This is a genomic window from Thermostichus sp. MS-CIW-36, from assembly GCF_054059035.1.
Genome location: NZ_JBSSBR010000008.1, coordinates 55836 through 110008 on the forward strand (window position 1 = coordinate 55836; position 54173 = coordinate 110008).

Here is a 54173-nt window from a genome sequence, read left to right on the forward strand (position 1 = left end):
GGCGCAGATGGTGAAGCAACTGGGTTTTGCCGCTCCCTGTTGGTCCGCAGAGCACTCGGTAGGTAAATTCCTGGGGCAAGATCTGCAGCTGTCGGCGCACCCAGGCCCGGTAGGTTTTGTAGCCACCTTGCAAAACCGTAACCTGCCAGCCCACCTGGGACAACACCAACGCCAAGCTGGCAGAGCGCTGCCCTCCCCGCCAGCAGTAGATTAGGGGCCGGTAATCGCGATCTTTATCGGCAAAATGGGTTTGCAAGTGGCGACTGATGTTCTGGGCCACCAAGCTTGCCCCTCGTTTGCGGGCTGTAAAGGGATCCACCTGCTTGTAGAGCGTGCCCACCTCCGCCCGTTCTGTATCGTAGAGTACAGGCAAGTTGATGGCTCCCGGCCAATGATCCTCTGCGAACTCTGCCGGAGAGCGCACATCGATAATTTCGCTGTAGGTGTGCAGCCAGGGCTCTGCAGTGAAGTGAATCGGAGGAGACACAAACCTGCGGATAGAAATGGCAAGCTGTGTTCTATCTTGGCAGGGTTCTGGCCAAGGCTCACCGCCCCAGCTTTAACTTGGGAGAGCCGAGGTCAAGCGCAGGGTGACCCGAAGGCTTGGGTTGGATATCCCTCTTGATTGGGCTTTTGCTCTTTCTTTGCTCTTTATTGAATTGATTTGCCAGAGGTGCTATGGGATCCCATATTGCGGCAGAACCTTACCCCTATCCCTACAACGGTGACTTACGGCCTGAGAACACCGCCCTGATCGTCATCGATATGCAGACCGATTTCTGCGGGGTAGGTGGCTATGTAGACAAAATGGGCTACGACATTTCCCTCACCCGTGCCCCCATAGAGCCGATCCGACGGGTTTTGGCGGCAATGCGAGCCCTGGGTTTTTTCATCGTGCATACCCGCGAAGGCCATCGCCCCGATCTATCAGATTTGCCGGAAAACAAGCGCTGGCGCAGTCAACGCATTGGGGCAGGCATTGGGGATCCCGGTCCCTGTGGGCGCATCCTAGTGCGAGGAGAACCCGGCTGGGAAATTATCCCGGAACTGGCTCCTCTGCCAGGGGAGGTGATCATCGACAAGCCGGGCAAAGGCGCTTTCTATGCCACCGATCTGGACTTAATCCTGAGGCGCAAAGGCATCCAAAACCTGATCTTGACGGGCATCACCACCGATGTATGCGTCCACACCACCATGCGAGAAGCCAACGACCGGGGCTATGAATGTTTGTTGCTATCCGATTGCACAGGTGCCACAGACTACGGAAATTATCTCGCTGCTCTGAAGATGATCCAGATGCAAGGGGGGGTTTTCGGGGCAGTTGCCGATTCAGGTGCCCTGATAGCAGTACTTCAGGAACTCAAAACCGACTAGACCTCGTTTCTTTACGTGTCTTTACGTGAGACACCCAAACCAGGAGATCTTGACCAACCATGACTACCACTGCCCAAACTGAAATCTCAACAGCACGGAAAGCCCCCCCGGAACTGGAGGTCGTCAACCTCACCAAGCGATTTGGATCCCTGTTGGCCCTAGACCACGTCTCGATGAAACTCAAGCCGGGATCCCTTCATGCCTTACTTGGGGAAAACGGAGCCGGGAAAAGCACCCTCGTCAAGTGCGTGATGGGCTTTTATCATGCTGACTCTGGCGATGTTTGCATTGATAAACGAGCTCGTGCCATCCACAGCCCACGGGATGCCTATCACTACGGCATTGGCATGGTGTACCAACATTTCACCTCTGTACCCGCCATGACTGTGGCGGAAAACTTGGTCTTGGCCCGCCCAGATTTGCCTTTGGTGATTGACTGGAAAGAAGAGGAAAAAAAGCTGGCAGATTTTATGGAAACAGCCCCTTTCCAAGTCAACTTGCGGGCTTTTGTTTCCGAACTATCGGCAGGAGAAAAGCAGAAGGTCGAGATCCTCAAGCAGCTTTATTTGAACACCAAGATCCTGATCTTGGACGAGCCTACTTCTGTGCTCACGCCAGAGGAAGCCGACGAAGTCTTGGGCCTTGTGCGTCGTTCGGTGGAAGCTGGCGACCTGAGTGTATTGCTCATTACCCACAAGTTTCGCGAGGTGAATGCCTTTGCCGATGAGGTGACGGTGTTGCGACGTGGGAAGCTGGCCGGCCATGGACAAGTGAAAGATTTATCCACAGCAGAAATGGCCGAAATGATGCTGGGCCGGCAACAGGTGCAGATCCAGTTGGAGAAAGCCTTGGTCAAAGGGGGATCCCCTCTGCTGGAAATTGAAGGGATCCAGGCTGACAAGGACAATGGCTTGCCCGCTGTGCGGGGGGTGACCCTGACTGTTCATGGAGGTGAGATTGTGGGAATTGCCGGCGTTTCCGGCAACGGCCAGCGGGAGTTGATGGAAGTCTTGGCCGGGCAGCGGATGGCTACAGCCGGGCAGATCAAGATCAACGGGCAACTGTACAGGGCCACCCGCGCAGAAATGGTGCGCCACCGGGTTTGCTGTTTGCCGGAGGAACCTCTGAGAAATGCCTCGATCCCCAACATGAGCGTTGGCGAAAACTTGGCCCTGCGTCGTTATGACCGGGATCCTATGGCCAAAGGTTGGATGTTGATCTGGCAAGAGATTTGGCGCTCTGCCCGCGCGTTAATCGAGCAATTTAAGGTGAAAACGCCTGCAGCCCAAACTCCCATCAGCCACCTGTCGGGGGGTAATGTCCAGCGAGCCACTTTGGCACGGGAACTCGCCGGAGATCCACAAATTTTGATCGCCGCCAATCCTTGTTTTGGTCTGGACTTTGCGGCACTAGATTACATTCACTCGCAGATTGTGGATGCTCGTAACCGAGGAGTTGCCGTCTTGCTGATCAGCGAAGATCTGGACGAGCTTCTCAAGCTCTCCGATCGTTTGCTGGTGATGGCGGGCGGTCGGATCGTCTATGAAAGTCCTATCAGCAGCGTGGATCTCAAAGAAGTTGGCCACAAGATGGGCGGACATTAAGCATTAAGTGATTTGGTAAGTAATCAGCAGTGAATATGACATGGCTTCCCCTCAAATGGAGAGGTGAGCCCGAACTTTTTCTTCATCCATCTGGTTGGTCGGCCCCTCCATGATAAGGGATCCATTCTCCATGAGATAAAAATAATCGGCTAGGCTTTGGGCAAACTCAAAATACTGCTCCACCAGCAACACCGAAACGCCCCGCTCCTTTTGAATACGGGTGATGGCTTCTTCAATCTCGATGATGATGGAGGGTTGGATCCCTTCTGTAGGCTCATCCAGGAGCAAAAGTTTGGGCTCCGCCACCAAAGCTCTGGCGATGGCCAGTTGCTGCTGCTGCCCACCGCTCAAATCCCCACCCAGCCGTTTAAGAAAAGAACGCAGAATTGGGAATAGGTCATAGACAAACTCAGGTATGATCCGTTCTCTGTCCGGTGCCGCTTCTAGCCCCACCAGCAGGTTTTCCTCAACCGTTAAGCGGGGAAAAATCTCTCGACCTTGGGGCACATAGCCGATACCGGCACGGGCTCGCCAATTGGGAGGGTAATGGTTGATAGGACGGCCCTCAAAAGCAATTTTGCCTGTGCAGTCTTTCAGAAGTCCCATCAGGGCTTTAAGTGTGGTGGTTTTGCCCATACCATTGCGGCCCAGAAGGCAAACCGCTTGGCCGGGAAAGATCTTAAAAGAGAGATCCTTTACAATTAAACTCTGACCATAGTAAACCCTCAAGTTGGAGACCTCCAGGAGAGGCCCGGATCCATCTCGGGATAAGTTTTGTGTTGCGGTCGCGTTTTCCGTATTCATGGGCCTGCGCATGGGTCAGTTAAAACAGGGCTATAGCTTTTTGCTTAGTTTTTCGCCTTATGGGATCCGAGATAGACCTCAATCACTCGCGGGTCGTTTTTCACATCCTCAAAGGTACCTTCGCACAGCACCGAGCCTTGGTGTAAAACAGTAACCTTACGGGCAATTTGCCGGACAAATACCATGTCATGTTCAATCACCAAAATGGTGTGGCTTTGGGCTAAGGATTGAATTAACTCTCCTGTAGCTTCTGTTTCTTTATCTGTCATCCCGGCTACGCATTCATCGAGCAGCAGCAAATCCGGATCTTGAGCGATCACCATGCCAATCTCCAGCCATTGCTTTTCTCCGTGGGAAAGCAGCCCTGCCGGAACCCGATCCTTACGGCTGAGGCCAATGGTTTCCAAAAGAGCATCCGTTTTTTCTCGCAGATGCTTTTTGCCCAATAGGGTGGAAAAAACCCTTTTGTCAGGGTTGAGGGATAGCTCCAAGTTTTCTCGCACGCTCAAGTTTTGATAGACCCGCGGCGTCTGAAACTTGCGCCCAACACCCAAAATCGAGATCTCGTGTTCCTTGAGCTTGGCCAGATCCTTTCCTTTGAACAGCACCCATCCTCGGGTGGGCTTAACCTTGCCCGTCAGCACATCGAGAAATGTAGTCTTACCCGCCCCATTGGGACCGATGACCACCCGCAGCTCCCCTTCCTCCAGAGAGAAGTTCAACCCATCTAAAGCCTTAAAGCCGTCGAAGCTGACGGTGAGATCCTGCGTTTGTAAAATTTGTCGGGTGGCGGTGGGAGCTGCAGTGAGCATAGGGATCACATCCAAGAACGGAAAGGCCAAAGGTCAAACCGGATTCTCAACCCATCAAATAAACCCATCAAATAGGAGAGGAAACTTGGCATCGCTGGCTCACCCATGGGATCCTCTTACCTTAAACTTATATCTTGCACATAACTGACATCCTCAAGAGAAAGCCAGATTTAGGCTGGAGAAGTATTTGCCAAACGCCTGCGCCAAAGCTGAACGGTGACCCAAAGTTGCCTGCCTTGGGTGCGCACCCAACCCACCAGTCCATCCGGCAGCACCAGCACCACCAACAGGAACAATCCCCCTTGGAAAAACAACCAAATTTCGGGAAAATTTTCGCTCAGCAAGCTCTTGGCAAAGTTAACCAACAGAGCCCCCAGCACCGCCCCCACCAAACTGGCCCGACCGCCCACCGCCACCCAGATTACCATCTCAATGGAAAAGGGAACGGCCATCGCATTGGGAGAGATGATCCCAGTTTGCAAGGTAAACAAAGCTCCGGCAACACCCGCCAGGGCAGCAGACACGGCAAACACCAGCACTTTAAAGCCGGTGGGATCGTAGCCGGAAAAACGAACCCGTGGCTCGTCATCTCGAATGGCTACCAGGATCCGACCGAATAGGCCGCTGGTCAGCCAACGACAGAGAAGGTAAGCCAAAACCACCGCCAGAACTGTAGTGACATAGACAGCAAAGCGCATTTCGGACGAGTTGACATCTAGGCCAAACAAAGTCTGGAAGTTGGTCAGGCCGTTGGTGCCATTAATTAAGCGCTGTTGGCCGTTGAAGAAGTTAAAGAAAATAATCGTGGTGGCCTGAGTTAAAATGGAAAAATAAACCCCTCGGATGCGATTTCTCACCACCAAATACCCCAGGGCTGCCGCCACCAAAGCCGGGATCAAGACCACAGCAACAGCCGTAAACGGAAACGAATAAAAGGGATACCAAAACCAGGGCAATTCCGTTACCCCGTAGAGGCTGAAAAACTCCGGTATCTGACCTTCCGGCAATTGCAATTTCAGGTGCATCCCCAGAGCGTAGCCCCCCAAGGCGAAGAACACCCCATGTCCCAGACTGAGCATGCCGGTATAGCCCCAGATGAGGTCGATCCCCAAAGCTACAATGCTGAGGGCCAGAAACCGCCCCAACAAGTTGAGCCGAAAGCCAGACAGCACAGTTGGGGCCACAAAGATCAAGGCCAGCACCAAAACGATGAGGATCCCGGCCTCCCACAGAAGCTTGCGAGAAGAATTGGGATCCCCACCCGCGGCGGGAGCAGCCACTTCATGATCAGCACGGGGGGAATGAACCAGTTTCATGGGCTTTGTGAGGGAGTAGAAGATGGAGAGTCTGGTCCTAGAGTTTTCGCCAAGCGAGATCATTCCCTAGGCATCCACCATACGACCTTTTTCGGGGAAAAGGCCCCGAGGTCGCACCTGCAAAAAGGCCACGATCAAAGCAAAGACCATCACCTTGGCCATGCTCGTGGTGGCAAAAAAGTTGAGGGTATCGGTCAGGATGGGCACGTTGGAAAAGATCAAAGCCAGCGTCCCTGAGCCGATGACAAAGTTGGCAATCCCGATCCCAAGCGCTGCCACAATGCTGCCCAAAAGCTTACCGACACCCCCCACGACGACCACCATAAAGGTATCCACGATGTAGTTTTGGCCGGTGTTCGGCCCCACGGATCCCAGCAGGCTGACCGCCACGCCGGCTACTCCCGCCAGACCCGAACCGATGGCAAAGGTAAGGGCATCCACCTTTTGCGTAGGGATCCCTACACAGGCACTCATGGCCCGATTCTGGGTAACCGCCCGGATGCGCAGCCCCCAGCGGGTGCGCTGCAAGAAGAAGTACAGCCCTAGGATGCAGAAGACAGTGAGGGCGATGATAAACAGGCGGGTATTGGGCAAAAACAGGCTGCCCACCGGGATCCCACCCCCCAGCCAACGGGGAGCGGTCACATCTTTGTTCTGGGCTCCAAACCAGGGTTGAGTGACTGCTAAAGCATAGGTTTGCGCCAGCACCCGCCCCCCCACCGCTGCAATGGCCGTGGAAAGCACCAGTAGCAGCGCCAGCGTCCACCCTTTGAGGCGCGGCCAATCCGTTCGCCTGGACAAAAGCCACCAGCCGCCGAAAAAGAGCACCGCGAAGGCCCCCAAGCGGAAAGCCAGCACCCAATTGACGCTGCGCACAAACTGCTGCAGGATCAGGCTCACACCCCAAGTGGCCAGAAGGGTTTCCAGCGGTCGGCCATACAAAAAGCGAATCACCCCCCGCTCCAGGGCTAGTCCCACCAGAGCCGTGACGGCAAAGGCAGCTACCAAAGCCGGGAAGATGTACAGATCCCGCCAGGGATCCCCTAGGGGACGAAAGGCATTTTGAACCACAAAAGTGGTGTAGGCCCCCAACATCATCAGCTCCCCATGGGCCATGTTGATGACCCCCATGAGGCCGAAAACAATGGCCAAGCCCAAGGCGGCTATTAGCAAGACGGTGCCGATGCTAATGCCGTTGAACAAGCTGTCCAGGAGCAAGGTCATGGGCAGGGGATCCTCCTTCCAACTAAACTAGGGAGGCTAACCGAGCATCTAGGCGGGATCCCCGACCCTATCCAAACGGCAAGGGATCCCAGCCCTGGCCAGGACTAGCTGACTTTGTAGCGACCGCCCTTGGCCGGATCTGACCAATCGCAGGCAAAGCCCTTGGTCTCTGCCACAAACTGGTTCCAGGGCTGCGGCTCCACGGCATCCGTAGAAAAGATGACATCAAACAAACCGTCAGAGCGCACCTGGCCGATCCGCACATACTTGGTCAGGTGGTGATTGGTGTTCATGGTTACCAAGCCTTCTGGGGCATCAAAGGTCTGGCCATAGGCTGCCTGCCGCACGGCGTCGATTTCCACTGTTCCCGCTTTTTCCACTGCCTGCTTCCAGATGTAAACCATGATGTAGGCGGCTTCCATCGGGTCGTTGGTGACGCGGTTTTGGCCGTATTCTGCCTTGAAAGCCTCCACAAACTTCTTGTTGGCAGGCGTATCCACCGTCATAAAGTAGTTCCAGGCGGCGAAGTGCCCTTCCAAGAATTCGGGGCCGATGGCCTGTACCTCTTCTTCGGCAATGCTGACGGACATGGAAGGATAGCGATCTGGCCCCAGCCCTGCCCCTTCCAGTTGTTTGAAAAAGGCCACGTTGCTGTCGCCGTTCAAGCTGTTGTAGATCACACCGCCATTGGGAAGAGCGGCCCGGATCTTGCTGATGATGGGGGTAACTTCTGTGCTGCCCAAAGGCAGATAGTCTTCACCCACCACTTTGCCCCCCAGGGCTTCCAACTGGGCCTTGATGATGGTGTTGGCCGTGCGGGGGAACACGTAGTCGGATCCCACCAGGAAGAACTCTTTGCCCTTGTTCTTGAGCAGCCATTCCACCGAAGGCTCGATCTGCTGGTTGGGGGCAGCGCCGGTGTAGAAGATGTTTTTGGAGCACTCTTGTCCTTCGTACTGCACGGGATACCAGAGCAGGTGCTGCTTGGATTCAAACACCGGCAACACGGCTTTGCGACTGGCCGAAGTCCAGCATCCAAACACCGTTGCCACCTTGTCCACATCGATCAATTTGGTGGCTTTCTCGGCAAAGGTTGGCCAATCGGAAGCCCCATCCTCGATAATCGGCTCGATCTGCTTGCCCAAAACCCCACCGGCGGCATTGATCTCTTTGATAGCCAGCTTTTCGGCATCCACCACGCTGGTTTCTGAAATGGCCATGGTGCCGCTGAGGGAGTGCAAAATGCCAACGCGGATGGTCTCTCCCTGGGCGTAGGCGGGCACGGATCGCTTCACCCAGATCTGCGGCCCCAGGGCAGCCCCGGCTCCGGCCAGAGCGCCCATTTTCAGCACTTGACGACGATTAAAAGATTGAGCCATCGGTGATCTCCGAAACGAAGTGAGTGCAAAGGGTGTTAAGAAGTACAGTTGCAGCAGCCCGGCCAACGGGGGGAAGCACCTAGCTCATCACCTCGCCCATGTGTTGAACCTGCCCAACTGCGCTCAGCTGAGGCTTTCACCGAATGCCTTCCCAACGTCAACAGGGGAAAGGCTAATCCTGCAGTCGAGAAAGCGTTGTGCATCCCTGTTGCCTTAACGTGTTCCATCAAACCCATTCAGCCCGGAGAGAATTGTATCGCGGGATACCTTTTCCCAGAATCCGAGCCTGTTCTCGGCTCCCTTTCCCCACAGGCTGTAGGCAAAGGCAGGGATCCCTTGCTGCCGGCATAATAGGGGTTCTGGGGTCGAGAATTAGTTGAGAGTTAACAGCTTATGGTGCAGCAGGCCGGCTATGGATCTTGGCGATCCCCGATTACCGCTGACCTGGTGGTGACGGGATCCCTGCGCTTGGGACAGATGGTTTGGGATCAGGGGGATCTCTACTGGACGGAGGGCCGCCCGCAAGAAAAAGGGCGCAATGTGTTGATGCGGCGCTCTGCCGACGGGATCCTGGTGGAGCTGACACCGGCACCTTTCAATGTGCGGACACGAGTGCATGAGTATGGGGGTGGAGCTTATTGGGTGTCGGCAGGGGTAGTGTATTTTTGCAACTTCGCTGACCAACGGCTCTACCGCCTGCTGCCGGGTTCAGATCCCCAGCCCCTGACGGAAGCAGGCCCCTATCGCTATGCAGATGGGGTGGTGGATCGGGCGCGTGGACGCATCCTCTGTGTGCGGGAAGATCACAGCCGCCAGGGAGAGCCGGAAAACAGCCTTGTCTCGATTGACTTGGAAAGCGGATCCCAGCAGATTTTGGCTTCTGGGCACGACTTCTACGCCAGCCCGCGCCTCAGTCCAGACGGCCAGACCTTGGTATGGCTGACCTGGGATCACCCCCAAATGCCCTGGGACGGCACAGAGCTGTGGCGGTCTGAGGTGAACCCTGACGGCAGCTTGGGAGAACCTCAAAAGCTGGCCGGTGGCCCTGCCGAGTCGATCTTCCAGCCCCAGTGGTCACCGCAAGGGGATCTCTACTTTGTTTCCGATTGCAGCGGCTGGTGGAACCTCTATCGCTGGGATCCCCAGGGCCCCATTCCCCTCTGCCCTATGGAAGCGGAGTTTGGAGAGCCGCAGTGGGTGTTTGGCCTGAGCACCTACGGCTTCTGTGGCGATGGGCGCATCCTGGCCTGTTATGAACAAGACGGGCTGTCTCATCTGGCTTATCTGGATCCCCATTCAGGACAGTTGGCAGGGATCCCCTTGCCCTACACCCAGATCAGCGGTTTGCAGGTAAGTGGGGAAAAAGCCGCTTTCCTGGCCGGATCCCCGACGGAAGCCATAGCCTTGGTTTGTTTGGATTTGCCTTCTGGACAGGTGGAAGTGGTGGCCCGTTCCAGCAGCGTGGCGGTGGATCCCGACTATCTGTCGATCCCAGAGCCTATTGTTTTTCCCACCGGTGGCGGCAAGGAAGTGGCCTACGCCTTCTTCTATCCCCCCAAAAACCGAGACTTTGTTGCCCCTGCTGGCGAAAAGCCACCCCTGCTGGTGAAAAGCCACGGCGGGCCCACCGGGGCGACGGCAGCCGTGCTCAACCTAGGGATCCAATACTGGACCAGTCGGGGGATTGCCGTTTTGGATGTGAACTACCGGGGCAGCAGCGGCTACGGACGGGCCTATCGGGATGCTCTCAAAGGCCGGTGGGGCCTGGTAGATGTGGAAGATTGCATCGCCGGATCCCAATTTTTGGCAGAACAGGGCAAGGTGGATGGGGAACGGCTGCTCATTCAAGGGGGCAGCGCTGGCGGCTATACCACGTTGGCGGCCTTGACCTTCCACGCCGTCTTCCGAGCAGGTGCCAGCTACTACGGGGTGAGCGATCTAGAAGCCCTGGCCCAGGAGACCCACAAGTTCGAGTCTCGCTACTTGGACAGCCTCATTGGCCCCTACCCAGAGCGGCGGGATCTCTACCGGGAGCGTTCCCCCATTCATCACCTGGAGGGCCTCAATTGTCCGGTTATCTTCTTCCAAGGGTTGGAAGACGCCATCGTGCCCCCCAATCAGGCGGAGAGGATGGTGGCAGCCCTACGGGCCAAAGGGATCCCAGTGGCCTATGTGCCTTTCGAGGGAGAGCAACACGGCTTTCGCCAGGCGGCCAACATCAAAAGGGCCTTGGAGGCAGAGCTTTACTTTTATGCCCAGGTGCTGGGGTTTCCGCTGGCAGAACCTCTTGAGCCGGTTCGGATCGAGAACTTGGACACCTGATGATGACTGCTCAATGGGTCGAATAGAAAGGGATCCCGTCCCATCTATGGCCCATTGTTGCTCCACAACGCTGTCGCGACAGAGCAGCCCCTCTATGATGGACTTACCAGCCAACCCGGATGGAGCATGACTCTAGTCAATAATAAGCTCAACTATACTGAAAATAATGTATAATATGTTCAGTACGGATTACTACCAGTTGATCTTTCTGTTTACTTTCGAGTCTGCCAACATGGTAGCCAAAGCAAAGCAGAAAATTGGTAGTAAGACGACACGGAAACTGCGCTTTGGGTATTCTACTCAAAGCTTTGCGGGATACCGCCATTCTGGTTGGAAACAAACAGAATGCTATCGCTGCATAGTTGAACAGTGATGTTCAGCAGTGTTCAGCGTAAATGTATCAGTCATCGATATTGCTCCGCAACACTGTCGCGACTGCTGGTAAGAGAGCTGGTCATGAGCGTCAGTAGCCCTTCCTTCCGTGAACTGCCCATCTTAGAAAGCGGCGATCGTCTCACCCGCGATGAGTTTGAACGGCGCTATCAAGCCATGCCTCAGCTCAAAAAAGCCGAGCTGATTGAGGGAATTGTTTACGTGGCATCTCCCCTCAGATATCGCCGACATGGCAGACCACACAGCCACATCATGGCCTGGCTGGGAGTTTATGAAGCAGCAACGCCGGGGGTTGAGTCGGCGGGCAATCCAACCGTTCGCCTGGACTTGGACAATGAGCCGCAGCCAGATGCCATATTGCGGATGCACGAATCTTGTGGGGGACAGTCCCGCATTAGCGAGGATGACTACATTGAGGGTGCACCGGAGCTGATTGTGGAGATTGCCGCCAGCACAGCTTCCTACGACCTGCATGATAAGCTGCGGGCCTACCGGCGCAACGGCGTGCGGGAATATCTGGTCTGGCTAACCCAAGAGCAAGCCTTTCGCTGGTATGTCTTCCAGAATGGAGAGTACGTGCTGCAACAGCCCAATGAGTCGGGCGTCTTGTACAGTCGAGTGTTTCCGGGGTTGTGGTTAGCCGTGGACGCGCTGCTGACGGGCAACATGCAGCAGGTGTTGGGTGTGCTGCAAAGGGGAATTGAGTCGGAGGAACACCGAGAGTTTGCAGCGCGGTTGGTAACCAGAGGAGCAGAGGGTGGGGCCTAGGCCATAGGTCTGAGGGACGGGTTTGTGCTCAGAAAGGCCCAGGTTAATGGCTGTGGGCCAACAGGTTGGGCTCGAAGACAGCCATCTCCAACCGAAACGGGATCCCCATGTGGGCCAGCCAGTCCTGCAGCGGATCATCGGCCAGCGCCAGGATCTGCCCTTGGGGGGAAACGTGGGCCGGACGGTGCCAGTTGCCCAGTTGATGAATCACTTGGCCCATCTGGATGGGGTTTTCAGGTTGAATCAAGAGCACCGGTTCGGGTTGGGCTCTGACCCGAATGTGTCGCTGCGCATCCGCATAGAGCAGATCCCCATCGTGAAGATGGGTGCCGCGGGGCAGCATCAGCTGGATCTCGGTGCCCCGATCGCTCACCAGCCGTTGCCGGGATCGCTGGCGGTCGTGCCAAGTGAGGGCAACCACTTCCAAGTGGCCGGGGATCCCCTCTGACGGCTCGTCCAGCAGTTGCGTCACCGTAATGGCCGCGGGATCCTCTCCTGCAGCATGGGCATCTTCGCTCATGTTAGGGACTCCAGATATTGGCTGAGGTCTTCTTGAAGGCGAGAGAACTCCACTTCGGTGGAAAGGCGCAGCACCTTGGTTTTCAGAGTCACCAGCACCTTGGCTGCGTGGGGGCCAGCCCAGATGTTGGGGTTGCAGAACATCTCCAAGCTGAAATCTTCAGTAGGGTAACGAAACTCAACCGGCTCCTGAGGCTGCTGTCGGGAACGGATCTTGAGTCGCTCCAAGAGGATTTGCAGAGCCTTGTGCCATTGTTGTGCCGCCTCAGGCGAAAGGGAGAAACTGGCCGAGCCGGTTGCGAAGTTGAGGGCAAACTGAGGAAAATGGGTAGTCATGGAGGCCCGTACCGTTCGCGAAGCGTCCTTTGGAGGGCAGCATTGGACAACAACAGTATCTTACGTCAGCTCTTGCTAATGGGCGTGGGCACAACCACTCTGCTGGCAGAACAGTTGAGAAAGGCTGCCGACGACTTGGTGCAGAAGGGGCAGCTCAACCCAGAAGAGGCATCCAATGTCATCAACAACCTGCTCAACCAGGTGAAGGCCGAGCAGAGTAACTTTGAATCCTACGTTCAGCGGCAGGTGCGCAACGTCCTGCAGGATCTGGGCGTGCCCCGCCAATCGGAAATGGACGAGCTGCGGGGGCGGCTGGATCGGCTGGAGCGGCAGGTGCGCAATTTGGAAAATCAGGTTTACCGCCGGTAGCTGAGCTGAGCCTTCCCCTTTTGCCGGCTTTCCTTTGCCGTTGGGCAGGGTTTTGCCGAACGTTGCGATACCCTGAAGTCCTCTCTGGGAGAATTCATCAAGTTCCCATGTCAAGCGAAGTTTTGACCGTCACAGGCCGAGGGATCCCCCTGCTGGGCAACGACATCGACACCGACCGAATTATTCCGGCCCGCTTTTTGAAGTGCGTCACCTTCGACGGCTTGGGCCAGCACGTGTTTGCCGACGACCGCGCCCAGGATCCCGGCCAACACCCCTTCGATCAACCCCAGTACCAGGGATCCCAGATCCTCGTGGTCAATGCCAATTTTGGCTGTGGCTCCAGCCGGGAGCATGCCCCCCAAGCGCTGGCCAAGTGGGGGATCCGCGCCCTCATTGGCGAAAGCTTTGCCGAGATCTTCTTCGGCAACTGCTTGGCTCTAGGGATCCCTTGTGTCACGGCACCCCCGGCTGTGATTCAAGCTCTGCAGAAGGCGGTGGCGGAAAATCCCCAGCTCCAGTTGACGCTGGATCTGCCCAACAAACAGGTGCGCTGGGAGGCAAATACCGCTGCTGTGGAGATCCCCCAGGGAGCCTGGCAAATGCTGGTGCAGGGCACCTGGGACGCCACAGGACAACTGCTGGCCGCCCAAGCCCAGATTCAGCAAGTAGCCGCTTCTTTACCCTACGTGCGTTGGCAGCGGGCCCGTTGAGCAATCCTCTCCCCCCTGATACCCATACATGGCTGGGCAGCGCCGACCCGGATTTTCTGGATTTGGCGATCCGGGAGATAGAAGCTGCGGATCCAGAGGCTGCCGTGCAGCGGCTAAAGGAAGCACCTGGCTTGGTGTGGGTATGCAGCCAACGCTCATTTGCCGACCTGGCTGGGGCTTGGCAAGCTGACCCGCCCATTTTTTTACGCCACATCTGCCCCATTCACCAAGAACGGCGGCTGGCCGAGGGATCCTTAGTTGAATTGCGCCTTGATGGGGAAATGTTGGCAGCCATTGACCCCGCCCTCAGCTTTTCGGTTCAGACGCGCCTGTTTGGAGAGCCGGCTCTCAAGCCCTTCCAGGTCAATGAAACCCTGGCCGAACAGGTGATCGCGGCGGTGGGATCCCCCCTGCAGGTCAAAGACCCCCAGCAGGTGATCTCGGTGGTGATCCTGGCTCAACCGATGGGCATTCGCGCTTGGCTGGGCCTATCCTTGGCTGCCCAGAACCTCTCCAACTGGGCCGGTGGGATCCATCGCTTTCGGCGGGATCCAGAGCAAATCAGCCGCTCCGAGTTTAAGCTGCTGGAGGCCATCCAGGTGTTTCAGATTCCCTTGGTGCCAGGGGGACAGGCTCTGGATCTGGGGGCAGCGCCGGGGGGATGGTCGCGCATTTTGCGCCTATATGGCCAGCAGGTCACAGCAGTGGATCCGGGGGACTTGCACGAGCGCCTCAGCCAAGATCCGGGGATCCGCCACCATTGCCTCAGCGCCCAAGCCTACCTGGCCCGTGGCCCAGGCCGGTTTCACCTCATCCTCAACGACATGCGCATGGATGGCCCGGCTTCTGCCCGCCTGATGGTGGCTTTTGCTCCCCATCTGGAGCCACAGGGGAGAGCTGTGATGACCCTGAAGCTACCCCACCAACACCGCCTGCGGGTGCTGCGGCAAAGTCTGGAGATTTTGGGTAGTGCCTTCCCCCTGGTGAGAGCCCGCCACCTGTTTCACAATCGCAGCGAAGTCACCCTCTACTTGCAACAGGGGATCCCTGCCCCTCAATCTGCCGTTTCCACCACCTGAATCTCCCGGCGGAGCACCATTTCGCGAATGGACTCCAGCAAGCCTATCTCTTCGGGGGAGATTTTGCCGTCCGACCGGATGGCGTTGACGATTTGATCCACCTCTGTGCGGGTGAGCTTTTTGTCTTCCAGCGCTCGATCCACCAGCGCTTGCAATTGCGAAAACTCCATAAGGCTCCTCTGCGCTTGAACAGGTCTTGTCGCCTCATTTCCTCATCTAAGCTACCCGCGCTGCCCCAAATCTCCTGCAAGCGCAAGATTCTCTTCAGGTATCCTAAAGAAAACGTGAAACCCACCGAGAGGAAGACATCATGGCCGGCCCGGATCCCAGGAGCACTGCGCACGATTGCGCCACCCTCTGTCGAGATGGCTGTGTCTTGGGAGAGGACTGCCCCCACCGAGAGGCGGCTCGCCAAGCCGTGGCCTTTGTCATGAGCACCGACTGGGAGACCTTGATGCGGATTGCCGAATCCAAGAACCTACCCAAAAGCTCCCCTCAGGAAGAGATGGATCCCCTGCAGTTTTTGGAGAATTACCGCTTGGGCGGGTAAGCCCCAACCAGTCTCCCTAAGGACAAGGGATCCCTGCTGAGGATCCAGGGGTTTTGAGCCATACTGAGTTAGGTGGGATCCCTGGATTCTATGGTTTGGCCTTGGATCATCATCGGGCTAGTCCTAATTTCTGCCGAATTGTTTTTGCCAGAATTGGTTGCCGGCTCGGTGGGGCTGGCGGCGCTCTTGGCGGGGCTTTTGGCTTATTTGGGGCTGCCGATCTGGGTACAATTTGCCAGCTGGATTGGGGCATCGGTGGTGTTGATTATCCTCAGCCGCCGTCTGGTGCCCCATGGATCGGTTCAGGTAGAGGAATCTCGCGAGGCGCGGGCAATCACCCCCATTCCCCCAGGCGAACGGGGGCGGGTTTCTTATCTGGGTTCCACCTGGAACGCCAAGTGCAGCATTCCCAACCTGGAAATCCAAGCCGGACAGGAGCTCTACGTGGTGGAGCGACAGGGGAATACCCTCATTGTCATGCCGGCCAAGATGCTCAAGTCCTGACCTGGACAAATGTTTGTTTTCCTTGTTGCCTTGAGCGAGGGATCCCTGCTTGGGTGTGCATCAGAGGCGGGGATCTGGCATAATCACAAAAGCTAAGCCGGGATGTAGCGCAGCTTGGTAGCGCATCTGCTTTGGGAGCAGAGGGCCGCAGGTTCAAATCCTGTCATCCCGATCCTGACTGCGACGGGAATTGAGCCGTTTACGCTATTGACCGAGAGTTTCCCACCTATCCAGAGCCCCGCAGCCAAAACCCGCATCTATCGGCAGGGGTGCAGTCTTTGTCTTGAAGGCGCAAGAAGCAAACTCTTCGATTCTTCGATGCCATGAAAGAAATGGGCGGATCAGGCAGCCAAGCGGGATCCCTCGTAGCCAGGCCAAGGAGAAGCAAGCACAAAAAAGGCAGGGTTAACTTGCCCCTGCCGAGAAGATCGAGAGTTGAGAGCTTGCTCTCGTTGTCGTAATCGTTGCATCAAGGCGCGGTTCCGTTTGTCCAGTTGGCGCTTGCGTGCCGATCCCCCACGACCGCGACGGTTTCTGCCCTGATGGCGAGGAGATTCATGAGATTTCAACAGCATGGGATTCCCCTGATAAACTAAACAGTCCTGCCTGATTCTAAACGAAACCTCAGCAACTGGCCACAAGACTGGCGGCGCAAGCTGCGGCATTTGCGGCTGGGGATAGGCCGTCTTTGTCAATTTATTCGCATCATTCGGCATGGAGGACTCCTTGGGACAGCCAGTCTTTTAGGCGGTGGGTAGCCCGGCAGTCATCCTCGTTGTAGATAAGCGAGTGCTCCAAATATCTGCGCTCCCGAGTTTCCAGCCATTGGCTATACCAATAAATGGACTGGGCGCCATTGGCATCAGGCAGACGCCACTGAAACCCTAACCAGCGGGCGATGTTTTTCAGGGAATAGCTCTCAATCGGCAGCACCACCGAGCGTTGCACCCAGGCCTGTAAATCCACAAAGCGCTGCAACAACTGCCGCAGCTGTCGGGGATCCGTGCGGTATTGCTCCCCCAGCCGTCGGCAGGTCTGCACTTCAAAGCCGTGAAAGTGGTAGATGGGAGCGTCAGGATAGCGTTGTGCCAGTTGCAAGAATTGCTCCCAAGCTTGCCTTTCTTCCCGCGGCTCGGCGGCCAGGCAACTGTGATAGCTCGCAACCTTTTTCCCCTCGGCTTGCTCCACCACCAGCAGGCCCAGCAGATAGGCGACGTTGTGACGGGGATCCGCCTCGATATCGAAGTACAGCTCTACAGGTGTGGTGGGCAGGGTTTCCGGGGGGGATTGAATCCAGAGAGGCTGCCGGCTGAGGGTGGCACGGGCTTGCAGCTGCAGTTGCAGGGCCACGCCGGATCCCAACTTGGGAATGGCTTGCAACCTATCCAACTGAGCGTTGGCCAGGGCTTCAATCGAGTGGATCCCCGCCTCTTGCAAAAGGGGATAGCGGGATCCCGTTACGCCCGGCAGCAGGCTGAGGGGTTGGGCAGTGGCGTTCAACTGCCGACAATGCTCCCGCCAGTGGCAAAGATGGCAGCGGCTGCGGGCCATGAACACCTGCGGTGGTTCCGGCTGGTTGAGGGAGTGCAGGTACTCCTGCAGCAATTGCCGCACCTGTGCTCGTCGGCGGCTCAGGTGGACGGGGTGCCACTTCCCATCTTTCAGGATCAAAATGCCCCGCTTGGGAACGTTTCCCTGCAGGGATCCGAGCAACTCTGCCTGCAAAGCCAGCAACAATTCGTATTCCGGTTTGGGGCGTTTGCCGATACGAATATGAACCGGCAGGTAAGAGGATCGGGCGGCGTGGCGACTTCTGCCAACGAGAGCGGGATCCCGAATCAGCAGATCCAGGGAGCTGCTCACCCAAACTGAACGTCCCTCTGGAACAGCTTCAGGCGGCAACGCAAGAGCGGGCACCATCTCGCAGTCTTCTGGGGCAGGGATGGGATCCCTTGGAGAGGAGGAGTGAGGGACAGGTTCAGAAGCAAGCTGCAACAGCTCTGCCTCAGCAGTACAGTTGAGATCTTCCTGCGGTTGCCAAAACAGCTCTGCGGCAATCCGTCCGCCGTAGATCCGCTCTGCCCCGCCTGCCATAGCTGCCAAGAGAGCTTCATTGCCCGGCGCGATTCGTTCTCCGGGGAATCGCTCAAACACAGCGGCTGCCAGGGCTTGGCGATCCCGCCGCCATTGCTCCAGCAGGTTGTCCGGCGGCAGCTTGGCCTCTTGAGGGCCAAAGCGATCCAGGTAAGGCAAGCGTCGGCAACGAAAGAAAGCAAGCAGCTCCTCAGCCTCAACAGAACCCTGTCCTGCTGCTGCAACCTGGCACTCCAACGGTGGAAAACCTCAGCTCTGCTGCCATTGTGGCACGCCCCCAGGTTGCCTTCTGATCCTTCAAGACTTGGGATCCTGAGTGGGCAGGAGATGGGCGATGATCCGCTCAATCGTCTCAGATTGGCGACGAGCTGTATCGGCTTGCTGTTGACATATTGCCTTTAACTCTCCCAGCCAAGTGCTCTGCTCCTGGGATATCAGCACCTGTTGTTGAACAATGGCTTTCAGATGGGTCAGGTCATCCTTGACGAAGCTGACGGCCTCGGCCAGGGTCAACACAGCCCCAACCAGGCGATCCAGCCGGAAGTCAATTTGGTCGAACCGGTCTTTGCTCTGCATTTTGCTTAGATTTGTCGGTAGAAGCTATCGGCCAATGCTGAAGGGATCGGCCAATGCTGAAGGGGAGTCGCTTCGCCCAGGGAAGGCCCCCCGCCGAACGGCCAGCCCCCTCAAGCTTGTGTCTTTATTGTTACCCATACGTACAGATACGTACAGATATGCCATGAGCTATCCAGCCCAATTTCCCCTTCCAGAGTCTGTACAGGTGTTGTCTTGGGAGTGCGGTTCACCCTTCAGACGCAATGTGTACTATTTTGCAAGATCCAGAGAAAAACCCCAGAGAACGAAATCACAGCCACGCAAAAGCTCAAGAGACAACCCAGACTGCTGCCAGCAGCAGGGATCCCTGATAAGACCTGCAGCTTGCTGACACGGCTGGCGTATGCTGGAGAATAAAGATTTCTTTACACTTTACCGGAGCGGACTGTGACAGCTCTTTCGACGGCCCCAACCTTGTCCCAAACCAAGACGGCGGCGGTGGAAATGCAGGGGGTGTGGAAACGCTTTGGGCAGCAGGTTGCCGTTCAAGATTTGAGCCTGCAGATCCCCCAGGGGGAAGTGTTTGCCCTGTTGGGGCCCAACGGCGCCGGCAAATCCACCACCATCCGCATGCTTACTAGCCTTACCCGACCCAGCCAGGGATCCATCCGGGTGGGGGGGTATGACGTGGTGCGGGATCCGGTGGCGGTGCGGCAGCAAATTGGCGTAGTTCTGCAGCCTATCACCCTAGAGGCAGAGCTGACCGTTTGGGAAAACCTGGAGTTCCACGGGCGTATGCACCACATCCCCAACCCAGAGCGGCAACGGCGCATCGATGAATGGCTGGAGTATGTGCGGCTGGCGGATCGCCGGCAAGACAAAGTGAAAACCCTCTCAGGGGGAATGAAACGACGCTTGCAGGTGGCCAGGGCGTTACTGCATCGCCCCCAGATTTTGTTTTTGGACGAGCCCACCGTCGGGTTGGATCCCCAGGCGCGGCGGCTGTTGTGGGAGATCTTGCGGGATCTCAATCGGCAGGGCATGACCTTGCTGATTACCACCCACTACATGGAGGAGGCAGAAGAGCTGTGCGACCGCATCGGCATCATGGATGGGGGAAGGTTAATCGAGTTGGGCAGCACCGAGCAATTGCGGGCTAAGTACGGAGAGGCCCTGCTGGTGCGATCCTGTCCTGGCCGGGAGGTGGAGTACACCTTTTTCCCCAGCTTGGCGGAAGCTCAGCGGCAGTTGGAGGCAGAACCCGACAAAACCGGCCTCATGGTGCGCCCGGCCAACTTAGAAGACATTTTTGTGCGTTTGACGGGCCGCCGCTTGGATTAACGGGCCCTCACCCCTGGCCCCTCTCCCAACGTGAAGAGGGGAGAGTTATTTGGGGGTTAAGGTTTTTCCTCTCCCCATCCCTCCTTCGGAGCGGGGGGCTCAAACTTGTAGCCAACTCCACGCACGGTGCGGATCAACTCCGGTTGGCTGGTATCAGTCTCTAGTTTCTTGCGAATTTGGCCGATGTGGACATCGACCACCCGTTCATCTCCCTCGTGGTTAAAATCCCACACCTCTTGAATCAGCTCAGCCCGTCGCCAAACCCGCCCCGGATGTCGAGCCATAGCATAGAGCAAATCGAACTCCAGTGCTGTTAAGTTGATCAGGCGCTGCTCGCGGATGACTGCTCGGGTTTCCGGGTCAATGACCAAAGAGGCAAAGGTCAAGACCGGTGCGCTGGCAACTTCGGTCTTCATGCGTTGCCGCCGCAGAATGGCTTGCACTCGCGCCTGTAACTCCGGCAGGCTGAAGGGCTTGGTCAGGTAGTCATCTGCCCCCAACTGGAATCCGTGCAACTTATCAGCAGGGCTGACGCGGCTGGTCAACATCAACACGTACACGCCGGTCTCTTTTTGCATTTGCTGGCAGAGATCGTAGCCGCTCACATCCGGCAAGTTCAGATCCAAAATTACCAAGGCCGGCTGAAAAGCGCGCAACTGCTGTAAGCCCTCGGCCCCCGTCATCGCCACCTCAACCGAATACCCCTGCCGCTGCAAGTACCGCTGCAGTAGAGCACAAATGCTGGGATCATCATCGATGATGAGGATGCGTGACATGGCAGCTTGGCACTCTCGAAGTCAGCAGGAGACAAGGTTGCAGGGCGTTGGGGTGTGGGGATCCCTTCGGCAGCTCATGGGCAACAATCGTGCAGAGGCGATGGGCCCTCGGCTCGCGGGTGAATAAAGAGCCCTCTCAACAGGGCAAGCTTGACCCCAACCTCGGCTGGAAAGGGCCACAGGCGCAGGCAATTCATGAGTGATTGAACACTTAAATCTTATTTCAAGTCTTTACGTATGGGGTCACAGGGGGAGTTCATCCTTGTCAAGGCTGCCCTTCTCTCCAAATTAACGGAGGCTTATCCAAGAATCTTGGGCATTATCTTACTGAGTTGCCCAAGGGGAAAAGTAGCGCAAGGAGGATCCGTCAAGCAGATCCTTGCACCTGGAGTTAATCTGGAAGCCGTGGCGCTTCCGTTCCTGTCTCGAGGTCTGGCCTTAGTGTGGGCGGTTTATCCCGGAGGCTTATGTACACCAATCCCGATGAAGTCTTCCGCAAAGATGTCTGGTTGGCCCTCTTCACCTGGGGGATCCTAGAGTTGGCTTGTTTCGTGATTATCCCCTTTACCGGAGCCTACGCATTCTCGCAAGTGGAGGCTTGGCTGTGGCCCTCTTTGGTTTTGGGGCCGGTGGGGGCGGTGGTGGTGGCTTTTTGTTCTAAAGTGGTGCTGGCTGCCAACAACATCCCGGATCCCAGGAGAAAAAAAGCCCAGCGGCAAGTGGCTCAGGTGGTCAGTCTTTTTGGCTTTCTGGGCTTGGCATTGCCCCTCCTTCTGGCAGGATGGGTATTTGGCCGAGAGATTTTGACGACCGACTGGCAGAATAAGTTCACCAACACCAATAAGTAGAAGCTAATCTCCGACGCCCTTGCCCTCTGGGGTCGCGTCGCCCCGTCAGCGTTGCGGTTCCTCTGCACAGGCCTAGCAAGAGCGCTGCGGAACACGATACATTGGGATGCAATCACGTCAGCGTTGCGCAGCAGTCGTGCTCTGGCTTTCGTAAATCCCCGGTTTTGACGGGGATCCCATCTTCTCTGCGGATTCTTGCCTGCAGCATTGCGGGAAGGTATTTCGGATGGCTAACTACCCGATGCGAGGCCGTTCTTCTCCTGCTTCTGGCGGTTTTCCCTTGGGCACCTTGGTGGTGGTGAGTGTCTCGGTTGGGGCTCTGGCCGCCTTGGCTTGGCAGTTGTGGCAGCTTGTTGCCCCGATGTTGGCCCCCCCTGCCCCGCCTCAATTTCCGCAGGCCGTGCGCTTGGATCCCTTGCCCCGCCCAGCCAGTTTTCCCTCTCCCCCCTCTGGCCCTGCTGCAGGCACTGTTGACCCTGAGGGATTTCCCCCCGGCAGCCGTGGGCGGGTGATCGAGCCCATTGGCCTGGCAATCCGCAGCCAACCTTCTGCCGATGGAGCCTACCAAGGGGGAATTGTAGTGGGGGAAACGGTGACGGTGTTGGAGTACAGCGCCGATGGTCGTTGGCAACGGGTGCGGCGGGAGCTGAATGGACAGGAGGGCTGGGTGCGCGCCGGCAATTTGGGCCCTGTGGATGGTGCTTCAGCCTCAACTTCTCCAGCTCCCACAGTTGAACCCAACCCTGAATCAACTCCTTTGCCGACTCGACCCCCCACGGCAGCAGTGGTTTCCCCAGGTGAGCGGGGACGGGTGATCGAGCCCATTGGCCTGGCGCTGCGGGCCACTCCAGAGCGGGAGGGAACCTACATTGGTGGTGTGCCCATGAACGAGGTGGTGACGGTGCTGGGCCTCAGCGAAGATGGCCGTTGGCAGCGCATTCGCCGTCAGAATGGGCAGGAAGGTTGGGTGCGGGCGGGGAATCTGGCGCAGGAGTAGCCCTTGCCATAGGCATAGCCCTACAGATGCCCTGGTGGGGGATTGTAACACCAGGGAAGCCTGTGTTTCGCTAGAGCAGTGCCGTTTGCGTCATCGGGACCGAGTCCTTGGCAGGGGAACTGGTGAAACACACTCCATTTCGGCTTGGTGCTTCAACAAGGGATCCCTGGGGCAAGGGGTTAGCTTTACCCTTTCTGGCCCTTGGGTTGGCCTTCTCTCTAGGCGCCTGCCGACCGGCTTCTAACGCTGGAGCGGAAAAGGTCAGGCAGGAAGTACCCCTAGCCCAAGCAAAGGCAGAGATGGGTACTCTGGAGTTTTGGGCCAACGGCGAGGACTTCATTCGGGAGGGGTTTGTCTCCAAAGACGGCTGGGAACTGAGCTTTGAGCACGTGTACGTGACGCTGGCGGACATAACCGCCTACCAAACCGATCCGCCCTTTGATCCGGAAGGAAATGCAGATTTGCTGGCACGGGCATTGGTCAGCCTCTCCGGCCCCATCACGGTTGATTTGATCACGGCTCCCCCGGCGGAGCGGGCCTTACTGGGATCCCTAGAGGCACCCCCTGGCCACTACAACGCCCTGGGGTGGCGGCTGGTGCCAGCACTGGAGGGGCCGGCAAAGGGCTATTCCCTCTGGATCGAAGGCCAAGCCCGACCGACAAAGGAAGGGGCTGGGGAGATTCCGTTTGTGCTCAAGTTCAGCCCTGAGGTGGCCTTCACCTGCGGAGAGTATGTGGGGGAGGAGCGCAAAGGCTTTGTGCGCGTCGGCCAGGTGGCAGATCTGGAGGTCACCTTCCATTTCGACCACCTGTTTGGAGATGGAAGCTTGCCCCCCAACGACAGCCTCAATCAAGCAGCTCTGGGGTTTGCCCCTTTGGTGAAGTTGGATCCTGTCTCCCTGGAGCAGCGGCTGGCCGCGTCAGCGGCGCGGAGCACTGGGGGGGGATCCGACCTTCTGGAAGTGGACTGGGGGGATCTGCAGGAGGGATCCCCTGCGGCTAAGGCCGTATTGGAGCTCCTGCACCACTTGGGCCATGTGGGGGAAGGCCACTGCCGCGCTGCCTCTGGCCCTGCCCAGACAGAGTCTTCGCCCTGAAGTCTTGGCTTTTCTAAGACCGGTCGCCTGCAGAGCGTAGAGATTGTCGTCTGTCCTCAGCTAACCAATGAACCGAGTCTGGCCAAAACTTTGGATCCCTTCCTGCCGACTGAGCCTGATTGCGGCGTCGCGTCAGCGATGCGGAGCACGGTTGAGCTTGCTGGCTTTCGGCCTGCTCCTGTCTGCTCCCGCTTGGGGCCACGGGGTGGAGGCCTCTTGGCGGGCAGTTCCCGCTTTTGAGATCCAGGCCCGCTACGATTCTGGCGAACCGATGCGTTCTGCGCAGGTAACGGTGTTTGCGCCAACGGATCCCACTACCCCTTGGCAGGAGGGACAGACGGATGCGCGGGGACGATTTCTGCTGCAGCCGGATCCCAACCTGACGGGCCTCTGGCAGGTGCGGATTCGCCAGGCGGGGCATGGGGTGTTGGTCAACGTGCCGGTGGGCGAGGAGTTCCCTCAGACAGAAGGGATCCCCAGCGCTTCCCCACCCTTTGGGCCTTTGCAGCGGGGGGTTATGGCCGCCTGTGTCATTTGGGGCTGTCTGGGCACAGCTCTCTTCTTCTCCAGGCCGCGTCAGTCTGTTTATGGAGCGGTGGAGAGCCCATCGGTTTCAGCATCTCCGGGGTCATCCCAGGTTAGCCCCTCCGCTCTGGAGTAGGACTGGCCATGCACATCAGCGATGGCATTTTGCCGGCACCGCTTTGGCTGGGGGGCTATGGCATCACCGCTCTCATCACCGGCTACAGCTTGCGGCTTCTCCGTCGCGCCAGCGTTGCCGAGCAATGTCCTTGGTGGGAACGGGATCCCCGCCATCAGTTGCCCAAAGCGGCTTTGCTCACGGCTGTCTTTTTTGTGGCCTCTTCGATTCACCTGCCCTTTCCCCCGGCCAGCCTGCATCTGGTGCTGAACGGGTTGATGGGTCTGATGTTGGGGGCTTTGGCCTATCCGGCGATTGTAGTGGGCTTGTTTTTTCAGGCGGTGGCCTTTGGCCATGGGGGCCTGACCACATTGGGCATCAACGCCGCCATTATGGGGATCCCGGCGCTCCTGGCCGGTGGGATTTTTCGGGCAGGCCGTCGGGTGATGGGGGCCGGAGTGTCTGCCTTCTTGGCGGGAGCGGTTGGGGTGGGTCTAGCAGTGCTGTTGTTTTACGGGGTGGTCATGGCTGCTGTGGTTGACGCTGGCAGCGGGATCCTCTCCACAGAAGCCGGTCGTCTGGCTCTTGGGAGCTTGGTGGTGGCCCACATCCCCCTGATGGTGGTGGAGGGGTTGTTCGCCAGTTGGGTGGTGCTGTTTTTGCAGCGGGTACAACCGGCACTGCTGGGAGAGTATGGCAAGAGATGAAGCCGGCTCAGGGATCCCTTGCTGCTGGCGCGGTCAACAATCCCATCCTCACCCCTCCAAACCCCTTTCCTGGCTGCACCGGTGGCAACCTCTGCCCAAGGTGCTGGGCCTGATGGCGCTGATGGCGGCTTTCGCCTCGGTGAGGTGCCTGGCCCTCTTGCCGCTCATCTGGGCGCTGGTGGCTGGACTGTGGAGCCTGTCGGGATTGCCTTGGAGCCTCGGGCTGAGGCGGCTGGCAGCCCCAGGGCTGTTGGTGGCAGGGTTGATGGGGATCCTACCCTTCTGGGCGGGGGAAACCATCCTGTGGCGCTGGGGATCCCTGGCTCTGCGTTGGGAGGGGCTGCAGATGGCGCTTCGCATTGGGGGGAGGGGGCTGGCCCTGTTCGCTCTCACCATGCTGCTGCTGGAGACCACTCCCACGTCGGAACTGTTGGCAGCGTTGCGGCAACTGGGGATCCCAGATCTGCTTTTGGAACTGGCCTGGCTCACCCAGCGCTATCTGCAAGAGATGGCTGCTCAGTGGGAGCAGATGCAACGGGCAGCCCGGTTGAGGGGTTGGCGACCGCGGGGATCCCTGTGGCGTCCTGGGCCGTCTCTAAGACAAGATCTGCCCTTTCTGGCCGCTTCGGTGGGCACCCTGTTGGTTCGCAGCTACGAGCGCTCGCAGAGGGTTTATCAGGCTTTGCGCCTGCGGGGCTATGGACAAGCGCCTCTGTTTCCGACGGCGGCTGGCAGGGATCCCTGGAGCTGGGCGGCCAGCGGCCTGGCAGTGGTGGTGTCGGTGGGCTTGGTGTGGACGCAATTTTAGGACTAGCCGCTTGGGCTTAGAAACAGAGGGCCATCTGCTGCCCCCCTGCAAAAGCGAGGGGAAATCCAACTGGGACTAGAATAGGAAAGCCCCATCGATTGTTGTCCGTTTCTGCCAGCTTCTTGGCCTCCTGATGAACCGGTTAGAAAGCACCCTGCCTACGCCCTTCCGCAGCCCCTCCCGTTTGGCGCCGGAGGCCCCGGCCGTTGCCATCTTGCACCTGGGCTGTGAGAAAAACCGGGTGGACACCGAGCACATGCTGGGCTTGCTGGCTCAAGCAGGCTACCGGGTGGATGGGGACGAAGAGAGTGCTGACTATGTGATCGTCAATACCTGTAGCTTCATTGAAGCAGCGCGGCGGGAGTCGGTCAGTACCCTGATGGAGCTGGCGGTACAAGGCAAAAAGATCATCATTGCCGGCTGCCTGGCGCAGCACTTCCAGGAGGAGCTGCTGCAGGAGATCCCGGAGGCGGTGGCTATCGTGGGTACGGGCGACTATCACCAGATCGTCCAAATCATCGAGCGGGCGGAGCGGGGAGAGCGGGTCAATGCCGTTACTTCCAGCTTGGATTACATTGCCGACGAGACCGTACCTCGCTATCGCACCACCCATGCGCCTGTGGCCTACCTACGGGTAGCCGAGGGCTGTAACTACCGCTGCTCTTTCTGCATCATCCCCCACTTGCGGGGCGACCAACGCTCTCGCTCCATCGAGTCCATCCTCCGGGAAGCAGAACAGCTGGCCGAAGAGGGGGTGCAGGAGCTGATTTTAATTTCCCAGATCACCACCCACTACGGGATCGACCTCTACGGGGAGCCGCGCTTGGCTGAGCTTATCCGCGCCCTGGGCCAGATCCCCATTCCCTGGATCCGCATGCTCTACGCCTACCCCACGGGCATTACCCCCGCCGTGGTGGAGGCCATTCAAGAGACCGCCAATTTCCTGCCTTACCTGGATCTGCCTTTACAGCACAGCCATCCTGAGATCCTCAAGGCTATGAATCGCCCCTGGCAAGGGCAGGTCAACGACCGGGTGATCGAGCGGCTGCGCCAGGCGTTGCCCAATGCCGTGCTGCGCACCAGCTTTATCGTCGGCTTTCCTGGGGAGACGGAGGAGCACTTCCAGCATCTACTAGACTTTGTCCAGCGCCATCAGTTTGACCATGTGGGGGTGTTTACCTTTTCTCCCGAAGAGGGCACCCCTGCCTACCACCTCCCCCATCAGGTTCCAGAGGCTGTCAAACAAGAGCGCCGCGCCCGTCTAATGCAACTGCAGCAAGGCATTGCCTTCCGCCGCAACCGCGAGCAGGTGGGCCAAGTGGTACCTGTACTTTTGGAGCAGGAAAACCCCAGAACCGGCGAGTGGATTGGCCGCTCCCCTCGCTTTGCCCCCGAAGTGGACGGGGTGGTGTACGTGCGTGGGGAGGGCTCTCTGGGATCCCTGGTGCCGGTGCAGATCACCCACGCCGAGCCCTATGATCTCTTCGGTCGGGTGGTGGCAGCGCCGGAGGGTTTTAGCTGGAGCGGGCGGTAGCGGTGCAAAGCACTTTGGTAGGATCTTCATCCACGGGAGAGGAGCTGGGAATGACTACCCTTGGCGGCAGCGGGACCGAGTCTTTAGATGAGCTGAAACAGGCGGCAGCCCGGGCTGCAGTTCAAAAGGTGCAGTCGGGGATGGTGGTGGGGCTGGGCACGGGATCCACAGCCGCCTTTGCCGTCAGCGCCCTAGCAGAGCGGATGCAAACCGAAGGTCTCCAGATTATCGGCGTGCCCACCTCGGAGCGCACGGCTGAACAGGCCCGCTCCCTGGGGATCCCGCTGGCTACCCTAGAAGAGCAGCCGCGCCTGGATCTGGCCATCGATGGGGCCGACGAGATTGAAGTGGGATCCCTGAACCTGATCAAAGGGGCAGGAGGGGCCCTGTTGCGGGAAAAGTTGGTGGAGGCCAGCGCCGCCGAGCTGATCATCATCGCCGATGCCTCTAAAAAAGTCCCGCAGTTGGGCATTCGCTTCCCGGTGCCGGTAGAGGTGGTGCGCTTTGGCTGGAAGACCACCTTGGCGCGGGTAGAGGCTCTGGGGTGCACAGCCACCTTACGGCGGAATGCCAACGGGGATCCCTACTTGACGGACGAGCAGCACTACATCCTCGACTGCCAATTCGGCCCCATGGCGGATCCTGCCAAGATCGCCGATCAACTCAAGGGGACGGTGGGGGTTGTGGAACATGGCCTGTTCATCGGTATGGCCAAAGAGGCCATCATCGCCCTCCCGACTGGGATCGAAACGCTGCAACCCAGCTGACAACTTCCTATACCCAGTCGTGTATTGGCGTTGCCCAGGAACTGGGTTTACAGCTTTTTCCGACTTCATGGGAGTTCCGTAGCCAAGCGGGAGCCTTCCCACGCAAGAGATTGATTGACACTGGCTGTGGTAAACAACGCTGAAAAAAGCTGTACAGCTATCCCCAACTCCCCTCTCCCCCTGGGAGAGGGGCTGGGGGTGAGGGCTGACTCCCCCTGGGAGAGGGGCTGGGGGTGAGGGGGAGCGCTTGGGAAATGTCTCAATCGGGTCTGAAATGACCATAGACGAAGAGGCTGTAGGCGAATTGGAGTTTCTGCCCGATGCTGACCTTACGAACTGTGGCTGACCTGCTGCAAACTCCCCTGCAGGGGGATCCCCATTTGTTGGGTCTTCCCGTCCAAGCCATTTGCACCGACAGCCGCCAATTGCAGCCGGGGTCAGTCTTTGTGGCGCTGCGGGGGGAACGGTTTGATGGACACGACTTCATTCCGCAAGCTTTGGCCGGAGGGGCCATTGCCGTCATCAGCCAGCGTCCGGTGGCCGGGCCCCATTTTCAAGTCTCAGATACCCTAGCTGCCTACCAGCGCATCGCCAGAGGCTGGCGGGAGCAGTTTCCCCCCTCCGTAGTAGCCATCACGGGCTCAGCAGGCAAAACCACCACCAAGGAAATGCTGGCGGCTGCCCTATCCCGCTACGGCACAGTTCTCAAAAGTGAGGCCAACCACAACAACGACATCGGGGTTGCTCAAACCCTGCTCCAGATGCAACCGGAGCATCAGTTTGTGGTTCTGGAAATGGCCATGCGAGGCCCCGGAGAAATTCGCCGCCTGGCTCAGATGGCTCAGCCCACCCACGCCTTGATCACCCATATTGGCACCGCCCACATCGGCAGACTGGGATCCCGCGCGGCCATTGCTGCTGCCAAGTGCGAGCTGCTGCAGGAGCTAGGGCAGGGGGTGGCTCTGCTCAATGGAGAAGATCCCTTGCTGTTGTCTACCGCCGCCAGCCTGTGGTCGGGACAAACCCTTACCTATGGTCTGGATCGGGGGGACTTACGGGGAGAATGGGATCCCCAAGCCCAAACGGTAACTGTGGAGGGCCTAACGCTGCCGGTGCCCTTGCCGGGAAGACACCATGCCCTCAACTGGATGGGAGTGCTGGCTGCTCTGTGCAGCTTGGGGCTGGATTGGGAGCGGCTCCGAGAACCCATTGCTTTGCCCACCCCTCTGGAGGGGCGCAACCGCCATCTCAAGCTGGCAGGAGATGTGGAAATCTGGGACGAAACCTACAATGCCTCGCCGGAAGCGATGATCGCGGCTCTACACCTGCTGGCCCAAACCCCGGGAAAACGGCGCTGGGCCATTCTCGGCCCGATGCGGGAGTTGGGAGAGCATGCGCCTCAGCTCTATGCAGAGGTGGGTCGGGCGGCTGCCCCTCTGGGGCTGGATCGGGTCTTGCTCTTGGATCCGGAAGGGGAGATGCAACCGCTGCTCGACCAAAAACCGGCAGCCCAGGCAGAACGCTGCGAGGAGGTATCCGAACTGCTGGAAATCTTGCTCCATCACGTGCAAGCCGGGGATCGGCTGCTGTTCAAGGCAGCGCGGGCTGTTGAACTGGAGCGGGTGCTGCACCGCTTTTTGCAGGAGTGGCAGGCGTAGGCTAAGCTAAGAAACGGCTGATGAAAAGCCCGCGTCCCTCTGTTGAGAGGGGCTTAGCCCAAGCCGGGCTCATTCCTCGTCGATAGCTGCCTTCTGTACGGCATGTACTACCACAATCCCTCTCTGCGCGAAGAACCCCGCGATCAACCGCCAACGGTGGTGCCCTCCCCCAGCAGCCTTTCCATTCTCGATTGGTTGCGCCAGGAAGGCCGGTTGATTGAGCAGCCTATTGAAGTCCCTGAGATGGCTTTGGAAGAAGATATCGATGATATCGACGATTTGATCGGGGACGACTACGACGAAGACTTCGAGCCCGAAGAAGAATAGCTGCAGTTGTTGAATGCCTCTTCACCCCCTTTGCCCGGCACAGCAAAGCTGCCGGTTCTTAGTGTGCCGGCTCTTGCAATGAAAATGTAAATAAATGTAATAGATTTCTCGGCTTGAAAGGATCCCTTTTCAGGTCGTTGTGGTTGGCTGGCAAACGTACCGGAGTTGTTGTTGCAAATCTAAAAGCAGTGGAGCATAATCCCAAAATCCTTGCGTAGATTACGTTTCGCACGTTGAGAGTATCTTTTTCCAAGATTTTTTTGATTTTTAGGAACTCGAACAGGCTCCCCTACGTCTCTAAGGAATGTAAACCTAATCTTTACGAAGGGTTACAGCATATGATTCGCAATCTCTTCACTCTCTCTTTGGCCGTTGCCTCAGCCACCACGTTGGTTGCAGCCCCTATGGTCAATGCCAGCAGCCAGGGCGCGACTTCTGAAAGCGTGAAAACCGCTGCTGCTAGTAGAACCATTGTGGATGTTGCTGCTGAGGCCGGCTCTTTCACCACCCTGATCCAAGCTTTGGAGGCTGCCGACTTGGTGGAAGTGCTTTCTGGGGAAGGCCCCTTCACCGTCTTTGCTCCCACCGATGAGGCTTTTGCAGCTCTGCCGGAAGGCACTTTGGAGGAGTTGCTCTTGCCGGAAAACCGTGAGCGATTGATCCAAATCCTCACCTACCACGTGGTGCCCGGCAAAGTTCTCTCCACCTCTTTGGAAGCTGGGGAAGTGGTTACGGTCGAAGGATCTCCTGTGGAGATCTCTTTGGCTGATGGTGTCAAGGTCAACGATGCCAATGTGGTAACAGCCGACATTGAAGCTTCCAACGGTGTCATCCACGTGATCGACAAGGTGATCTTGCCTCCACAAGGGTGACCTACCAACGCCATGAATTCTAGGCCCTTCAGGGTCTAGCCCTCTGGCAGCCCCTGCTCTGGTGGCGGGGGTTTTGTATTGGGATCCCCAGCTATTCCGTTCTTTGGGCAAGGGATCCCCAATTTCATAGGTCGATGCCAACGCTGGAAGCGTAGATTGCCTCCACCGACACGCCGGACACCCGTTGAGGACGCACGATCATGTACTCATTGTCCATTTGCTTGGGCAAGGTGATGAACTCTTCGCCGCCCACCATGAGGTTGTTGATCAGCTCGGTGTATTCTCTGGCTTCTTTGACCCGTACCTGCATGGTTTGTCCACCTTCCAGCATGATGTGGACAAGATATCCGTCAGGTTTTCTGGCCATGGATGCTCCTGCTGGGTGAACCGAAGGACGAGACGAGGGGTGTTCTTATGAACATTATTCCCCCTTTTGAGACCCCTAACCAACCCCTGACTCTTCCGTGAAATCTGGAATTGAGCTGCGCCAAACCGAATTCCAAGCCGTAGCATAGTGAAAGTGAAATGTGCCCATTTTAATCTTCCTCGCGCTCCATGCCCCATTTGCCTGATGTTTCTGCTGCCCACCGTGAGCTGGAGTGGAACGGAGTTCCTTCCACCCCGACAAACGACGCCCAACCCCTGAGCCGCTCTACCGTGAAGGATCCCATCACCGCCCGTTCCGACATCATCGCCGTCGGGGGAGCAGAGGACAAGGAAAATGAGCGCCACATCCTTTGGGAATTCTTCCGCCGAGCGGGGGGAAAGTCTGCCCACATCACCATCGTGCCCGCGGCTTCTGGGATCCCGGCGGTGCTGGGGGAGATCTACGCCAACATTTTTCAGCAGATGGGGGCGGCCAGCCTCCAAGTTCTGGATATCCGCAGCCCGATGGAGGCGAGGGATCCCGATAACGTTGAGAAAATCCGCTTCTCCACCGGCATCTACTTTACGGGTGGGGATCAGGAGCGGCTGGCGGAGGTGCTGGCCCACAGCGAGCTGATGGAGGCCATTCGACAGCAGTGGCAGCGGGGGCAGACGGTAATTGCCGGAACCAGCGCCGGAGCTTCTGCGTTGGGGCAGCAGATGATCTCCCGCGGCTACAGCGGAGAACCGCCCACGCCGGCAATTGTAACGGTGAAGACAGGCCTGGGCCTTTTGCCTCGCGTCATCATCGATCAACATTTCCATCAGCGCAATCGCCTGGTGCGGCTGGTTACGGCGGTGGCCCACTATCCCCAATGTCTGGGTATCGGCATTGACGAGAATACGGCGGTGGTGATCCAGGCCAACGATGTGATGGAGGTGATCGGCTTGGGGACGGTGACGATTGTAGACGGGACGCAACTGTACTCGACTGTTCAGGAGGCGGCAGCGGATGAGTATTTTCGGCTGCACAATGCCCGCATTCACTTTTTGCCGCCGGGATCCCGATTCGATCTCAACACCTTGTCTCCACTCTGACTGCTGAAATGTGACCGGTGAAAACTTTGTCCTGCCAAGGCGGCTGGACTGGCGCAACCTCAACACCCTCTGGGGATCCCTATTGGCCGAAACCTTGAGTCGGCTGGGTTGCCGTTTAGCGGTGGTGTCTCCGGGATCCCGCTCAGCCCCCCTGACCTACGCCCTGGCCCAGCACCCCGACATCGAGGCGATCCCGGTGCTGGATGAGCGGTCGGCAGCCTTTTTTGCGCTGGGGTTGGCCCAGCAAACCCGGCAGCCCATCCCCCTGGTGTGTACTTCCGGCAGCGCTGGCGCTCACTTTTTCCCAGCTCTCATCGAGGCGGCAGAAAGTGGCTGGCCGCTTTTGGTTTTGACGGCGGATCGGCCCCCGGAGCTGCGCCACTGCCGCGCCGGCCAAGCGATTGACCAGGTGAAGCTCTACGGCCATTACCCCAACTGGCAGGCGGAGTTGGCCCTGCCCAGCGCGGCTCCAGAAGCCCTGGCCTACTTGCGCCAGACCCTGGTTCACGCCTGGGAGCGCACCCTTTACCCTTTTCCCGGCCCGGTGCATTTAAATGTGCCTTTCCGGGATCCCTTGGCTCCCATTGCCGATGGCAGCACTGCGCCGCTGCTCCATCTACAGGAAGATCCGGAGTTCGAGAAGACCTTTTTTCGTGGGGTTGCTCCTCCATGCACCGGCTCTTCCTTGCAGGCGGTGCGGAGCCCTTTTCAGACGGAGACGGTTTCTTTTTGGCAGGAGTGGCGCAGCTGTGAGCGGGGGGTGATCTTGGCGGGGCCGGCTCAACCGCTGGATCCCCAGCGCTATGTGGAGGCAGTGGCCCGTTTGGCGACGGCTTTGGGGTGGCCGGTTCTGGCGGAGGGGCTTTCTCCCCTGCGCAACTACGCTTCCCTCAACCCCTATCTCATCACCACCTACGACCTCATCCTGCAGCGGGATGATCCCCAGCTTTGGCCGCAGCAAGTCATCCAACTGGGATCCCTGCCCACCAGCAAAGCGCTGCGGCAAACCCTGGCCAAGGTTGCTCCCCGCGTTTGGCGGTTGGATCCCCGCCCTGAGAATGGGGATCCCCTGCACAACCCCACCACCCATTTGCCTTTTGCCGTGGAAGAGTGGGTCTCCGGGATCCCGGAAGCGCCGGCCAAGCGAACAACTTTTCTGCAGGGCTGGCTGACAGCGGAAGCACAAATCCGTGCTGCCCTAGACCAGGCCATGACTGACCTATCGGAGTGGTTTGAAGGCAAGGTTGCCTGGTGGCTGGCCCACCACTTGCCCCCAGAGACTCCGCTGTTTATTGCCAACAGCACGCCGGTGCGGGATGTGGAGTGGTTTTGGCCCCCCAACGACCGCCGCATCCGTCCCTACTTCAATCGCGGCACCAACGGCATCGATGGCATTCTCTCTACCGCCCTTGGGGTGGCCCACGGCTCTCACAAACGCCCAACGGTGCTGCTGACCGGGGATCTGGCCTTTCTCCACGACAGCAGTGGCCTACGGCTCGGCCAACAGGTGCGGGGATCCCTGACCATTCTCCTCATCAACAACCAGGGGGGTGGGATTTTTGAGCTGCTGCCCATCGCTGAGGTGGGCCCACCCTTCGAGCCCTATTTCGCCACGCCCCAGGCGGTGGATTTTGCCCTGCTCTGTCAGGCCCACCACATTCCCCATCGCCGAGTGGAAAGCTGGCAGGAGCTGGCCGAAGCTCTGGATCCCTTACCTGCCCAAGGGGTGCGGGTGTTGGAGATCCTTACGGATCGAAAAGCCGATGCTCAGCGGCGGCGGGACTGGTTTCAACAGTGGTCGGAGCTGCCATCCAAGCCTTGACCTGCTTCCAGATCTGCTCCGGCAAATCCTCAGCTTCGCAGTCCAGCCACAGGGCCACGCATCGACCCCTTCCCGACAGGGTGCCGTAGGCATGGCCCTTTTGGATCCCCAGCATGGCTCGAAACCAAGTCATCTGCCGTTTGGCAAATTGGCGGGTGCGCCGCACAATCAGGGGTTGCAGTTCGGCTTCCGGGATCCGCCCCTCCAGATAAGCGCCGATCTCCGCATAGCCCAAGGTCTGCAAGAGGGGTAAGTCTGGCCCGTAGCGCTCCCGCAGGGTTTTCACCTCCTCGATCCACCCCCGCTCCATCATCTCCGCCGTGCGCCGGGCAATGCGTTGTTCCAAACGGGGCATTGGGCAGCGCAGCCCCAGGATCAAGATGGGGTAATGGGGGGGATGGGCCTGCCGTAGGCTGGAAGCCGGCTTCCCGGTGGTGTAGACGATCTCCAAAGCCCGCAGCGTGCGCACTGCGTCATGGGGATGAATGTGCTGGGCGGCAACGGGATCCAACTGCTGCAGCCAGGCGTAGCGGATCTCAGGGGGCCAAGTTTCCAGTTGTCTTCTCAGTTGGGGCTGCGGAGGTACCGCAGGGATCCCCAGGCCGGAGGTTACCGACTGGATGTAGAGACCGGTGCCCCCCACCAGGATGGGCGTCTGTCCCTGCCGATGGGCCTCGGCGATGCGGGCTTGGGCCGCCTGCTGAAACTCGGCCACCGTGTAGGTGTGGCAGGGATCAACAATGTCGATCAACTCGTGGGGCCAGAGAGCCCGCTCAGCAGGGGTGGGCTTGGCCGTGCCGATGTCAAACTCGCGGTAGACCTGGCGAGAGTCGGCGTTCAACAACGGGGATCCCAGCCGTTGGGCCAAAAGCAGCGCCTGTCGAGATTTCCCGGTGGCCGTGGGGCCGGCAATGACGATCAATCCCGGCCATTCTGTCCGGTCAGAAGCTGCTGCAGCGGGAATGCCATTCTCGAGGGTAATGCGCATTCGCTACCCAAACCATCGGCAGGGCAGACTGGCAAGCAACTTTCCTCAGAGACCAGATTAAGATTCTCGAAGAACCTTGTCTCTTTGGGTTAGGATCGGTTACCTACTACCCTGCTTTTTTGCTGTGCTGATCTCATCCTACATTCCTGCTTCGACGGTTTTGAGGGGCAATGGGCCACAGCCGCAGCCAGTGGCGCAGTTTTTACCTCTCCGGCTAGAGCTGTTCGCAAGGCGCGGCCTCAGCCAGATTGGACGGGCAATTGGAACAGGGTTGCTGATGGCTATGCTCATAGGTGTCCCTTGCTCGGCGCTGGGGGAAACCTTGGTGCTCAAGCAGGGAGAAGTGCGCACTCTACCCCTGCTGCAAACCCGGGCTCGGCTGCCCTTGCAAATGGAAATACTCTATCTGGGCATGGTCGAGGAGCGCTTCTTGAGCTACGCCCGCGCCAACAATTGGGAGACCATTTCCAGCGACCGGGAGGATCCCCGCTGGAGCCGCTGGCAACTGCGTCCTGGGGGTGAAGCCCTTTACCTGCCCGATTCCCCTTCATCTCAGAACTCCTTGGAGCCCCCCATCTATGCCCGTGGGTTTTATGTGCAAGCCTATTTTGTCGGCGGGCGCCTGGCGGGAATGCACCTGATTCGCAACCCTGAAGAGCCGGGCTTCAACTTGAAGGCCCTGCAAAGGCTTATCCGCGCCTGGTTTCCCGATAATCGCCTGATGTTGCATTACCAAATACTGCCAGAGGATCCCGAGCAGCAGGTGCTGGGCGCCTATTTGGGCACCATTCCTCCTCCCTACCTTGCCGATATTCAGCGCAATCGCGTGCCTTTTTGTCAGACTTTTTTCAGCCCCACTTTGCCCCAGCCGATCATCCCCCCCTCCGTCGATGTGCCTCCCCATTGCCTGGGCACAACTGCCGTCAACAGCGGGACGGGGCCTCACGCTGCCCAGAAAGGGGCTGCTGCTTTGCGCTAAAGGCACGTGAGGAGTTGGCTCAGCGCAGCGCTGGGGTCAAGCCGGATTTCAGTAAGGGAGCAGTTTCCTTCAAAATGAACTGTCACCTTAAACTGTCACCAGCTCGGGACGGCGGCTGTTGCGAATGCTGCGAATGGCTTCTGCATAGTCTTTGGCCTTGAACACTGCCGAACCGGCTACAATGGCATTGGCTCCTGCCTCGATCACCTGCCAAGCGTTGCTTCCCTTCAAGCCACCATCCACCTCGATCCAGGGATCCAGGCCGCGCTCATCACACATGGCCCGTAACTGGCGAATTTTGGGCACCACTGCTGGAATAAAGCTCTGGCCGCCAAAGCCGGGGTTGACGCTCATGATCAACACCAGATCCACCAGATCCAGCACGTATTGGATCAGCTCCAAAGGGCTGGCCGGATTGAGCACCACGCCCGCTTGCTTGCCCAGATCCTTGATTTGGCTGAGGGTGCGGTGCAGGTGAATGGTGGAGCTGGACTCTGCGTGCACGGAAATAATGTCGGCCCCTGCCTTGGCAAAATCCGCCACATAGTTCTCCGGCTCTACAATCATCAGGTGGACGTCCAGGGGCTTGGCCGTCACCGGGCGCAGGGCTTCCACCACCAACGGGCCAATGGTGATGTTGGGCACAAAGCGGCCATCCATGACATCCACATGGATCCAGTCGGCTCCTGCCTCATCCACTGCCCGTACTTCCTCCCCCAACCGGCTGAAATCGGCTGAAAGGATGGAAGGGGCGATCACAATCGGCTTTTGCCCAGAGGTCGCTGACGGCTGCACCATGGTGAGTCCTGGGGATTGAAAACAGAGAAACGGAGAAACCTGCTCCTCTATGGTACGGGGTTTGATCCCCTTTGCAAAGCGTCATATCCCCTCTCAGCTTGGCACTCAAGGCTCCAGGGGGGACGTGGACTCTGGCGACAGGATCCCGTTCGCGTTGGCGGAACGGAGTCCTTTCAAGCTCGCATCGCCGGGCCACAGACCCTGCAAGACTTGGGCAACACGGTGCCAGGGATCCAGCCGTTCCGCTCGCGGAAGCGGGACGGAGCCCTTGCTGCTTTGAGGCTCTGGAGAAGACTGCTCAGAGGGAGCGGGATCCCTTTCCTCCAGCCTCAGGGAAAGCTGCTGCAACTGCATGTAGATGCTGTTCACGGCCAGCATGGCCAAGACCGTGCCAAAAAACTTGGTGCGGGATCCCATGGGCCAACCCCTGTGCGAAAACAAAGATACGGTTGTCGCGGGTGCGCTAGCTCCACCTTAGCTTACGGGTTTGGCTTGCCGTTCGGAGAAAATATTGATGTTCGCGTCGGCCTTGCAAAGCCCCACGGTCAAGATTTCCCAACAAGACAATGACTGCCCCCCAAAAGCCAACCTATCATCACCTGCACACCGCCCTTTGGGTGAGCGATCTGGCCAGAGCCGAACATTTTTACGGGACAGTGCTTGGGATCCCCAAGGTGGAACGGTTGCCGTTTGACTTTCCCGGCGCTTGGTATCAAGTGGGTTCCTCCCAAATTCATTTAATCGTGGCCGAGGAGCCGATGGATCCACGGCAGCGAAGCGGAACGGGATCCTCAAAGTGGGGGCGTAATCCCCATGTGGCGCTGGGGGTAGATGACTTGGAAGCGGTGAAGGCTCGCCTGCGGCAGGAAGGGTATGAGGTGCAACCGAGCGCTTCCGGGCGAGCGGCAGTGTTCGTCCGGGATCCCGACGGGAATGTGATAGAGCTAAGCTCGATTAGCGCAACTTAGCCATGAGCCCTCTCCCCTCAGCAATGCCGCCGGTTGCAACAGCGTTGCGTAGCGATATGGGTTCTCGTTGCCAGTTCGATCCGGCCATCAGCCTGGTCAGTTCCGCGCAGATGCAGCGCCTTGAGGGGCAGATCTTCTCTGCCGGCATGCCCGTTGCCGCTCTGATGGAGAAGGTGGGGCTGGCCGTTGTTGCTCAGTTGCAGAAGGATTTTCCGCAAGCCCAGCGCATTGGCATCCTCTGCGGGACAGGGCACAACGGTGGCGATGGGTTGGTGGTTGGGCGGGAGCTATGGCTGGCCCAAAAGTCGGTGAAGGTGTGGCTGGGCAAGCCGGATCTCAAACCCCTGACGGCAGACCACGCCCGCTATCTCAAGGCGCTGGGGGCAGAGTTTGTGGAGAGTCTTGAAGAGCTGGCCGATTGCGATTTGCTCATCGATGCCCTGTTTGGGATCGGTCTGAACCGACCCTTGGGGGAGCCTTGGGCGGGGGCGGTGGGGTGGGCCAATGGCAGTGGGATCCCCATCCTTAGCCTGGATTTGCCGTCTGGCCTCAACGACCAAACCGGGGAAGTCTGGGGCTGCTGCATTCGCGCCAGCCATACCTATACCCTTGGCCTTTGGAAACGGGGGTTGTGGCAGGAAGCGGCTCTGCCTTGGGTAGGACGGTTACATCGCGTTGATTTTGGGATCCCCCCTTGGGCCTACCCAGAGGTGGAGGTTCCCCGATTGTTGCTGCGGCCTTGGCAGCACTTTCCCGCGGATCCCCCTTTGGATACCCACAAATACCGCCAGGGATCCCTGTTGTTGGTGGCAGGCTCGGCAGCCTATGCTGGAGCAGCGGTGTTGGCGGGGCTGGGATCCCGCGCCAGCGGGGTGGGCATGGTGACGATGGCGGCGCCGGCGGAGTTGAAAGGACTGATCCACAGCGCCTTGCCAGAGGTTTTGGTTCATGCCTGGGAAGGGATCCCTTCTTTGCCGCCGGTGGCTGATCGCGACAGCGGGACGAAGTCCTTGAAACCCTTTCAGGCGGTGGCCGTGGGGCCAGGCTTGGGAAAAACCCGTTTGCCTCTGCTGGAACTCCTGCTGCGGGATTGGGCCGGGATCCCCTGGGTGATCGATGCGGATGGGCTGAATGCTCTGGCGGAGATGGGGGTAGAGCGCCTTCAGGAAAAAGGGATCCAAGCCATCCTCACCCCCCACCTGGGGGAATTTCGGCGGCTCTTCCCGGGGATCCCGCTCCACGATCGCATCGAGGCAGCCCAAAGGGCGGCAGCCCAGAGTGGAGCCGTGGTGGTTTTGAAGGGGGCGCGGACGGTGATCGCCTCTCCCACTGGGGAATGCTGGGTGAATCCGGAGAGCACGCCGGCTTTGGCCCGGGGTGGCAGTGGCGATGTCTTGACCGGTTTGATCGGGGGCCTAGTGGCGCGAAGAAGAGCTCAAGCCGATCAACCTTTGGACGCTCCCGCCTTGCTCAGTTGCGCCTGTGCCGGGGTGTGGTGGCATGCCCAAGCGGCTATCCAGCTGGCGCGGGAACGCGGTCTAACAGGGGTGGATCCGGCACGGCTGGCGGAGCATTTGCCCCAGGTGCTGCAAGCTCTTCAACAGGAGCAAGTTGTCCATACCGTGTCGCAGGCGGGTGAATAAATACTCTAAGTCATAGCCCAAGCCTTCCTGCTTGCTCCTACCCTCCACTAGGGGTCACCCGGTAAAGGGCACAGGAATAGAATTCTGGCTGGTTACTCGAAAGCCTTGGACAGGCCACCAAACTTCATTTCCTCCAATGGCAGCAATGATCCTATCACGATTTCTTTCTGCGTCATCTCTTGCAGTTGCTAACCCGTTAATATAATAGATTCTAGACTTAAGAATAGATTCAGTAGTATTGAAACCTAGGTTGGGAGAAACGACTGAGTAGATAGTTGATTTGTTCGGTAATGAGCAAGACTTGAGAATCAGTACAGACAGGCAACAGCACAATAAAACAACAAGACGAACAGTATTTCGACCGAACATCCATTTATCCTCACTAATCTAGCGAATTGGGTCAGTACATGTCGATTCTTCTGCGCCAACGACTTGTCCAGAGAACTTGGCATCAACAGTTAAATCTGCAATAACTCTTTCCTGGGTGTTAAGCATTTGAAATTCCACTTCCCTTCTTGCTTCAGCAACTTCATCAATCAGGTCGAATTCATTTGCCCCGCCAAATGCTAACCGCGCACATCGAATTGCTCGGAAACGATCAAGCACTCTTGCACGCACCTGGTCTCGACTATCCCTGTCAACATTCACGATGCTTGCCTGTAAAGCTTTGGCGTATCGCAGCATGGCCTTCCGCTTCAGCTCATCATTGGGATACCGGCGGTAAATCCAGCGCTGCACATCATCACGCACGCCATCTCCATCGGCATCAATCCCCTCCAAAGTTTGCTTCCCTTCTTCTCCAGGATCCGGTGGCAAATTCGGAAACAATCTATCCAGTTCATCGACCGGGATCATATCTGGAGAGGGATCCTCACCCGGATTTTCTGGCACAAATCCAGTAGTGGGATCAGGATTGGGCTCTTCTTCTGCACTGGGGGTAGAACCTCCCCCGCCACTGCACCAACACAGCAACACCAACACAGAAGAGAGCATCAACATAAGCAGTATCCTGAGGCCGTTCATAATCGCCTTGGTTCTAGCAGTTCAAGTGGCACAAGTGACCCCCACAGGGATCCGGCAATCCTTCTATTGGAGCTACAAGCAACACAAAATTAGGGCAGGGATCCCTAGAAGGAACTCTCTCAGGAGGATCTACCGTTCATCACCCGACAAGAGCAAGACTGGATTTGCAGCCTGATGCTCAAGTAGAAACTAACATCTGCTTCAACAAAGTGCAAGTGCGCTGCAACACACAGGCCCAATCTTTAGATTGGTCAGCGTATGATACGGAGCCCTTTTTTGAAGGGGAGAACCTTTAATGGCTGAATCCATCAAGCCAGGTGGTGAGGTCAATCAACGACTGGAACTCCAGCAAGGCTAGACCCAGCTCTTCCAAGCGCTCCACCGATAAAGACCGAATCTGAGCCTCCACCTCCTCAGGCAGGGATCCCATTTTGCCAATCTTCTCAGTGGGAAAAGCAGCCAGAAAGGAGTGACCACCTCAGGGATCCCCGTGGATTGTAGTTGACTGAGCTTGATTAGGGTCTTAGGAACCCCAGCGCTAAACCCAAGATAATAAACAAGCCAAAGCCAATCCGATAAAAGATGAACAGCCAAGTGCTGCTGCGCTGCAAAAACTTAATCAGCCAATCGATAGAGAGATAGGAAAAGACAAAAGCAGAAAGAGTGCCCAACCCCTGCGGCAGCAGGGCCTCTGCCTCGAACTCGGAGATAAACTCCACAACCCCCGCCAAAAATAATGCCGGGATCCCCAGCAAGAAGGAGTAGCGAGCGGCAGCCGAGCGCTGCAAATGGAGAAACAGCCCTGCCGTCAGCGTCGAGCCGGAGCGCGACACCCCAGGGATCAGGGACAAAGCTTGGGCCAGCCCTACCCAGATCCCATCCCAAATGCCTAAGCTGTGAAGGTCTCGCTGGCGTTTGCCCGTTTGCTCTGCCCAGCCCAACAACACAGCCAAGCCGATGGCTGCGACGGCGATCACCCACAACTGGCGGGGCGGGGATCCCCAAATGGCCTTGATGGCCCAGCCGGCAACCACAATTGGCACTGTTCCCACCAGGATCCCGACCGACAGCCGCCAAGGCTCCTGCTGGAAATCTCGTTCTCGCCAGGCTTTCCAGGAGCCCAGGAGCAACTGGCGCAGGTCAGAGGCAAAGTAGATCAGCACCGCCCCCAAACTGCCCAACTGGATCACCGCCGTAAACGAAGCTCCCGCATCCGGCCACCCCACCAAAGCCGGAAACACCCGCAGATGAGCCGTGCTGCTAATGGGCAGAAATTCGGTGATCCCTTGCACCATGCCCAAAATCAGAGCTTGCCACCAATTGGGATACCAGGTGTCAGCAAGCAACAAGGTAAACACTCCCCCACCCAAACTTGCCGGATTTGCACAATCCCCATTCTTAGAAAAACTCAGAACTCCGGCTTTTTCCAGCAGCCCATACCACGGCGAACAAACACTTGCAGAGGGATCCCACCCCAACTGGCCGGGAACTTGGGTGTCGCTGTCCCAGACCCGCAAAAGGGCTGTGCCTATAGGATCGCCGCAAAGATCAACAGTAGGTCAGATCATCGGGTCAATAGATCAGAAGCCAATCCGCTCTGGGTCTTCAATGGTAATCAGCCAGTTGCCCACATTCCGGAAGAGGGGGTTGGGTTCCGTACCCCGTACCCGCGCCTCCACACGGTAGATACCGGCAGATGAAGGGTTGCGCACGTTGGAGAGCACCAGACGGATCTCCTGACCGGCAGCAATGGGTTGACGGGCCACCACCTCTAGAGAGCGAAACTCCTCGTTCCAGTACACTTGATCCAGCTCTACAGGCCGGCCTTCTACCTCCAGGCGGACACTTTCCGGATCGATGCGGCCATCGAAATTCCTGTCCCCGTTGATCTGCACTTCTGCCACCGCCACATTCTGGGGGGGAATGGTCAGGCGATAGCGATCCAAACGACTGCGAACCCCGCCAAAATCGAGCCGATAGCTGAGGACAGGCACCCCCTCACTGCCGGTGATCACCAAACCCGACTGCGCCTCTGCAGAATGGGGCACCATCAGGGATCCCAGGCTCCCCATCAACAGGCCCGCCAAGGCCAGCCTCATTCCTCGCCGAGCAAGGCCAAGTTCCTGCGAACATTTCCCTGCTCTCATCACTGCTCTCAACACCCAAACCTCCGCTGGTTGAAACACTTCAGCACCCTCAAAGCTTGCCAACGCAACCTGCAGCCAACCTAACCAGTGGCAAGACCGCCATCTCGCCGTCCATTGTAGGGGATGGGATCCTCTCTACCGAGAGAGCCTAGGGCTCACCGGGGTGCGCAAGTACGCAGTTCTGGCAGAGATCTCAACAAGAACTTTGGGCCACCATACCCACAGTGCAGCCCCCCACAGCGCCGATTGTAACGGCAAGATGCCCCTGCCCTTCTACTGCTTCTTCACTTGAGGAAACTCAGCACCCCCACCCCGATCACCATCAGCACCCAGAGCAGGGATCCCACCAGAATCACATTCTTGGCCCGGCTCCAGTCACTGGCTGAGCTGTAGAGCACCGGCACCGCCACCACCAACAGCAAGCTGTAAAGCACCAACACCAACAAAGCAATTTGGAAAACAAGCATCATCTTGCGGATCCCTCACAAAAGTCTTGTCTTGGATAAAAGCTCCCGGCAACACCGGACGGCAGCAGGATAAATAGGATGACGCTCTGACTATACCAAAATAGGATCCCTCTCAAAGCCAAATCCGTTGGGGCAGTTGATGGACTCACCTGGATACAGGCTGGAGGCGGAAGGGGTTAAAGTCGGTTGCCACATCGAAGTAGTCTTCTTGTTCTTGCTGCTTTAGCCAGCCGGTAATGGCATAGGTCAGGGGCGTAAACGCCACCTCAACGGCACACTTGAACACATAGTTGGAGAGTATTAAGCTGCCCAGGCCAGGGAACACCCCCCAAAAAGCCAAAGTGACAAACAGACCCGTGTCCACCGCTTGGCCCACCAAGGTAGAGCCGATGGTGCGCGTCCACAGCCACCGTCCCCGCGTCCACACCTTCATCCGGGCCAGTACATAGGCGTTGGCAAAGCTGCCTCCCCAATAGGCGATTAAGCTGGCCAGCACAAGGCGGGGCGTCAGGCCCAGAATCTGGTCGTAGGCTTCTTGATAGGGCCAGTCGGGGGCGGCCGGCAGGGATCCCACGATCATGAATGTCACCGACATGAGGGCCGCCGAGAGAAATCCCAGCCAGATCACCCGTCGCGAGCGGGCATAGCCATAGACTTCGGTGAGGATGTCGCCGAAGATGTAGCTGAGGGGGAAGAGAATGGTGCCCCCGTCAAAGGTAAAGGGCCCCAGAAGAACGATCTTGGTCGAGGCGATGTTGGAAATCAGCAGCACGGCCACAAATAGAGCCGTCACCGCATCCAGGTGCCGATAAGCTCGCTCAAAAACCCTCTCAGACATCAGGATCCCCCCAGCAACTTACGAATGTGCCGCAGCTCCTTGACGATCAAGGCCAAACCCTGAGTGTGTCGCTCCACTTCGCCGGCGAGCTTGCTGATCTGGGCCTCCAGATTGCTGCTGCGGGATTCCTGACGCGCCAGGCGTTGGTTGATCCCAGAAAGCCGCGCCACCACCTCCCGCTGGATCAAGTTTTCCGTACCTTGAATCAGCAGCGTCTCGATGGCGGTGAGCCGGTTCAGAATCAGTTGGGTGTTGGTTTCGGATCCCGGCTCCGGTGCGGCGGCAGGAGCGACCTGGAGGGCCTTTTGGATGCGAGCCAAAAGGGCATCTGCCTCAAACGGTTTCTCGATAAAGTCAAAATCGACAAAGGGCTCAGGGATGCGGGCAGTCACCTGTTCCTTCAGCCCCGACATCATGATGATAGGAGTATTTTTCAGACTGTCTTCGCGGCGGATGGCCTGCAAGGTGTCGTAGCCATCCATCTTGGGCATGACAAAATCCAGCAGGATCAGGTCGGGGTGATGTTTTTTGGCCGCTTCCAGCCCTGTCAACCCGTCTTTGGCCTCCACCACTTGGAACTGATCGGCCAAGATGCTGGCCACCATCTTGCGAATCATGATGCTATCGTCAATGACCAACACCGTCTTGGTTGTCATGCTGAGGCGCTCCCTCTTCCCATTATCAAATCGACCTGATCAGCCCCTTCCTCCAGCTCATAGGGCAATCGGGGACATCCTTTTGAGGACACCACTAGAGTACTCCCCTGCTTGGCCAGATGGGGTGTGCTCAGGGATCCAATTCCGCCAGGTTTTCCCCGCGCCCAGCGGCTGCCGGCCCGGCGTGGCCGCCTTGCTATAATTAAGTGTAAACAAACGTTAAGCCTTCATTCTTCATTCGCACCTTGCAGGGTTATGAGCCTACAACTAAGTCCTGAGCTGTCGCTGCCGATCCCATCTCCAGTCGGAGAAGCTGCCTACCGCGCTTTTCAGTGGGGCAAAAACATCTTCGGCTTTGCCCACAAAGCGCTCTCCACCCAAGCTTCAGATCTGATGCTCTCCGTGCTCAGGGATCTGCAAAGCTTCTCCTCCGGGAGGACCCCGCCGCCGCGGGCCAAGGTGCGGGTGAGCGCTGACACGCTACAGGTGTTGCGGGCCCGTTACGAACAACTCCTGCAAGCGGACTGGCAAGATGCTGAGGCAGGGTACTACCCTCACGCGCTCCTGTTCGACAACCCCTGGCTGGACTTTGCCCGCTATTACCCACAGGTGTGGTTGGATTTGCCGCAAATTACTCGGCGGGTTCACAGCAAGCGTTACCAAGAGTTTTCTCAAGACATCTCCACCGAGGGCTATCCGAAATACTACCTGCAAAATTTTCATTACCAAACCAACGGCTATCTGAGCGACAGCTCGGCTGAGCTTTATGACCTGCAGGTGGAGCTGCTGTTTGGGGGCACAGCGGATGCAATGCGCCGTCGGGTGATTCGCCTGCTCAAAGATGCGTTGGATCCCACCTTGGTCAGCCCCCACATCCTCGATGTAGCCTGTGGCACGGGGCGGATGCTGCGCTTGCTGCGGGGATCCCTGCCCAAAGCGGCTTTGTACGGTCTGGATCTTTCCCCCGCCTATCTGCGCAAGGCCAACCGACTGTTGCAGGAGCTGCCGGGGGAGCTGCCCCAGCTTATCCGCGCCAACGCCGAGGCCATGCCCTATGCCGATGCCACCTTTGACGCCGTCATCAGCGTTTTTCTCTTTCATGAGCTGCCTGGCCCGGCCAGACAAAATGTCATCAACGAGATGAGTCGGGTGGTGAAGCCAGGGGGCGTGGTGGTCATCTGCGACTCGGTGCAACTGCTGGATTCGCCAGAGCTGAAGGAGACGATGGAAGCCTTTATGCAAACCTTCCACGAACCCTACTACCGCGACTACATCCACGACGATCTGGGGGTGCGCCTGCAACAGGCAGGCTGTGCGGTGTTGCGCCGAGAAACTCACTATGTCAGCACCTACACCCTAGCCCGTAAAGGTTGAGCGCCCCTTCCACAAGCTAAGGAGTAAGTCGGCGGCCACTTGTCCAGAGGGTGTATAGTAGTTTTAGACACGAAACCTTGGATAAGAAGACGGGTCACTAACTGGATAACCCTTGGGTGCAAGTCCGTCTAAGATCTTTTTCTTGTGCTTAGGCTCATGTCTCACCCTCATGGATCCCTCCGCGCCGGCATTACTGCTCTCAAGCAGGAGCGCTACCTGGAGGCGATCAACCTTCTCGAGTCCTTCTGCTACTGCTGTTCCATCCAAGAGAGACAGGAGCACCGCCTGAGCGAGCGCAATGGCTCGAGGGCAAATCCGGAAGAATGCGCTTTGGCTCGTGTGGCTCTGATTATGGCTTATCAGGGCAGTGGTGACTTGGAGCGCTCAACTGCCCTTTGCCAAGAGCTGTTGGAGGAGAAGGAAACTCCTGAGTCCGCTCCCTGGGCTCGGGAATGGGCAGCTCAGGCTCTACCTACCCTCAAGCAGGCTTCAGAACACTCCATGCCCCCTGAGGAAGTCATGGCGCGGCTACCCGTTCTCCGGCAGTTGGAAGACTGTCAGCCGCTGTGTAGCTCCCGCGATCCGGCTCCGCATCTGCTCAAATCTGCCTCTCTCTGAGGGAGAGGATCTGCAAGGAGCGGTGGACGCCCGGCTCTAGCCTTTATTCTCAACACAGTTCCACAGCAATCTTATGTCTGCTGCCGAACCGACTACCTATCATTTTGTCGTTGCCAGCCTGTCCTTCTTGCGTTCTGAGCCCCTGGAAGAGGTGTTGGAGGAGCGTCGTCGATACTGCGAGGAGCACCATCACCCTGTCGATTTCTTCTGGGTGCCCCAGCCGGCCTTCATGGAAGCTCCAGAGTTAAAGCCCCTGCGGGACAAGTTGAAGGAGCCCCTGGGGGCAGTGGTATCCACCAACGCGGATTTTATTCGTTGGCTGAGCCTGCGCTTAACCTTTGTAGAGAAGGGCAGCTTTGTGGCTCCCAGCGAGTCGATCCCGGATCCCTTGCGCTCTCTATCTGCCGCAGAAGGATAAGCCTGCCGATTCCCAAGATTTGGGTTGGTGGATTGGAAGGCGGGCCAAGATAAGATCGGGGCACCTTGTTTCTGCTTTCGTCTGCTGACGTCCGTTGGGGCATCGACGTCGGGGAAATGGGCAGGTCACCTGGGGAGCATCATGACTTGGGAGCAACGATGGGATTGGCCACAAGGAGGGGCAGGGATCTGCCACCCCAGTTCCCCTCTCCGGGATCTACCTGCATCAACGCCAAGTTGGGGACTGAAGTCAGAAGCTCTCTTGCCTGAGCCGACAGCAAGCCCCGCCCTCAGCTCGCCGGAGTGTTCTCCTGGGGATCCCTTGCCGGAGCCACCTCCTGAGGATCCCGAAAAAGGGCAAAAAGAAGAGAAAGAAGATCAAGGTCTATCTGAGCCGGGCCTGAGCAACTTTGTGGCCGTGCTGCGCCGGCGCAATTTCCTGCTGCTGTGGATGGGGCAGGCGTGTTCCCAGTTGGCGGACAAGGTGTTGTTGGTGCTGCTGATTGGGTTGGTTGCCCGCGAATTTCAGCCGGAAGGGGCTTCCATCAGCGGTTGGGTCTCGGCCATCATGCTGGCTTTTACGCTGCCGGCGATGCTATTGGGCAGCCTGGCAGGGGTATTTGTGGATCGCTGGCTGAAAAAAGGGGTGTTGGTGCTCTCCAACCTGGGGCGTGGGATCCTAGTGCTGCTGTTGCCGCCGCTGCTCTGGCTCACTGCCGGGCGCGACCTTTGGCCGGGGATCCCCTTGGGGTTTGCGGGGCTGTTGCTGGTGAGCTTTGCCGTCTCGGTTCTAACCCAGTTTTTTGCTCCTGCCGAGCAGGCGACTTTGCCCCTGATCCTGCCGAAACGAGAGTTGCTGGCGGCCAACTCCCTGTACACCACCACGATGATGGCTTCGCTGATCGTCGGGTTTGCCGTGGGGGAGCCGCTGTTAACCCTGGCAGATCGTTGGGTACGCCATTGGTTGCCGGGCTGGGAAGTGGGGCCGGAGCTGTTGGTGGGGGGAGCCTACCTCTTGGCGGGATCCCTGCTATTGCTGCTGCAACCCCGCGAGAAGCTAGAGCCCCGGCGTTGGGAAGTCCCCCACCTCTGGGAAGATCTCCGCTTGGGCCTGCAATATGTCAGCCAGATGCCCCTGATCCGAGCTGCCTTGGTGCAGGTGGTGGTGCTCTACTCGCTGTTTGCGGCGCTGGCAGTGTTGGCGGTGCGCATGGCCGAAGTGATGGCAGAGCTGAAGCCAGATCAGTTCGGGGTGTTGTTGGCCGCTGCCGGCCTGGGCATGGGGATCGGCGCCTTTTGGGTGGGCCATACGGGCCGACGGGTGAGCCGCCGCGCCTGGGTTGGCCTGGGATCCCTGCTGCTCTGTGGGGCTCTGGCAGCCCTATCCTGGACGACCCACTGGTTGCTGCCCAGCTTGGGCTGGATTGCCCTGTTGGGCTGTGGGGGGGCTTTGGTGGCGGTGCCGATGCAAACCTTGATCCAAGAGGAAACGCCTGACCATCTGCGAGGCAAGATCTTTGGGCTCCAGAACAACGCCGCCAACATTGCCCTCAGTTTGCCGCTGGTGTTCACGGGATTGGCAGAAGCCCGCCTTGGCCTTCCCTGGATGTTTGTGGCCCTGTCTGTTCTGGCGGGGCTGGCGGGGCTGTACACCTGGAGCCTATTGGGCAGAGAGGTCTCGTAAATCCTGCCGCAGCGCGAGGTTGGATATCCTCTTCCGAGGGGACGGGCCAAGGCAGGAGCTAACTCTGCTACTCTTGTAGAGGCTTGAGCATCGAGACTCCCTTTGCAGCTCAGCGTTTCAGCTCCGCGGGGATCCGCCCATGCACATCGCCTGGATAGGCAAAAAGACACCTTTCTGTGGCAACGTCACCTATAGCCGCGAGGTGACCAACGGCCTTTTGGATCGGGGACATCAGGTTAGCTTTTTTCACTTCACCAACGACGGCCAATCGCCCGCTCTGGATCCCGGTGGTGAAGGCTGGAGGGCGGAGCTGGATCGTCGAGACGTTTCCCTCCCCTGTCTGTACAAATCGCAGATTTACACGATCCCGGCCCCCAACGCCAAGCGGTTGCTCACCCAGGCTCTCAAGGAATTGCAGCCGGATCTGGTACATGCCTCCTTGACCATTTCTCCCATCGACTTTGTGCTGCCGGAGATCTGTGCTGAGCTCAACCAGCCGCTGGTGGCCACCTTCCACCCGGCCTTCGACCGGCGGCGGCGCAACATCGCCTCTCGCACCCAATACTTGGCCTACCAGCTCTACGCCCCGTGTTTGGCCAACTATCACCGCACCATTGTCTTCTCGGAAACGCAACGGGAGATCTTGGTCAAACTGGGGGTGAGCCCCCAGCAGGTGGTGGTCATTCCCAATGGTGTGGATGTGGACAAGTACGCGCCTGGGCCCTCCACCCTCAAACAGCGGTTGGGACTGGAGCGGATCTTCGTCTATCAAGGGCGGGTCTCGCCGGAAAAAAACCTGGAAGCCCTGCTCAAGGCTTGGAAACACGCCCAAATGGGGGAGAAGTGTGGTCTGCTGATCGTGGGGGATGGGCCACTGCTCAACACCCTCAAGCCCTGCTACACCCTTCAACATGGGATCCACTGGCTGGGCTATATTGCCGACGAGCAGCAGCGCATCGAGATCTTGCGAGGGGCTGATGTGTTTGTTTTGCCCTCCTTGATCGAGGGGCTCTCTTTGTCGCTGCTGGAGGCGATGGCCTGTGGGGTGGCAGCGGTAGCCACCGATGTGGGTGCCGATGGCGAGGTTTTGGCCGATGGAGCTGGGATCCCGCTGGATCCGACACGGGTGACAGCAGAGCTGCAAACGCTGCTGCCTTTGCTGCGGGATCAACGGGAGTTTACCCAACTGCTGGGGATGAAGGCCCGCCAGCGGGTGCTGGAGCGCTATACCCTCAGCCACAACCTCAGCCGGGTGGAACAGCTCTATCGAGAGCTGTGCCAGGGATCCCGTCAGCATCGCCGGGTGTGAGGGAAAATGAGGATCTTGATCTTTGTGTGATGAAGCTTGTGATATTTTTGCTAAGCTGTTTCGTTACGTTTCCAAGGGATTAACGCCAGTCTTCCCGATGGATGATCACAGCCCCCAAAAGGCCGTTTTAGGGCAGCCCCCTGCCGGGCTGTCAGATTCTTTGTGGTCAGAGTCCTTGCTGGCCCAGGATTCGGGCAAAAATCCCCTCCCCCCCAATGCTCCGTCGCTGTCGCCCACGGACAATTCGGGGGACTTGCGCTCAGCTCAGACCGGCCAGGATGAGGATCCCACCTCTTCAGGTGCCGTTGCGTCCGATGATAGAGAGCTGCCGGAGGTCAAGCCGGCCATTGTGCCTGCCCCTGCAATGCCGGATCGGGTGGCAGAACTGGAGAGAGAACACCATCGGATGCAGTATCTGCTGGCGTGGCTGGCTTTTGCTCTGCGCTCTTTTAACAACTTGAACCAGATCCTGGAGCTGACGGCTTTTGTGGCCAGCCAACTGACCGATGCCGAAGGCGGAGCCCTGGTTTTGTTCAATCCCAACGGCACCATCCAGTTGGATCAACTGCATTGTTCCGATCTCAATCACCGCGAGCAGATTCGGGCTGAGATGGAGCAAATTACCCAGACCCTCTCGGCTCAAGAGCCCATTCTCAAAACGGAGGGATCCCTGTCTGTTAAGATCCCTGCCCTTGAACACCTCTTGGACGAACGGTTCCGCCAGAGCTTGGGGCCGGATGTACGCCTTTTCGGCACGCCGCTGCTGATTCGCAACTCTGTCCAGGGTCGCTTGTACGTCTTCAGCCGTCAGCCTGGCTACCACTGGGATGAACGTCGCCAACAACTGTTGCGCTTGGTCGCCGATCAGGCAGGGGTGGCCATCGAAAATGACCGCTTGACGGCAGCCTTGCGCCGCAAGATGGCCCTGGAAAAAGAAATGGAGATTGGCTCTTACATCCAGACCCAACTGCTACCTCGGGAGTGCCCTCAAGTCAAGGGGATTCGCTTGGCAGCCCGTTGCCGGGTGGCCAGCAAAGTGGGGGGCGACTACTATGACTTCATCAAGATTCCCGGCGAACGCCTGGAAACATCCGACTCATCTGAAGAAACGGCAGGCTTTCGCTTGGCCATCGTCATTGGGGATGTGATGGGCAAAGGGGTGCCCGCCGGCCTGTTGATGACCATGACCCGCGCCATGGTGCGGGCGGAGGCCCTCAACCGCCATTCGCCGGCCCGTGTTCTGCAACATCTGAACCGGGCCATGTACAGTGACCTGGAAAACTCCAATCGCTTCATCAGCCTGTTTTATTCGGAGTACGATCCCCGCTCCCATCGCCTCTGCTTCAGCAACGCGGCCCACAACCCCACCCTGTGGTGGCAGGCCCGCACCCGAGAAATTCAACCCCTGGACACAGAGGGGGCGCTGATCGGCTTGGAAGAAAACAGCCACTACTCGGAAAGCTGCGTGCAACTGCAACCCGGGGATGTGGTGGTGTACTACACCGATGGCTACACGGAGACAGCCAACACCCGCGGCGAGCGCTTGGAAACCTCTGGGCTGATGGACGCCATCCAGTACGCTGCCCGTCGCTACGACTCCCCCGAAGACATTTTGGAGAGCTTGTTTGAGCAGATGGATGCCTTCCGAGGCCGTCGGGGATCCCACCCTCTTCCCCTATGGCTGCCCGAGGATCCAGAGCTCCTGTTGCAGGACGAGATTTCCCTGCGGCCTGAGCCCGTGGACGATACAACGCTGGTGGTGTTGAAGGTGTTGCCGGACTCTGAGCCAGCCTAGCTAAAAAAGTTCAAACTCAGGGTTAATGACAGCAGGCCGCAACGCTCACAATAGCTCAAGCAAGCTACTCAACGCTACTGGGCTGGGCAGCAACGGTGGGTTGGTTGACGTGGTTTTGCCGGACTACTAGGCTAGTTGGTTAGTTCTGGCATGCGTTCTGCATGGGCTAAAGCCTGCTCCAGCTTTAGTCTGTGTGGCTCTCTCAGAGAGCAAGGAGCGGCTACCTGCAGCTTGCGGGGAAGTCACGCCTGTGGAGATCCCTCTGGCGGGGCAGTGGGGGTGATCTCTGCTGCCAGCCATAGTTCGTTAAGGCAGGAAGAAAGCAGAAGCGCGGCAGACGCTGAGCACTCCGCGCCGCCGGTGCGAGTGGAAGTGTTTGTTGGCGTTTCGTAGGTCTTTCAGAGCGGTACGCTCTAGCTGGTGGAGCTACCAGGTTGGCTGCACTGTGTTATCTACACCTGAGGTACAACCATGAACTTCTCTCCTTCTGGGTCTGAGACCGCTTCGGTTTACTTGCCGGCCCCCGCGGCTTTCCAGACGGAAATGATTGTCGGGCAGGTGTTCCGACAGGATGTGCTGGGCGATATCCGCAAGGGTTGGAATGGCTTTGTGGAATCGGGCCAAATTTGGGCGCTTTTGATAGGGATCGTGGCGGGCTACATGCTCAAGAGCATCACCAGCTCCCACTAGGGCCTTGTCACCATTGCTCTAGCTGGATCCAGTTGGCCTGAGCCGGCGGGGTTTTGGCCGTCGGCGGTCGGTTTCTGTGTTTTTTTTCCACAACTGCAGTGGGGTCTTCCTACGGTGGTCAATCCTTCTCCCCATTCTTCCGGTTCCCAGCCGATGTCTGAGCCGACGGTAACTTCCACCCCTCGCCCCTGGAGCCAGCGCTTTGAGGGATCCCTGCATCCTGCCATCGCCCGCTTCAACGCCAGCATCGGCTTCGACATCCGCCTGCTGCCCTACGATGTGGCCGGATCCCTGGCTCATGTGCAAATGTTGGCCGCTTGTGGCATCCTGACCCGGCAAGAGGCCGACCAGATCCGGCAGGGATTGGAGCAGATCCAACAGGAGGCGGCTGCCGGCACCTTCCGGCCCGATCCAGAGGCAGAGGATGTCCACTATGCCGTCGAGCGTCGTTTGGTGGCTTTGGTGGGGGAAGTGGGAAAAAAACTGCATACCGGGCGCTCCCGCAACGACCAAGTGGCCACCGATCTGCGCCTCTATCTGCGGGATCAAATCGATCACCTTCGTCAAGCCCTCTGGGAGCTGCGCGGAGTTTTGTTGGACTTGGCCGAGCGGCATCTGGAGACAATCCTGCCCGGCTACACCCATCTGCAACGGGCTCAGCCGATTAGCTTGGCCCACCACCTCTTGGCCTATGAAGAAATGTTCTGGCGAGACTGGCAACGGCTGGGGCGGGTGCGGGAAGAGGTGAATGTCTGCCCCCTCGGATCCGGGGCTTTGGCCGGCACTTCCCTGCCCATTGATCGGCAGCTCACCGCCCATCTGCTGGGATTTGAGCGGATCAGCGCCAACAGCTTGGATGCCGTCAGCGACCGGGACTACCTGGTGGAGTTCCACGCTGCCGCCAGCTTGATTTTGGTGCATCTCAGCCGCCTCTCGGAAGAGGTGATCCTCTGGGCTTCCCAGGAGTTCGGCTTTGTCACCCTCACCGATGCCTGTGCCACCGGCTCCAGCCTCATGCCCCAGAAGAAAAATCCCGATGTGCCGGAGTTGGTGCGCGGCAAGGCGGGGCGGGTGTTTGGCCATCTCCAGGCTTTGTTGGTCACCTTGAAGGGGCTGCCGCTGGCCTACAACAAAGACCTCCAAGAAGACAAAGAGGGGCTATTCGACACGGTCGATACCCTGAAAGCCTGCCTAGAGGCGATGACCATTCTGCTGCGGGAAGGGATCCAATTTCAACCTGAGCGCATGGCCGCTGCTGTGCAGGAAGATTTCTCCAACGCCACCGATGTGGCCGACTACTTGGTGCGCAAAGGGATCCCCTTTCGCACAGCCCATGATTTGGTGGGGCAGATTGTGCGCATTTGTTTGGCAGAGGGGATCCTGCTGCGGGATCTGCCCTTGGAGCGCTG

The 54173-nt window shown here is 58.2% G+C and carries 58 protein-coding genes and 1 tRNA gene (2 of these 59 cut by a window edge); 35 read left to right on the top strand and 24 right to left on the bottom strand.

All coding sequences use genetic code 11. The features are described 5' to 3' along the window. Window positions 1–487, bottom strand: the 5' end (the start) of a protein-coding gene (mnmH, locus tag ACVWVQ_RS05540; protein ID WP_457507329.1) for a tRNA 2-selenouridine(34) synthase MnmH. It extends 578 nt beyond the left edge of the window; only the first 487 of its 1065 coding nucleotides appear in the window; its start codon is at window positions 485–487; the stop codon falls past the left edge of the window. Window positions 488–678: 191 nt separating this feature from the next. On the opposite strand from mnmH, the gene biuH reads away from it, so the two are divergent. Together biuH and ACVWVQ_RS05550 are read left to right on the top strand one after the other, a co-directional pair. Beyond that, window positions 679–1374 (top strand): biuret amidohydrolase, encoded by a 696-nt coding sequence (gene biuH / locus ACVWVQ_RS05545; protein ID WP_457507331.1) that lies wholly within the window; start codon window positions 679–681, stop codon window positions 1372–1374. 59 nt (window positions 1375–1433) lie between these two features. Further along, window positions 1434–2978 (top strand): ABC transporter ATP-binding protein, encoded by a 1545-nt coding sequence (locus tag ACVWVQ_RS05550; RefSeq protein WP_457507333.1) that lies wholly within the window; start codon window positions 1434–1436, stop codon window positions 2976–2978. Window positions 2979–3029: 51 nt separating this feature from the next. On the opposite strand, the gene urtE is transcribed toward ACVWVQ_RS05550, so the two are convergent. The 5 genes from urtE to urtA form a co-directional block, all read right to left on the bottom strand. Continuing rightward, window positions 3030–3794: an urea ABC transporter ATP-binding subunit UrtE gene (gene urtE / locus ACVWVQ_RS05555; RefSeq protein ID WP_414374660.1), complete on the bottom strand. Its 765-nt coding sequence runs from the start codon at window positions 3792–3794 to the stop codon at window positions 3030–3032. A 32-nt stretch (window positions 3795–3826) separates the two neighbouring features. Next, window positions 3827–4594, bottom strand: a complete 768-nt coding sequence (urtD, locus tag ACVWVQ_RS05560) for an urea ABC transporter ATP-binding protein UrtD (protein ID WP_414408838.1) — start codon at window positions 4592–4594, stop codon at window positions 3827–3829. Window positions 4595–4764: 170 nt separating this feature from the next. Further along, complete coding sequence (gene urtC / locus ACVWVQ_RS05565) at window positions 4765–5973, bottom strand: urea ABC transporter permease subunit UrtC (RefSeq protein ID WP_011430742.1); 1209 nt, start codon at window positions 5971–5973, stop codon at window positions 4765–4767. Between the two features lie 3 nt (window positions 5974–5976). Then, window positions 5977–7134, bottom strand: a complete 1158-nt coding sequence (locus ACVWVQ_RS05570) for an ABC transporter permease (protein ID WP_457507336.1) — start codon at window positions 7132–7134, stop codon at window positions 5977–5979. A gap of 104 nt (window positions 7135–7238) precedes the next feature. After that, the gene (gene urtA / locus ACVWVQ_RS05575; RefSeq protein ID WP_414351988.1) at window positions 7239–8513 is read right to left on the bottom strand and encodes an urea ABC transporter substrate-binding protein; all 1275 of its coding nucleotides are present in this window, start codon (window positions 8511–8513) and stop codon (window positions 7239–7241) included. A gap of 393 nt (window positions 8514–8906) precedes the next feature. Here urtA and ACVWVQ_RS05580 point away from each other — a divergent pair, with 393 nt between their 5' ends. Both ACVWVQ_RS05580 and ACVWVQ_RS05585 read left to right on the top strand, forming a co-directional pair. Next, window positions 8907–10835, top strand: a complete 1929-nt coding sequence (locus ACVWVQ_RS05580) for a S9 family peptidase (protein WP_457507338.1) — start codon at window positions 8907–8909, stop codon at window positions 10833–10835. Between the two features lie 456 nt (window positions 10836–11291). After that, window positions 11292–11996 (top strand): Uma2 family endonuclease, encoded by a 705-nt coding sequence (locus ACVWVQ_RS05585; RefSeq protein WP_414342399.1) that lies wholly within the window; start codon window positions 11292–11294, stop codon window positions 11994–11996. Window positions 11997–12039: 43 nt separating this feature from the next. Here ACVWVQ_RS05585 and ACVWVQ_RS05590 read toward each other — a convergent pair whose 3' ends face one another. Then, window positions 12040–12516 (bottom strand): urease accessory protein UreE, encoded by a 477-nt coding sequence (locus ACVWVQ_RS05590; protein WP_457507340.1) that lies wholly within the window; start codon window positions 12514–12516, stop codon window positions 12040–12042. Continuing rightward, window positions 12513–12851: a hypothetical protein gene (locus ACVWVQ_RS05595; protein WP_011433606.1), complete on the bottom strand. Its 339-nt coding sequence runs from the start codon at window positions 12849–12851 to the stop codon at window positions 12513–12515. The genes ACVWVQ_RS05590 and ACVWVQ_RS05595 overlap by 4 nt, the downstream gene beginning before the upstream one ends. Window positions 12852–12893: 42 nt before the next feature. Between ACVWVQ_RS05595 and ACVWVQ_RS05600 the strand changes: the two genes are divergently transcribed. The 3 genes from ACVWVQ_RS05600 to ACVWVQ_RS05610 all read left to right on the top strand — a co-directional run bounded on the left by ACVWVQ_RS05600 (window position 12894) and on the right by ACVWVQ_RS05610 (window position 15009). After that, on the top strand, window positions 12894–13220 hold the full coding sequence (locus ACVWVQ_RS05600) for a phasin family protein (protein WP_011433607.1): 327 nt from the start codon (window positions 12894–12896) through the stop codon (window positions 13218–13220). Window positions 13221–13327: 107 nt separating this feature from the next. Beyond that, window positions 13328–13930 (top strand): 3-isopropylmalate dehydratase small subunit, encoded by a 603-nt coding sequence (gene leuD, locus ACVWVQ_RS05605; RefSeq protein ID WP_457507342.1) that lies wholly within the window; start codon window positions 13328–13330, stop codon window positions 13928–13930. Then, a complete protein-coding gene (locus ACVWVQ_RS05610; RefSeq protein WP_457507344.1) occupies window positions 13927–15009 on the top strand; it encodes an SAM-dependent methyltransferase in 1083 nt (360 codons plus the stop codon). Before leuD ends, ACVWVQ_RS05610 begins: the two co-directional genes overlap by 4 nt. Here ACVWVQ_RS05610 and ACVWVQ_RS05615 read toward each other — a convergent pair. Continuing rightward, window positions 14985–15179: a hypothetical protein gene (locus ACVWVQ_RS05615; protein ID WP_011433610.1), complete on the bottom strand. Its 195-nt coding sequence runs from the start codon at window positions 15177–15179 to the stop codon at window positions 14985–14987. The two genes, ACVWVQ_RS05610 and ACVWVQ_RS05615, sit on opposite strands and share 25 nt — an antisense overlap. A 140-nt stretch (window positions 15180–15319) precedes the next feature. Here ACVWVQ_RS05615 and ACVWVQ_RS05620 point away from each other — a divergent pair, with 140 nt between their 5' ends. From ACVWVQ_RS05620 to ACVWVQ_RS05630, 3 genes are all read left to right on the top strand, one after another. After that, window positions 15320–15559: a hypothetical protein gene (locus ACVWVQ_RS05620; RefSeq protein ID WP_011433611.1), complete on the top strand. Its 240-nt coding sequence runs from the start codon at window positions 15320–15322 to the stop codon at window positions 15557–15559. 90 nt (window positions 15560–15649) lie between these two features. Further along, window positions 15650–16063 (top strand): NfeD family protein, encoded by a 414-nt coding sequence (locus ACVWVQ_RS05625; RefSeq protein WP_414346738.1) that lies wholly within the window; start codon window positions 15650–15652, stop codon window positions 16061–16063. Between the two features lie 98 nt (window positions 16064–16161). Beyond that, window positions 16162–16235, top strand: a tRNA-Pro gene (locus tag ACVWVQ_RS05630). Between the two features lie 169 nt (window positions 16236–16404). Here the strand turns inward: ACVWVQ_RS05630 and ACVWVQ_RS05635 are convergent. The 3 genes from ACVWVQ_RS05635 to ACVWVQ_RS05645 form a co-directional block, all read right to left on the bottom strand. Continuing rightward, window positions 16405–16638, bottom strand: coding sequence for a hypothetical protein (locus ACVWVQ_RS05635; protein ID WP_041436636.1), 234 nt, complete (start codon window positions 16636–16638; stop codon window positions 16405–16407). Between the two features lie 130 nt (window positions 16639–16768). Continuing rightward, the gene (locus ACVWVQ_RS05640; RefSeq protein WP_457507346.1) at window positions 16769–18394 is read right to left on the bottom strand and encodes a TM0106 family RecB-like putative nuclease; all 1626 of its coding nucleotides are present in this window, start codon (window positions 18392–18394) and stop codon (window positions 16769–16771) included. Window positions 18395–18454: 60 nt separating this feature from the next. Then, window positions 18455–18733 carry a hypothetical protein gene (locus ACVWVQ_RS05645; protein WP_414417776.1) on the bottom strand — a complete coding sequence of 93 codons (279 nt, stop codon included), beginning with the start codon at window positions 18731–18733 and terminating at the stop codon, window positions 18455–18457. 483 nt (window positions 18734–19216) lie between these two features. Between ACVWVQ_RS05645 and ACVWVQ_RS05650 the strand changes: the two genes are divergently transcribed. Then, a complete protein-coding gene (locus ACVWVQ_RS05650) occupies window positions 19217–20053 on the top strand; it encodes an ABC transporter ATP-binding protein (RefSeq protein WP_187147284.1) in 837 nt (278 codons plus the stop codon). Between the two features lie 56 nt (window positions 20054–20109). On the opposite strand, the gene ACVWVQ_RS05655 is transcribed toward ACVWVQ_RS05650, so the two are convergent. After that, entirely contained in the window at window positions 20110–20829 is a 720-nt protein-coding gene (locus ACVWVQ_RS05655) for a response regulator transcription factor (protein ID WP_011433617.1), read from the bottom strand. A gap of 467 nt (window positions 20830–21296) precedes the next feature. On the opposite strand from ACVWVQ_RS05655, the gene ACVWVQ_RS05660 reads away from it, so the two are divergent. The 11 genes from ACVWVQ_RS05660 (at window position 21297) to ACVWVQ_RS05710 (ending at window position 31084) form a co-directional block, all read left to right on the top strand. Beyond that, a complete protein-coding gene (locus tag ACVWVQ_RS05660) occupies window positions 21297–21677 on the top strand; it encodes a hypothetical protein (RefSeq protein WP_457507348.1) in 381 nt (126 codons plus the stop codon). 226 nt (window positions 21678–21903) lie between these two features. Beyond that, window positions 21904–22674 (top strand): SH3 domain-containing protein, encoded by a 771-nt coding sequence (locus tag ACVWVQ_RS05665; protein WP_414357377.1) that lies wholly within the window; start codon window positions 21904–21906, stop codon window positions 22672–22674. 299 nt (window positions 22675–22973) lie between these two features. Next, window positions 22974–23771 (top strand): DUF4382 domain-containing protein, encoded by a 798-nt coding sequence (locus ACVWVQ_RS05670; RefSeq protein WP_457507349.1) that lies wholly within the window; start codon window positions 22974–22976, stop codon window positions 23769–23771. A gap of 151 nt (window positions 23772–23922) precedes the next feature. Further along, window positions 23923–24432, top strand: coding sequence for a hypothetical protein (locus ACVWVQ_RS05675; protein ID WP_414424706.1), 510 nt, complete (start codon window positions 23923–23925; stop codon window positions 24430–24432). A gap of 8 nt (window positions 24433–24440) precedes the next feature. Beyond that, complete coding sequence (gene cbiM, locus ACVWVQ_RS05680) at window positions 24441–25118, top strand: cobalt transporter CbiM (protein WP_457507351.1); 678 nt, start codon at window positions 24441–24443, stop codon at window positions 25116–25118. Then, window positions 25105–25926: a cobalt ECF transporter T component CbiQ gene (gene cbiQ, locus ACVWVQ_RS05685; protein WP_457507353.1), complete on the top strand. Its 822-nt coding sequence runs from the start codon at window positions 25105–25107 to the stop codon at window positions 25924–25926. Before cbiM ends, cbiQ begins: the two co-directional genes overlap by 14 nt. Window positions 25927–26059: 133 nt before the next feature. Beyond that, window positions 26060–27460, top strand: a complete 1401-nt coding sequence (gene rimO / locus ACVWVQ_RS05690) for a 30S ribosomal protein S12 methylthiotransferase RimO (protein WP_457507355.1) — start codon at window positions 26060–26062, stop codon at window positions 27458–27460. A gap of 50 nt (window positions 27461–27510) precedes the next feature. Next, window positions 27511–28227, top strand: coding sequence for a ribose 5-phosphate isomerase A (gene rpiA / locus ACVWVQ_RS05695; protein WP_457439546.1), 717 nt, complete (start codon window positions 27511–27513; stop codon window positions 28225–28227). Window positions 28228–28547: 320 nt separating this feature from the next. After that, window positions 28548–29885, top strand: a complete 1338-nt coding sequence (locus tag ACVWVQ_RS05700; protein ID WP_457507357.1) for a UDP-N-acetylmuramoyl-tripeptide--D-alanyl-D-alanine ligase — start codon at window positions 28548–28550, stop codon at window positions 29883–29885. 102 nt (window positions 29886–29987) lie between these two features. Next, a complete protein-coding gene (locus tag ACVWVQ_RS05705; RefSeq protein ID WP_457473691.1) occupies window positions 29988–30212 on the top strand; it encodes a DUF3134 family protein in 225 nt (74 codons plus the stop codon). A gap of 338 nt (window positions 30213–30550) precedes the next feature. Beyond that, complete coding sequence (locus ACVWVQ_RS05710; protein ID WP_457398116.1) at window positions 30551–31084, top strand: fasciclin domain-containing protein; 534 nt, start codon at window positions 30551–30553, stop codon at window positions 31082–31084. Window positions 31085–31208: 124 nt separating this feature from the next. On the opposite strand, the gene ACVWVQ_RS05715 is transcribed toward ACVWVQ_RS05710, so the two are convergent. Beyond that, window positions 31209–31451, bottom strand: a complete 243-nt coding sequence (locus ACVWVQ_RS05715; protein ID WP_011433628.1) for a hypothetical protein — start codon at window positions 31449–31451, stop codon at window positions 31209–31211. A gap of 188 nt (window positions 31452–31639) precedes the next feature. Here ACVWVQ_RS05715 and ACVWVQ_RS05720 point away from each other — a divergent pair, with 188 nt between their 5' ends. Both ACVWVQ_RS05720 and menD read left to right on the top strand, forming a co-directional pair. Then, window positions 31640–32548, top strand: a complete 909-nt coding sequence (locus ACVWVQ_RS05720) for a cyanophycinase (protein WP_414416841.1) — start codon at window positions 31640–31642, stop codon at window positions 32546–32548. 10 nt (window positions 32549–32558) lie between these two features. Next, window positions 32559–34370: a 2-succinyl-5-enolpyruvyl-6-hydroxy-3-cyclohexene-1-carboxylic-acid synthase gene (gene menD, locus ACVWVQ_RS05725; protein ID WP_457507359.1), complete on the top strand. Its 1812-nt coding sequence runs from the start codon at window positions 32559–32561 to the stop codon at window positions 34368–34370. On the opposite strand, the gene miaA is transcribed toward menD, so the two are convergent. After that, complete coding sequence (miaA, locus tag ACVWVQ_RS05730) at window positions 34294–35358, bottom strand: tRNA (adenosine(37)-N6)-dimethylallyltransferase MiaA (RefSeq protein WP_457507361.1); 1065 nt, start codon at window positions 35356–35358, stop codon at window positions 34294–34296. The genes menD and miaA overlap by 77 nt on opposite strands. 277 nt (window positions 35359–35635) lie before the next feature. On the opposite strand from miaA, the gene ACVWVQ_RS05735 reads away from it, so the two are divergent. Further along, window positions 35636–36337: a hypothetical protein gene (locus ACVWVQ_RS05735; protein WP_457507363.1), complete on the top strand. Its 702-nt coding sequence runs from the start codon at window positions 35636–35638 to the stop codon at window positions 36335–36337. Between the two features lie 87 nt (window positions 36338–36424). Here ACVWVQ_RS05735 and rpe read toward each other — a convergent pair whose 3' ends face one another. After that, window positions 36425–37135, bottom strand: a complete 711-nt coding sequence (gene rpe / locus ACVWVQ_RS05740) for a ribulose-phosphate 3-epimerase (protein WP_414408814.1) — start codon at window positions 37133–37135, stop codon at window positions 36425–36427. 105 nt (window positions 37136–37240) lie between these two features. Next, on the bottom strand, window positions 37241–37552 hold the full coding sequence (locus ACVWVQ_RS05745) for a hypothetical protein (RefSeq protein ID WP_457384814.1): 312 nt from the start codon (window positions 37550–37552) through the stop codon (window positions 37241–37243). Between the two features lie 149 nt (window positions 37553–37701). Between ACVWVQ_RS05745 and ACVWVQ_RS05750 the strand changes: the two genes are divergently transcribed. Both ACVWVQ_RS05750 and ACVWVQ_RS05755 read left to right on the top strand, forming a co-directional pair. Beyond that, window positions 37702–38103, top strand: a complete 402-nt coding sequence (locus ACVWVQ_RS05750; protein WP_414342431.1) for a VOC family protein — start codon at window positions 37702–37704, stop codon at window positions 38101–38103. Window positions 38104–38159: 56 nt separating this feature from the next. Then, window positions 38160–39746 carry an NAD(P)H-hydrate dehydratase gene (locus tag ACVWVQ_RS05755; protein ID WP_457507365.1) on the top strand — a complete coding sequence of 529 codons (1587 nt, stop codon included), beginning with the start codon at window positions 38160–38162 and terminating at the stop codon, window positions 39744–39746. Between the two features lie 387 nt (window positions 39747–40133). On the opposite strand, the gene ACVWVQ_RS05760 is transcribed toward ACVWVQ_RS05755, so the two are convergent. The 7 genes from ACVWVQ_RS05760 to ACVWVQ_RS05790 all read right to left on the bottom strand — a co-directional run bounded on the left by ACVWVQ_RS05760 (window position 40134) and on the right by ACVWVQ_RS05790 (window position 44877). Beyond that, the gene (locus ACVWVQ_RS05760; RefSeq protein WP_457507367.1) at window positions 40134–40745 is read right to left on the bottom strand and encodes a hypothetical protein; all 612 of its coding nucleotides are present in this window, start codon (window positions 40743–40745) and stop codon (window positions 40134–40136) included. Between the two features lie 316 nt (window positions 40746–41061). Continuing rightward, a complete protein-coding gene (locus tag ACVWVQ_RS05765; RefSeq protein WP_414374584.1) occupies window positions 41062–41199 on the bottom strand; it encodes a DUF4351 domain-containing protein in 138 nt (45 codons plus the stop codon). Window positions 41200–41284: 85 nt separating this feature from the next. Further along, complete coding sequence (locus tag ACVWVQ_RS05770) at window positions 41285–42118, bottom strand: undecaprenyl-diphosphate phosphatase (RefSeq protein ID WP_457507369.1); 834 nt, start codon at window positions 42116–42118, stop codon at window positions 41285–41287. 231 nt (window positions 42119–42349) lie between these two features. Further along, window positions 42350–42868: a DUF2808 domain-containing protein gene (locus ACVWVQ_RS05775; RefSeq protein WP_414331896.1), complete on the bottom strand. Its 519-nt coding sequence runs from the start codon at window positions 42866–42868 to the stop codon at window positions 42350–42352. Window positions 42869–43200: 332 nt separating this feature from the next. Next, a complete protein-coding gene (psbZ, locus tag ACVWVQ_RS05780; protein ID WP_011433643.1) occupies window positions 43201–43386 on the bottom strand; it encodes a photosystem II reaction center protein PsbZ in 186 nt (61 codons plus the stop codon). Between the two features lie 142 nt (window positions 43387–43528). Further along, window positions 43529–44221, bottom strand: coding sequence for a queuosine precursor transporter (locus ACVWVQ_RS05785; protein ID WP_414408811.1), 693 nt, complete (start codon window positions 44219–44221; stop codon window positions 43529–43531). After that, window positions 44221–44877 (bottom strand): response regulator, encoded by a 657-nt coding sequence (locus tag ACVWVQ_RS05790; protein WP_457507371.1) that lies wholly within the window; start codon window positions 44875–44877, stop codon window positions 44221–44223. The genes ACVWVQ_RS05785 and ACVWVQ_RS05790 overlap by 1 nt, the downstream gene beginning before the upstream one ends. Window positions 44878–45132: 255 nt before the next feature. On the opposite strand from ACVWVQ_RS05790, the gene ACVWVQ_RS05795 reads away from it, so the two are divergent. The 8 genes from ACVWVQ_RS05795 to argH form a co-directional block, all read left to right on the top strand. Next, window positions 45133–46251 carry a class I SAM-dependent methyltransferase gene (locus ACVWVQ_RS05795; protein ID WP_414349803.1) on the top strand — a complete coding sequence of 373 codons (1119 nt, stop codon included), beginning with the start codon at window positions 45133–45135 and terminating at the stop codon, window positions 46249–46251. A gap of 156 nt (window positions 46252–46407) precedes the next feature. Next, window positions 46408–46869: a hypothetical protein gene (locus ACVWVQ_RS05800; RefSeq protein WP_414388227.1), complete on the top strand. Its 462-nt coding sequence runs from the start codon at window positions 46408–46410 to the stop codon at window positions 46867–46869. Window positions 46870–46942: 73 nt separating this feature from the next. Next, complete coding sequence (locus ACVWVQ_RS05805) at window positions 46943–47287, top strand: MgPME-cyclase complex family protein (RefSeq protein WP_457507374.1); 345 nt, start codon at window positions 46943–46945, stop codon at window positions 47285–47287. A 261-nt stretch (window positions 47288–47548) separates the two neighbouring features. Then, the gene (locus ACVWVQ_RS05810) at window positions 47549–48970 is read left to right on the top strand and encodes an MFS transporter (RefSeq protein ID WP_457507376.1); all 1422 of its coding nucleotides are present in this window, start codon (window positions 47549–47551) and stop codon (window positions 48968–48970) included. A gap of 139 nt (window positions 48971–49109) precedes the next feature. Continuing rightward, window positions 49110–50279 (top strand): glycosyltransferase family 4 protein, encoded by a 1170-nt coding sequence (locus ACVWVQ_RS05815; RefSeq protein WP_457507378.1) that lies wholly within the window; start codon window positions 49110–49112, stop codon window positions 50277–50279. A 97-nt stretch (window positions 50280–50376) separates the two neighbouring features. Next, window positions 50377–52074: a PP2C family protein-serine/threonine phosphatase gene (locus ACVWVQ_RS05820; protein WP_238376753.1), complete on the top strand. Its 1698-nt coding sequence runs from the start codon at window positions 50377–50379 to the stop codon at window positions 52072–52074. Between the two features lie 471 nt (window positions 52075–52545). Continuing rightward, the gene (locus tag ACVWVQ_RS05825) at window positions 52546–52764 is read left to right on the top strand and encodes a hypothetical protein (protein WP_414329334.1); all 219 of its coding nucleotides are present in this window, start codon (window positions 52546–52548) and stop codon (window positions 52762–52764) included. Window positions 52765–52917: 153 nt separating this feature from the next. Then, window positions 52918–54173 carry the 5' portion of an argininosuccinate lyase gene (argH, locus tag ACVWVQ_RS05830; protein WP_457507384.1) on the top strand. The gene runs 178 nt beyond the window's last position, so 1256 of the gene's 1434 nt are visible here — the first part of the coding sequence; its start codon is at window positions 52918–52920; its stop codon lies beyond the right edge, outside the window.

Excerpts from the sequence above, each read along its gene's own strand:
- biuH (WP_457507331.1), top strand. The coding sequence starts at position 679 with ATGGGATCCCATATTGCGGCAGAACCTTACCCCTATCCCTACAACGGT.
- ACVWVQ_RS05550 (WP_457507333.1), top strand. The coding sequence starts at position 1,434 with ATGACTACCACTGCCCAAACTGAAATCTCAACAGCACGGAAAGCCCCC.
- urtE (WP_414374660.1), bottom strand. The coding sequence starts at position 3,794 with ATGCGCAGGCCCATGAATACGGAAAACGCGACCGCAACACAAAACTTA.
- urtD (WP_414408838.1), bottom strand. The coding sequence starts at position 4,594 with ATGCTCACTGCAGCTCCCACCGCCACCCGACAAATTTTACAAACGCAG.
- urtC (WP_011430742.1), bottom strand. The coding sequence starts at position 5,973 with ATGATCTCGCTTGGCGAAAACTCTAGGACCAGACTCTCCATCTTCTAC.
- ACVWVQ_RS05570 (WP_457507336.1), bottom strand. The coding sequence starts at position 7,134 with ATGACCTTGCTCCTGGACAGCTTGTTCAACGGCATTAGCATCGGCACC.
- urtA (WP_414351988.1), bottom strand. The coding sequence starts at position 8,513 with ATGGCTCAATCTTTTAATCGTCGTCAAGTGCTGAAAATGGGCGCTCTG.
- ACVWVQ_RS05580 (WP_457507338.1), top strand. The coding sequence starts at position 8,907 with ATGGTGCAGCAGGCCGGCTATGGATCTTGGCGATCCCCGATTACCGCT.
- ACVWVQ_RS05585 (WP_414342399.1), top strand. The coding sequence starts at position 11,292 with ATGAGCGTCAGTAGCCCTTCCTTCCGTGAACTGCCCATCTTAGAAAGC.
- ACVWVQ_RS05590 (WP_457507340.1), bottom strand. The coding sequence starts at position 12,516 with ATGAGCGAAGATGCCCATGCTGCAGGAGAGGATCCCGCGGCCATTACG.
- ACVWVQ_RS05595 (WP_011433606.1), bottom strand. The coding sequence starts at position 12,851 with ATGACTACCCATTTTCCTCAGTTTGCCCTCAACTTCGCAACCGGCTCG.
- leuD (WP_457507342.1), top strand. The coding sequence starts at position 13,328 with ATGTCAAGCGAAGTTTTGACCGTCACAGGCCGAGGGATCCCCCTGCTG.
- ACVWVQ_RS05615 (WP_011433610.1), bottom strand. The coding sequence starts at position 15,179 with ATGGAGTTTTCGCAATTGCAAGCGCTGGTGGATCGAGCGCTGGAAGAC.
- ACVWVQ_RS05620 (WP_011433611.1), top strand. The coding sequence starts at position 15,320 with ATGGCCGGCCCGGATCCCAGGAGCACTGCGCACGATTGCGCCACCCTC.
- ACVWVQ_RS05625 (WP_414346738.1), top strand. The coding sequence starts at position 15,650 with ATGGTTTGGCCTTGGATCATCATCGGGCTAGTCCTAATTTCTGCCGAA.
- ACVWVQ_RS05635 (WP_041436636.1), bottom strand. The coding sequence starts at position 16,638 with ATGCTGTTGAAATCTCATGAATCTCCTCGCCATCAGGGCAGAAACCGT.
- ACVWVQ_RS05645 (WP_414417776.1), bottom strand. The coding sequence starts at position 18,733 with ATGCAGAGCAAAGACCGGTTCGACCAAATTGACTTCCGGCTGGATCGC.
- ACVWVQ_RS05650 (WP_187147284.1), top strand. The coding sequence starts at position 19,217 with ATGCAGGGGGTGTGGAAACGCTTTGGGCAGCAGGTTGCCGTTCAAGAT.
- ACVWVQ_RS05655 (WP_011433617.1), bottom strand. The coding sequence starts at position 20,829 with ATGTCACGCATCCTCATCATCGATGATGATCCCAGCATTTGTGCTCTA.
- ACVWVQ_RS05660 (WP_457507348.1), top strand. The coding sequence starts at position 21,297 with ATGTACACCAATCCCGATGAAGTCTTCCGCAAAGATGTCTGGTTGGCC.
- ACVWVQ_RS05665 (WP_414357377.1), top strand. The coding sequence starts at position 21,904 with ATGGCTAACTACCCGATGCGAGGCCGTTCTTCTCCTGCTTCTGGCGGT.
- ACVWVQ_RS05670 (WP_457507349.1), top strand. The coding sequence starts at position 22,974 with ATGGGTACTCTGGAGTTTTGGGCCAACGGCGAGGACTTCATTCGGGAG.
- cbiM (WP_457507351.1), top strand. The coding sequence starts at position 24,441 with ATGCACATCAGCGATGGCATTTTGCCGGCACCGCTTTGGCTGGGGGGC.
- cbiQ (WP_457507353.1), top strand. The coding sequence starts at position 25,105 with ATGGCAAGAGATGAAGCCGGCTCAGGGATCCCTTGCTGCTGGCGCGGT.
- rimO (WP_457507355.1), top strand. The coding sequence starts at position 26,060 with ATGAACCGGTTAGAAAGCACCCTGCCTACGCCCTTCCGCAGCCCCTCC.
- rpiA (WP_457439546.1), top strand. The coding sequence starts at position 27,511 with ATGACTACCCTTGGCGGCAGCGGGACCGAGTCTTTAGATGAGCTGAAA.
- ACVWVQ_RS05700 (WP_457507357.1), top strand. The coding sequence starts at position 28,548 with ATGCTGACCTTACGAACTGTGGCTGACCTGCTGCAAACTCCCCTGCAG.
- ACVWVQ_RS05705 (WP_457473691.1), top strand. The coding sequence starts at position 29,988 with ATGTACTACCACAATCCCTCTCTGCGCGAAGAACCCCGCGATCAACCG.
- ACVWVQ_RS05710 (WP_457398116.1), top strand. The coding sequence starts at position 30,551 with ATGATTCGCAATCTCTTCACTCTCTCTTTGGCCGTTGCCTCAGCCACC.
- ACVWVQ_RS05715 (WP_011433628.1), bottom strand. The coding sequence starts at position 31,451 with ATGGCCAGAAAACCTGACGGATATCTTGTCCACATCATGCTGGAAGGT.
- ACVWVQ_RS05720 (WP_414416841.1), top strand. The coding sequence starts at position 31,640 with ATGCCCCATTTGCCTGATGTTTCTGCTGCCCACCGTGAGCTGGAGTGG.
- miaA (WP_457507361.1), bottom strand. The coding sequence starts at position 35,358 with ATGCGCATTACCCTCGAGAATGGCATTCCCGCTGCAGCAGCTTCTGAC.
- ACVWVQ_RS05735 (WP_457507363.1), top strand. The coding sequence starts at position 35,636 with ATGGCTATGCTCATAGGTGTCCCTTGCTCGGCGCTGGGGGAAACCTTG.
- rpe (WP_414408814.1), bottom strand. The coding sequence starts at position 37,135 with ATGGTGCAGCCGTCAGCGACCTCTGGGCAAAAGCCGATTGTGATCGCC.
- ACVWVQ_RS05745 (WP_457384814.1), bottom strand. The coding sequence starts at position 37,552 with ATGGGATCCCGCACCAAGTTTTTTGGCACGGTCTTGGCCATGCTGGCC.
- ACVWVQ_RS05750 (WP_414342431.1), top strand. The coding sequence starts at position 37,702 with ATGACTGCCCCCCAAAAGCCAACCTATCATCACCTGCACACCGCCCTT.
- ACVWVQ_RS05755 (WP_457507365.1), top strand. The coding sequence starts at position 38,160 with ATGGGTTCTCGTTGCCAGTTCGATCCGGCCATCAGCCTGGTCAGTTCC.
- ACVWVQ_RS05760 (WP_457507367.1), bottom strand. The coding sequence starts at position 40,745 with ATGTTGATGCTCTCTTCTGTGTTGGTGTTGCTGTGTTGGTGCAGTGGC.
- ACVWVQ_RS05765 (WP_414374584.1), bottom strand. The coding sequence starts at position 41,199 with ATGGGATCCCTGCCTGAGGAGGTGGAGGCTCAGATTCGGTCTTTATCG.
- ACVWVQ_RS05775 (WP_414331896.1), bottom strand. The coding sequence starts at position 42,868 with ATGAGGCTGGCCTTGGCGGGCCTGTTGATGGGGAGCCTGGGATCCCTG.
- psbZ (WP_011433643.1), bottom strand. The coding sequence starts at position 43,386 with ATGATGCTTGTTTTCCAAATTGCTTTGTTGGTGTTGGTGCTTTACAGC.
- ACVWVQ_RS05785 (WP_414408811.1), bottom strand. The coding sequence starts at position 44,221 with ATGTCTGAGAGGGTTTTTGAGCGAGCTTATCGGCACCTGGATGCGGTG.
- ACVWVQ_RS05790 (WP_457507371.1), bottom strand. The coding sequence starts at position 44,877 with ATGACAACCAAGACGGTGTTGGTCATTGACGATAGCATCATGATTCGC.
- ACVWVQ_RS05795 (WP_414349803.1), top strand. The coding sequence starts at position 45,133 with ATGAGCCTACAACTAAGTCCTGAGCTGTCGCTGCCGATCCCATCTCCA.
- ACVWVQ_RS05800 (WP_414388227.1), top strand. The coding sequence starts at position 46,408 with ATGTCTCACCCTCATGGATCCCTCCGCGCCGGCATTACTGCTCTCAAG.
- ACVWVQ_RS05805 (WP_457507374.1), top strand. The coding sequence starts at position 46,943 with ATGTCTGCTGCCGAACCGACTACCTATCATTTTGTCGTTGCCAGCCTG.
- ACVWVQ_RS05815 (WP_457507378.1), top strand. The coding sequence starts at position 49,110 with ATGCACATCGCCTGGATAGGCAAAAAGACACCTTTCTGTGGCAACGTC.
- ACVWVQ_RS05820 (WP_238376753.1), top strand. The coding sequence starts at position 50,377 with ATGGATGATCACAGCCCCCAAAAGGCCGTTTTAGGGCAGCCCCCTGCC.
- ACVWVQ_RS05825 (WP_414329334.1), top strand. The coding sequence starts at position 52,546 with ATGAACTTCTCTCCTTCTGGGTCTGAGACCGCTTCGGTTTACTTGCCG.